The organism is Pseudoalteromonas byunsanensis (assembly GCF_001854475.1).
GTDB lineage: Bacteria > Pseudomonadota > Gammaproteobacteria > Enterobacterales > Alteromonadaceae > Pseudoalteromonas > Pseudoalteromonas byunsanensis.
In genome coordinates this window covers 57,672-106,600 of the sequence record NZ_MNAN01000025.1, presented here as the reverse complement: position 1 = coordinate 106,600, position 48,929 = coordinate 57,672, and the positions used below count along the sequence as shown (strand labels likewise).

Here is a 48,929-nt window from a genome sequence, read left to right as displayed (position 1 = left end):
GCATTATAGGGCGGCGAATAAAAAGCGCAAGCCCTTTTTAAAGGATTTTTGAAGAAAAGTGATGAAAATGGACTGTTCGCGTTATTTTTGAGCGAAAGCTGTATTTTTAGTGTTTTTTATAGACTAAAAATGGCTTTTGGAAACTATAGCTTCTTACAAAACGAACCTCTACACTTAGTTTATATAATATAGAACTGAATAGAGGTTAGACATGCTCAGAAGTTATAAAGGCATTACCCCAAAACTTGCCGAAGGTGTATACGTTGACGAGTCATCAATTTTGGTCGGTGACATTAATATTGGTAAAGACAGCAGCATTTGGCCACTGGTAGCAGCGAGGGGCGATGTAAACTATATCAAGATTGGTGAACGGACTAATGTGCAGGACGGTTCTGTATTACATTTGACCCGAGCCTCTGAATCTAACCCTAAAGGTTACCCTTTAATTATTGGTGATGATGTTACTATTGGGCATAAAGTAATGCTACATGGCTGTACGTTAGGTAATCGTATTCTCGTGGGCATGGGTGCGATTGTGATGGACAATGTTACAGTCGAAGATGATGTCATTATTGGTGGTGGTGCACTCATTCCACCAAACAAGACCTTAGAGTCAGGACATTTATATGTTGGCAGCCCGGCTAAAAAATCTAGGCCTCTTAGTGCAGATGAGCTGGCATTTTTGAAAGTCTCAGCTCAAAACTATGTGCAACTCAAGGATGAATATTTAGAGGAAGGTCAATAGAACGCTACCATCTTCTTCATAAATTTCATCTTCTATCAATTGTTCAGCTTGCATTTCATAGTCAAATTGATGGTCTTTAAAGTGTTTTAATGCTGCCTCATCGCTCATTGATGGAGTTGCAATTATACATTTGACCATCATTCCATTAACCATGGCGGTGAAAGCCAAGCAATTATGAGCAACATTGACATCATCATTAAATAAGATCCCCTGGTTCATAATACCGCTCCATTTTTCATTCCATTGATCACATGTTCTATGTTTGGTTTTTTATCACGCCAAATTTCATAGGCTTCGGCTGCTTGTCCAAATAACATTCCTAAGCCGTCGACTAACTTTGAATCAGCATTATGTGACGCTACCCAAGTCAAAAAGCTCGTACGTTGCTCGCTGTAAAACATGTCATAGGCGAGTATACAATCTTGTAATATCGAAGGGGAAATATTAGGTACTTCTCCTGTCACACTCGAAGAGGTCGAATTAATCACTATAGTATATCTACCCTGCGGGATATCTTGTAAGCCACATCCCGATACATCACCAAACTGCAAAAAATCCGTAGCTAAAGATTCAGCTTTGTTAGCAGTGCGATTTGCCACCACAATCTGTGCTACGCCCGCCTGCAGTAAAGGATAAATACACCCTCTGGCGGCCCCACCTGAGCCGATCAGCAAAACAGTGGCATTACTAAGGGGGGCATTGTGACGCTCTAAATCATAGACTAAGCCTGCACCATCGGTGTTGTCTCCAAGTAACTTGCCATCGTCCAATAACTTTAAGGTATTAACCGCACCCGCCAATTTTGCTCTTTGAGTGAGCTTATCGGCAAGCTCGAAAGCCTGCTCTTTAAATGGCAGAGTTACATTGGCCCCTTTACCTCCTGAGGCAAAAAACGTCTCAACGGATTCTTTAAAACCATCTAAAGGTGCTAGAATCGCCTCGTAACTGATCTGGTCCATGCATTGGCGTGCAAATGCTTGGTGGATCAGCGGTGATTTCGAATGTTTTATGGGGTGTCCAAACACCGCGTATTTATCCATGATAATGCCTAAGAAGTTTTCAATATTATGAAGCAGTTAATTAAACGCATCTTCAATCAGGATGCAAGTAAATCACAGAGCGAGCCGACACCAACACCCGAAAAGACACCTTATGAAATTATGGGTGGTGAATCAGGAGCCCGCGCGCTAGCCGATAGATTTTACGACATTATGGCAAGTGATCCCTATGCAAAACCTTTATATGATATGCATCCACAACCATTGGACAGAATACGCCAGGTATTTTTTGAGTTTTTATCTGGTTGGTTAGGTGGTCCAGATCTATTCGTGGAAAAATACGGTCACCCTCGATTGAGGCAACGCCACATGCCATTCCCAATCAATAAAGACTTGCGGGACCAGTGGATGTATTGCATGAATAAAGCTTTGGATGAGCAAATAGATAACCCTCTATTGCGCGAAGGTTTACGCCACTCATTGGCACAATTAGCAAGTCATATGATAAATCAAGACTAAAGTCGTAGACACTAGCGTACAAAACAACACCGCTTTTTGCGCTAAGTCAAAGCCTCTAATTTTGCGCTTGTCATAATACGCATCCTCAAAAAGGAGAAGTGTGCGATGCGTGTGACCTCTATTCAACATAAAATTTATGCTCTACTAGCAATAACTGGTATTTTAGTGCTGATAGCCAGTATTTTTAGTAGCTCAAGCCAACAACAGCAATTGGCGCAAGACACAGTTGCTGACAACATTCGTTTATTAGCAGATAACTATTTCGATTCTATCAATACCATGATGCTCACTGGCACCATGGCAAATAGAGAGATCTTAAGCCAAAAGCTCAGAGCACACCCTAATATTGAAGACGCCCATATTATTCGTGGCCCACAGGTCGTGAAAATCTACGGTGTGGGCAACGCGAATCAATCCCCAAATGGAGAAGCAGAACAACAAGCACTCAACGGTAAAGAGTCTTTGTTTATCGAAACTCGCAAAGATTCGCGAGTAATGACATACCTAAGACCTATGGTTGCAAAAGCAGATTATAAGGGTACGAATTGCTTGGGTTGTCACCAAGCACAAGAAGGCGATGTGTTAGGTGTAGTCAGAATAAGCTATTCACTGGATGATATAGATTCGAGCGTACAAACGAATACATGGTTGAGTACTGCGTTATTAACAGGGATCTTTGTCGTGACATTTGTGATCTTAGGCACACTATTTAGAAAACTGTTTATTACGCGTCTAAAAACGCTGGGCCGTACTATGCGACTGGCTTCGCAAAATAAAGACTTAAGTCTTCGTATTGAAGATAGCATTGATGATGAGTTAGGGCGCTTAGCCATCAACTACAACAAAATGATGGCCTCATTCAAAGATAACATCGGTCAAGTATCACATACCTCTAAAGTGCTTATTCAATCTGCCGAAACAATTTACACTTCAGCAGATACAACTGAGCGCGCTATTTTACAGCAAAAACAAGGCACTGATTCTGTAGCTGCCGCAATTAACGAACTTGAGTGCTCATCGAGTGAAGTAAAAAACACCACCCACATTGCATCAGAAAAGTCAGATAGTAGTAACCATCTTGCAGAAGAAAGCATGGCAGTAGCTGAGCGCACCGAGCAAAGTATTAATCAACTTGCGCAAGACATACGCCAAGCTGCGACACAGGTAAGTCAACTACAAGCACAAACACTTGAGGTCGGAAAAGTACTTGAAGTGATCAGCAGCATTGCAGAGCAAACCAACCTATTAGCACTGAATGCCGCTATTGAGGCTGCTCGTGCGGGTGAAGCGGGCCGTGGCTTTGCCGTTGTTGCGGATGAAGTTCGCACGCTTGCAACTCGCACTCACGACTCAACAGACGAAATTAAACGCACTATTGATAAATTACAAAGTGAAGCAGAGCAAACCGTAAGAGCCATGAGTGCATCATGTGAAGAAGCTGACGACAGAGCTGCGCAGGTAAAACAAGTTGCGCAAGCACTGAAAAATATTTCCAATCAAATGCACGAAATAAATGACTTAAACGTACAAATAGCAGATGCGACTGAACAGCAGAACTTAGCTGCAGAAGAGATAAATCAAAGTGTCATCGCGATAAGAGATAATGCTGAGCAGTCTTTAGTTGATGCCCATGGTAGTAAACAAGTAAGTGAGGAATTACTTTCTCTCGCTCGCTCTTTAGATGAGCAAGTAAGAAGTTTTAAACTCGATTAGCCTAGAATTGTTATGCTGTGTTTCAGGCGCCCTATGGGCGCCTTTTTTATATTGCTAAAGGCTCAGCCAATCCTGTGGCTTCAGATAGAAATCATACAGCTTGGCCTCTGGACTACTCGCAGCAGGCGTAAAGTTGTACTCCCATCGCGCCAGAGGTGGCATCGACATGAGAATTGACTCAGTACGCCCCCCCGTTTGCAAACCAAACAAAGTACCTCTGTCCCACACCAAGTTAAACTCCACGTATCGCCCACGTCGATAAAGTTGGAACTGACGCTCGTGCTCACCGAAAGGGGTATCTTTGCGACGTTCAATAAGTGGTAGGTAAGCATCTAAATAACCATTGCCGACAGCCTGCATAAATGCAAAGCTCTTATCAAACCCCCACTCATTCAAATCATCGAAAAATAAACCGCCAACACCTCGAGTCTCACCTCGGTGTTTTAGATAAAAGTACTCATCACACCATTTTTTGTAATCATCATATACCTGCTCACCAAAAGGCATACATAAGTCTTGAGCAGTTTGGTGCCAGTGTTTTACATCGTCTAACACCGGGTAAAATGGTGTCAAATCAAAACCACCACCAAACCACCAAATAGGTTCCTCACCATCTTTTTCCGCTATAAAAAAACGAACATTTGCATGACTAGTAGGAATATGTGGGTTCTTTGGGTGTATGACTAACGAGACACCACACGCATGAAAGCTTCTGCCCGCTAATTCTGGCCTATGCGCCGTCGCAGAAGCTGGCATAGACTCACCAAACACATGAGAGTAATTTACCCCTCCCTGTTCAATGACAGCACCATCGCGAATAACACGTGTACGCCCGCCCCCCCCTTCTTCACGCTGCCATGCATCTTCAACAAATTTTGCTTTTCCATCAGCCTGTTCTAATCCTGCACAAATCGAGTCCTGCAATGACAACAAAAACGCTTTTACTGTTTCTAAATTTACCTTACTCATGTGTGTTATTGATTCCCTCGAATAAGTGCACCGCTAAGTGCATGTTTAATTTGACTCGGACTGGTGCTGCTACCTAGCTGACCTGTTACATAGCAAGCTATTTGCTCTTGAAAAGTTTCTTTTGCTTGCATAATGCTCATAACAGGTTCGGCTCCACTAATGTTTGCACTTGTGGATACCAGAGGCTTTCCGATTTTTTGACATAAAGCTTTTACTACTGGATGTGCACTAATGCGTATCGCGATGGTATCGTGAGTGCCCGTTAGCCATTTTGGTGTGCTTGACTTTGCGGGTAGCAACCAAGTAATAGGCCCAGGCCAGGATGAAAAAATATCTGCGCGTTTATCCATAGGGATTTTTGCATCATCAACATAGGGTAAGCATTGCCCGTAGTTATCAGCAACTAAGATCAACCCTTTCGTTACATCTCTTTGCTTAATATTGAGTAGCTGTGTTACCGCGGCTTCATTATCTGGGTCGCATCCTAAACCATAAACGGCCTCGGTAGGATAACAAAGCACTCCACCAGCAGTAAACGCAGCAAACGCCTCCTGCAAATTAATCGGTTGTGTATTACTCACTTTGACTCTCTATCTTGTGCTGACAGGATTTTTGTGGACATTGTAACACAGCTTTACCCGACCTTTGTTTTTGCACCATAATGGCCCACCCACATTCAGGGCAAGTCTGAGCAACGGGTTGTTGATTTAAACTGTACTTGCAATGAGGGTAACGATCACATGAATAAAAGAACTTTCCAAACTTGTTCTTTCGCTTGGTTAATTGGCCTTTATGACATTTGGGACAACCAATATTACACTCGGCTTCTGATTCTTGTTCATCATGCGCAATATAATGACACTCAGGATAACCAGTACAACCGATGAACATCCCATATCGTCCATTTCTAATCACTAGGTCATTACCACATTGCGGGCATGGGGAGTCCTCTAACACTTTAATATCATGATTATCATGTTGTGCTAAAGGGCGAACGTAGCTACATGTGGGATAGCTTGCACATCCCAAAAAAGGGCCGTTTTTGCTGTGTTTGATCACCAGCTCAGAGCCACACTCGGGACAAACTTCATACTCTTTTTCTAACGCGTGTTGTTTTGCATTAAACAAAGAATGATCAATCTTACTCATATTACCTTCGGCCAGTGCACAAATTTGCGCCTAATATAACCGCCATGACTTTAGGGTCAAGGGAATTGACCCTAAAATTTACTAGTGCAGGTAGCCACCAGGCTCATCAAAAATAAGATCTTCCATCTGAGCATAGGCTTGCTCTTTACCGGGTACGTTAAAGAGCACCATTAAAATAACCCACTTCAGATCTTCCAATCCAATTGTTGGCTTCTCTAATGCGAATAAACGGTCAATCACCATTTCTCTAGTCGTTGAGTCAATCACACCCACTTGCTCCACAAACATAAGAAAACCGCGACACTCAATATCAAGCATTTGACACTCTTGCTCCGTGTAAATACGAATGGCGCTGTCAGCTTTACTGTTGAGATAAGGGATCTCATCGCTATGTTGCAGATCTGCTAACTGTTCTAGCCAGTCCAAAGCTTTGTATATTTCTTCTTGGTTAAACCCTGCCCGCAACAGCTCATCGGTTAACTCATTTTGCTCAACAAAGATATCCGCTTCACTGTGGATATAGTTCTCAAATAGATACATTAGGATATCAAACATGATTAACCCCTCGCTAATTTAATGTAGCCGTCTAAGACGCGTTCTACTTTATCTTCAAGCTCTAGGTCCAACAAACGTGCAACAACACGTTCAACGGGCCACTGGGTCCTTTGCGTTAAGGTGTCCACCGAAGTAACCTCAAAGCCAAGGTTTTTTAAAACTGGGCAGTCCTCCTGTGGTGAATCATTTTTTGTCACACTTTCTATACTATATAGACCGTTTTCTGGCAAAAAGCTCACATCTTCCAGAATGTCTTCTACACTTTCAGTTAACTTTGCCCCTTGTTTCAACAAGTAATGGCAACCTTGAGACAGTGGACTTTTTATAGAACCAGGAACCGCAAACACGTCTCGATTTTGCTCCAGAGCATAGCGTGCGGTTATCAACGAACCACTTCTCATCTCTGCTTCCACTAAAACCACACCCAATGACAAACCAGAGATAATGCGATTGCGACGTGGAAAGTGACTTGCATTAGCCCCACTTCCAGGAAAAAACTCACTTACTAGTAAACCCGCTGCCAACACCTGCTGATATAATAAGTTATGGCGTTTTGGATAAACAATATCAACCCCCGTTCCCAACACAGCAATAGTAGAGCCCGATAAAGAGTCCTTGGCAGCTAATGCTCCCTTATGGGCGGCTCCATCTATACCTCTGGCCAAGCCCGACGTAACCACAAGCCCTGCCATACGCAATTTATATGCGAAGTCTGCCGCAATCTCTAACCCTGTAGCGGTTGCACTGCGACTGCCAACAATAGCCACTTGCGGCTTTGACAATAGCGATACATCCCCTTTGCAAAAAAGTATAAAAGGTGGGCTACTGATCTCTTTTAGAAGTCGTGGATAGTCTCCATCAAAATAACTGATAATTGAGATTTTCGTCTGCTCGCAAAAAGACGCAATTCGCTCAAGGTAAGGCCAATTGATCAGACCAAGTTGGGTGATAAGTTCATCGTTTAGTCCCAGGCTTCGCAACGCTGAGTCAGATAAATGAAAAAGTGAACTGAGTGCACACTTTTTTTGTAGCGCAAGTATCGAAGCCACTCCCAGCCCCTTACATGCGTGCAGTGCTAAACACTGCAACTGAGTTAAAGTTTCCATGCTCCCTCCTTAGAGCATTAAGCGTTAATTTACACCTACACTGTCTCCAATTCGAATTGGTTGTAGCGCACTAGTTACTAACGCATAGCTAACTTTGTCATAGACTTTAAAAATCATTAGCTCGCCAATTTTTTCTTCCGGCATGTTCCACACCGCATTATTTTTTGAACTTGAGGTGTTGAAAAGCTCCCTTACACTGCTAGATAATTTCTCTAATCGGCTTGCATCCTCAACATAACGAGGTCCCTTGCTGCCTTCAATAACTGTAGGTGAACGCTTGCTAATATCAAGTATATGACCCTCTTGCACGTTATGCTCACGACCAAGGTTCAACACCACCACAGTTGTTGCACCAAACTCCCTTAACTTATTATCGCTGGAGATTATTTCTCCATCTATCGGGTGTGCAGGTCTGATCATACTAAATTGTACAGAAAAGCTCTGCCCTTGAGAAATAGGCATAAGAATATCATTAGGTTTAATCTCTCGTTTGACGGTTTCAACTTTCACCGTCGCAGGCTTACTCTGTGCCGAATTACCAGCATCAAGAACACGTGCAGTCCCAACTAAATTAGCTTCATAAGCCAACGTTTCTTGGGAATTTGGGTCCACATATTTATCTTCCACACTGTAGATGCCGTAATGCGCAAACGGGTCAAGATCACCTTTGATGTAAAGCAGGTGCCCCTGAGTCGCCAACTTAACGTTATAATTCGCCCCTAGAATAAACGGATGACCCACTAAGTCTTCTTCACTGAGCGCCAGCTCAAATTCTAATAACGGCTTGATAATTGCTGCAGGTAGAGTTGGGATCGCAGTGCTCTTTTGCACCACAACACGAGCTGAAGGTGATAATTTCTTAACCCCTTTCTTATCCAACGAGATCATTGGGTTTCCTTGTGCATCACGCTGGAACATCAACACATCACCAGGGTAAATCAAATCAGGATCACCCAATTGCGGATTCTGTTTCCACAATGTTTGCCACTGCCAAGGAGATGATAAATACAACTTAGAAATGTCCCACAACGTGTCGCCCTCTTTGACCACATATCGCGCGGGAGCATCATCTTTAACACTCAACTCGTCTGCAAAAGTGGGGAAAGCAATACAAATTGCCATGATCAGAGCTGTAAATGGGTGTTTCATTACGGCTTCCTTGAGTTATTTTTCGATATTATCAACCAAAACCTGTTAAAGGGGAACGCGAATGGCTAAAATAAGAACATATAGTATTTTGCATTTAAGCTTAACGATAAAAGGTAACCATGGCAAAGTTAGAAGTACTCAGATTCCCAGATGAACGCCTACGCACAGTGGCAAAACCAGTTGCAGAAGTAAATGATGAAGTGCGTCAAATCGTCAAAGATATGTTAGAAACCATGTATGACGAAAACGGAATAGGGCTTGCTGCAACTCAAGTTAATATCCACCAGCGTATTGTTGTCATTGACGTATCTGAAGAACGCAATGAACCTAGGGTGTTGATCAATCCAGAAATTACTCGTAAAGAGGGGTCAACTACCAGCGAAGAGGGATGCTTATCAGTACCTCACTCTTGGGCCAAGGTAGACAGAGCAGAAGAAATCACGGTGAGCGCATTAAACGAGCATGGTGAGGAATATAGTTACGATGCTGATGGCCTGCTTGCGATTTGTACACAACATGAGCTTGACCACTTGATGGGTAAGTTATTTATAGATTACTTGTCGCCACTTAAGCGCCAACGTATCCGTAAGAAGCTAGAAAAGGAAGCTAAGTTGGCTGCTCGCTAATTGCGCGCAGATAACTCTCGCTTAACTCTCTTCCCATCAACTAATTATTGGATAACTCAGTGACCAAGTCATTACGCATTGTTTTTGCCGGGACGCCAGATTTTGCTGCGCGTCACTTAAGCGCCCTAATCAACTCATCTCATCAAGTTGTTGCTGTTTACAGCACACCAGACCGACCAGCTGGTCGAGGTAAAAAATTAAAAGCCAGTGAAGTGAAAACACTGGCACTGGAGCATAATTTACCCGTATATCAGCCTGAATCATTAAAAACAGATGAAGCACAACGCGAGCTTGCCGCGCTAAACGCTGACGTAATGGTGGTAGTGGCATATGGTGTGTTGTTGCCAAAAACCATTTTAGAAACACCTAAACTAGGTTGCCTAAACGTACATGGCTCCATATTACCCCGCTGGCGCGGTGCTGCACCCATTCAACGAGCTCTTTGGGCCGGTGATCAACAAACTGGTGTAACTATCATGCAAATGGATGAAGGGCTAGATACAGGTGACATGCTTCATATAGCAACATGCCCCATCACAGCGCAAGACACCAGTGCCAGTCTATACGACAAACTTGCACAGCTGGGACCCGACGCCCTGCTCGATACATTAGAGCAACTAAGTAATGGCACGGCCGTTGCCACCAAACAAGATGATGCACAGGCTAACTATGCCAAAAAACTCTCTAAAGAAGAGGCCGATATAGACTGGCAGATGAGCGCCACACAAATCGCTTTAAACGTCAGAGCATTTAACCCATGGCCAGTCTGTTATACAACGATGCAGCAACAAACAGTCAAAATATGGCAGGCAGAAGTTGTTGAACAGCAAGGTGAAGCAGGCCTGGTACTTAGTAGCGATAAAAACGGCATTGTTATCGCCTGTGGTGAGCAAGCTTTAAAAGTGACTCAATTACAGCCTCAAGGTAAAAAGCCAATGTCTGCACAGGACTTTTTGAATGGTCGAGCAGATTGGGTTACACCAGGTTCTAAGGTAGGCCACTAATGACAAATGTACGAGCTTTGGCCGCCCAGACACTTTTTCAAGTAGTCGATAAGGGGCAGTCTCTTAGCAGTGTGTTGCCCAATGCTGCACTCAAACTAAACCCAAAAGATAAAGCGCTATTACAGCAAATCTGTTATGGCGTGCTACGTTACTTGCCCACGCTTGAGCATTACTGTCAGCAATTACTCGACCAACCACTCAAAGGCAAGCGTCGGGTTTATCAGTTTTTGCTTTATGTGGGAATGTACCAATTACAATACATGCGCACGCCAGAGCATGCCGCGGTAGCAGAAACTGTAAATGCCCTACAGAGTATGCGTGCTCCAGGCCTGAAAGGGCTGGTGAATGCAATACTGCGCACCTTTCAACGTCAATTTAGTGAATTGGAAGATAGCGCAAACCGTATAGCAGTATGCCAATATAACCACCCCAACTGGTTTATGAAGAAACTGCAGGCTGCATATCCTGAACAGTGGCAAGCAATTTTGGAAGCAAACCAAGAACAAGCTCCCATGTGGTTGCGCATAAACCAAGCCCATTATAGTGTTGCTGAATATAGTGAGCTACTTGATGAGGCTGGCATTAGTCACTGCCTTGAACCCCGTTTTGAAGATGCCATCGTGTTAGATAAGCCCAGTGACGTTTACTCATTACCAGGGTTTCGTGAAGGAGCATGTTCGGTACAAGATGCAGCAGCTCAACTAGCAGCCCGATATTTAGACCCACAGGAAAATGAACGTATCCTCGATGCTTGTGCTGCACCAGGTGGAAAAACTTGTCACATTTTAGAATTGGCCAATACCAATGTTGACGCACTCGATGCTGATAGTGACCGTTTACTTCGTGTTGAGGAGAATTTAAAGCGCCTTGGCTTACATGCAAACTGCGTCCATGCAGACGCATCATCTCCAAACGACTGGTGGGATGGACAGCTTTACGACCGTATTCTGCTAGATGTGCCTTGCTCCGCAACGGGTGTTATTCGTCGTCACCCCGATATAAAGTGGCTAAGACGCAGCACAGACATTGCTGACTTGGCGCAGTTGCAACAGCAGATTTTGGAGAATATCTGGCCACTTCTAAAGCCAGGAGGCACCCTGTTATATGCCACCTGCTCAGTCTTACCAGAGGAAAACCATGATCAAGTAGTTGCTTTTTTACAAAGCACTGATGATGCCGAGCACCAACCACTACATCAGGGTGACACCCCAACGACGCCGGGGCTACAATTGCTACCAGGGCTTAGTGACGGTTTCTATTATGCAAAAATAACCAAACGACAATAAGCAATAACTATGAAAATCATTATCTTAGGCGCCGGCCAAGTCGGTGGAACGCTTGCAGAGAACTTAGTAGGTGAACAAAATGAGATCACCGTAGTCGACATTGACGGTGATAGGCTGCGTGAGCTACAAGATAAATATGACTTGCAAGGTGTAACTGGGCACAGCGCTCATCCCGATGTTCTGCGTCAAGCGGGCGCTGAAGATGCAGATATGATTATTGCGGTTACCAGCTCAGATGAAGTGAATATGATAGCATGTCAGGTGGCTTATAGTATTTTCAATACTCCCACCAAAATCGCCCGTATTCGCTCTGAGCAATACCTGAAATATAAAGAGAAGTTGTTCCAAAACGATGACTTACCTGTAGATCACTATATTGCTCCTGAACAGCTCGTAACCAAATACATTCGTCGTTTGATTGATTACCCTGGCGCGCTACAAGTTTTACAGTTTGCCGAAGGTATGCTGTCCTTAGTTGCTGTAAAAGCCTACTACGGCGGACTATTAGTCGGATATGCCTTGTCTGCGTTAAAAGAGCACATTCCTAACGTCGACACACGAGTAGCTGCAATTTATCGACAAGGTAAAGCTATTAAACCACTGGGTACGACTGTGATTGAGGCTGACGATGAAATCTTCTTTATCGCAGCAACGAAGCATATCCGTGCAGTAATGAACGAGCTGCAAAAACTCGAGCGTTCGTACAAAAAAATTATGATTGCCGGTGGGGGTAACATTGGCGCGGGGTTAGCTCGCTCACTGGAGCGCAACCACAGCGTAAAACTAATAGAACGAAACCAACAACGCGCGACACAGCTATCAGAAATGTTAGATAACACCGTCGTTTTTTGTGGCGATGCATCTGATCAAGAGTTGCTATCTGAAGAGCATATTGAACAGGTGGATGTATTTATAGCCGTCACCAATGACGATGAAGCCAACATTATGGCGGCGATGCTGGCTAAACGTATGGGTGCTCAAAAGACCATGGTGCTTATCCAGCGAGGTGCCTATGTTGACCTAGTTCAAGGTGGAGAAATTGATATTGCTATCTCACCTCAACAAGCTACCATCTCGGCACTGTTAACCCATGTTCGAAGGGGTGACATTGTCAATGTATACTCATTACGAAAAGGCGCTGCCGAGGCTATCGAAGCGGTAGCGCATGGGGATGAAAATACTTCTAAAGTTGTGGGCCGAACTATCGGTGAAATCAAGCTGCCTGTTGGCACCACCATTGGTGCCATTGTCCGCAATGACGAGGTGTTAATAGCCCATGACGACACCACCATATTGTCGGGCGATCATGTCATTATGTTCTTGATTGATAAACGACAAATTAGCGTTGTTGAAAAGCTCTTCCAAGTCAGTGCGCTATTTGTTTAGACACTATCTCATATCTAGCGCTGCCAGATCGATTAAGTATTCCTGTAGCAGCGCTTCCACTTTCTTTTCCTCTTGTGACAATAGCTTAATTCCCACCATTGCCAATTCATCATGATGGGTGGTGCTGCACATCTCCCCCGCTAATCGAATAGGTTCTTTTTTCTTTCCCGCTATCACCACATGACATGATTTATCGTGTAGCGGTAAATCCACCTTTGCACCACGCAAACTAAATTGCAATCCAGTCGGAGAGATGTCTTTTATCACACCATCACATGTTGAGCGACTGGTCATTAATGTCGCAGGGATTAAAGTGGGGATCCTCACGTGATGCCGTAAGCAGTGGCTTTGAATTCGTTGTGGTGGAAAGAGAAAAATCAATTTTGTGGGTGTGTAAGCCACTGCTTTAATATCTGTTTTAAAGGCAATTATTTGTCCATCACTGTGATCAGCCACCGCGCGTACAATAACTGAAGCACCCTCCTTGACTTGTTCTGCAGCTTTGCCAAGTTGCTTTTGTACTGGATAGTTGAGGATCAAATACTGCCCTGGTAAATACCCGACAAATTCGGTTTTAATTCTTTTCGAACCGGCGGCTAAAAATATTTCCAGATCCACCATGTTACCAACAGAAATTAGCTCAATTTTCTGCTCACCCGAAGAGGACTTGCTTTTATACATGACTTCAACTCGATTCGCGTAACCACTATATGGCTTAAGCTTAGAACATATCGAGTGTTGAGGACAGTGAACATAACAGAGATTCTGCTCATTATGTTCACCAAGAGACTTAGGTGACTAGCCGCGCCAAAAGGTCGGAGTAAACAGCACCAGCAATGTAAATATCTCCAGTCGACCAAATACCATTGCTAGGGTGAGCAGCCACTTTGCCGTATCTGTAATATCTCCGTAATGCGCTGCGACATCACCAAGACCGGGGCCCAAATTATTCAGACACGCAGCGGTTGCCGAAAATGCAGTGATGTTGTCCAATCCCGTGCCTAACAGCGCAATCATGATGATCACAAACACCAGAGCGTACGCCGAGAAAAATCCCCAAACGGCTTCAACAACTTTATCAGGTAAGGCCTTTCGACCCAGCTTTATTGAATAAATCGCCCGAGGATGGACCAGCCGATTGAGCTCACGAACACCTTGCAGGTATAGCAAAAATACGCGTACAACCTTCATACCACCACCGGTTGAGCCTGCACACCCACCGATAAAACTGGAGAATATCAGCAAGATAGGTAAAAACAGTGGCCAAGCCGAAAAGTTATCGGTGGCAAAACCTGCTGTAGTACTAATAGACACAGCCTGAAACATGGCTTGATCCAGTGTTTCATCGCCATTGCTATAAACCTGATTTGATGACAACACCGCAAAACAGATCACCACCAAGGTCAGTTGTATCAGCAAAAACACTTTAAACTCTGGGTCTCGTAAATAGGCTCTAACATTGCGACTTGAGACCGCAGCATAATGCAAAGAGAAGTTCACACCCGCAATCAATAGAAAGAATACGCAAATAAAATTAATAGCTGGGCTATCAAAGTGACCGATTGAGGCATCGTAAGTTGAAAATCCGCCAATGGCTATGGTTGAAAAAGCATGACAGATGGCATCAAACCAACCCATGCCAGCAAACCAATAAGAAGCCGTACAGGCAACGGTAAGCGACACATAAATGTACCACAGGTGCTTCGCGGTATCGGCTATTCTAGGTGTCATTTTTGAATCTTTTACAGGGCCAGGTGTTTCTGCCCTATACAACTGCATCCCACCAACGCCAAGCATGGGCAGTACCGCAACCGCCAATACGATGATCCCCATACCGCCTAGCCACTGTAGCTGCTGACGGTAAAAAAGCACCGACTTGGGAAGATATTCTATACCGGTTAATACTGTGGCTCCGGTTGTAGTTAACCCCGAGAAGGCCTCAAAAACTGCATCGGCCAATGACAGATTGGGAGATTGTAAGAAAATCAATGGCACCGCTGCGAATGACCCCAGTACCAACCAGAACAAGACCACGATTAAAAAGCCTTCACGTGCTTTTAAATCACCGTTTTCTTTACGATTTGGGTAGTAAGCAATGAGTCCAATGACGATGCTAAATACGAATGCCAGTACAAATGGTACACCACCACCGTCTTTGTAAATCAAAGACACCAACGCCGGTGGCACCATGGTGAGGCTAAATAAAGCCACCAGCTGGCCAAGTATTTTTATTATGGTACGAAATTGCATGCTGCGTTTCGCTTTTTAAGTGATTTAAAATTATAGAGTACGGATTGTCTTACGCTTTGATTTTTAACTCAACTACACCGTGCGTTAAATCGAAAATTTCTTGGCTCGCTCGCAGTGCTTGGCGATGATCAATATCTATGCTCCACTCAATGACTGCGCCGTACTGCTTATCCATCGACAATATCGTAAAGTGCGTATTTAAATATTGTTCTATCGCACCTTGCAACGCGTAGTCCGAATACCCAGTTAAAGTAGACGCAGGTATTTTTAAACTAGTTTGTAACTGCGCCAGCGCATTATTTAACGAGCCGCCATAGGCTCGTACTAAACCACCTGTCCCCAGCTTTATGCCGCCGAAATAACGAGTCGTGACAGCTGTGATCTCACCAAGTCCAGAGCCAATCAAAACATTCAGCATCGGCTTGCCTGCGGTACCATTGGGTTCACCATCATCGGAGAAACCATAAACGTGACTACCTCCGGGCTGGCCCGCTACATGCGCCCAACAATTGTGTCGCGCATCCGGATATTGCTCATTGATTTGCTTAATAAATGCTTTAGCTTCATCAATGCTCGGAGTATGCGCTAGATGCACAATAAAAGTACTCTTCTTTATTTCTTCATGATAGCTCAAAGAACTGTCGGGAATGCGATATTCAGACATGAGATTATTTAACGCCTTACAAACCAAAAAGGGAGCCAAATGCTCCCTTTCATCATACACCGAGTGATTAGCCCAAGTCTAAGTCACGGGTCATATTTTCTAATCGGTCATCGTGAACAATAATATTATCTTCTATACGAATACCACCAAATGGCTTGAACTGTTCAACCTTGTCCCAGTTGATATAGCGCTTGTTATCAGTTTGCGCCAAGTCACCCAGCAATGACTCAATAAAATATAGGCCAGGTTCAATAGTAAATACTTGCTTCGCTTCAATTTTACGAGTGCAGCGTAGGAATGGATGTCCCTCTGGTGGAGCCTGATGTATTCCCGTTTCATCCGCCATAAAACCACCCATATCATGTACCTGTAAGCCAAGATGATGGCCCAGCCCATGTGGGAAAAAGGTCGATGTAATGCCCTTGGCCACAATATCTTCTGCCGGCAATTTTACAATCTCAAAATCGGCTAACACCTGCGCCACTCGTGCGTGACAATCTAGATGTAGTTCTCCGTATAACTTCCCTGGGCTCAGCAACTTACCTAACTGGATCTGGTGCTCATTCATCACATTCACTAACTCAGCAAACTCGCCCTGCTTAGTAAAGTCATATGTACGCGTTATATCCGAAGCATATCCGTTAAAATTTGCACCTGCATCGATCAAAAATGAACGATGTTGCTTTGGAGCCTCGCGTTCAAAGTGTGTGTAATGCAAGATAGCGCAGTTTTCATTCAACGCAACGATGTTGCCATATGGCGTGTCATTTTCCATATGCTGCGTGGCGTTTAAGTACGCCTGCTGAATAGCGAACTCCGATCCACCAGCATAAAATGCATCACGTGCTGCTTTGTGACCAATTACGGCTAAACGGTTTGCTTCGCGCAAACAGCTCAACTCGTACTGAGTTTTATAAGCTCGGTGGTAATGTAGATAGTTCATTACCACTTCAGGATTAACGATAGAAAAGCCCAGAGCCTGTGCCACTTCTAAATACTCACCAATATAAGCAAAATTAGCCTTATCGTAGGGCAAGAATTTTTCAACCTGATCAGGTTGAACCAATAACTCTATATCAAAATAGTCGGCCCAAAAATCATTGGGTTCATCCGGCACTTTGTGCCAGAAGTCAACCGGACGGTAAAACACTAATTTAGGTTTATCTAAACCATTCACAACCAACCAGCAGTGAGGGTTATCAATCACGGGTAACCAGGCTTTAAACTGCGGATTTACCTTAAATGGATAGTACATGTCATCTAAGAATTGACGCTTTGCCTGACCTGAGTGGATCACCAATCCCTCTAGTCCTTCTCGCTCAATAATGGTTTTTGTGCGCTGTTGCAAGGTCGCAATATGTTCAGCGTAATATTGTGCTAATTGTTCCATGGTTAACCGTTTTGTTAGTTGTGATAAATTGAGTCTAACACAAGCTCGAAAAAGCAATCCAGCGAAGTCGCCAGATTGCTACCCATCTATGCCTGCGGCCTGTTCACTATCCAATACAGTGTAAACTAGCCACCTATTTGCATCTCTAAAAGCGGTGCAACGACATTGCCTTTTCTGCCCAACCTTGTGTGATAAACTTGCCTGTAAGCAAATACGTTTTTAACGTAATCTCGCGTTTCTCTATAAGGAATTAACTCTATCCAAAGCTCTGCTGGCATTGCTTCTTTGGGCAACCATTTCTTTATTCGATGGTATCCGGCATTGTAAGACGCTGTAGCAAGCATTTCGTTTCCATCATTTTTCTTCTTCAAATATTCTAAATAGTCGGTACCCATTTTTATGTTAGTTGCAGGGTGGACTAAATTTCTTTTCGAAACACGTTGTTTACTGACATAGCGCGCCGTACTTGGCAACAATTGCATCAAACCATAAGCATTCGCATGGGAGCGCGCATCTGGTGCAAATGAGCTTTCTCTGCGTGCAATGGCAATACTCCATGCCAAGTCAACATGATTATGCTTGCTATACCGCTTGAATAACTCTTCAAAAGCGAGTGGAAAACGTAACTCAACATAATCCCAAGCTTTAATCTGTGCCAGTGTATAAATAGTACTGTCGTACCAGTCCAATTCCGATGCAAGAATTGAAGCCGCCAGTTTTTCCGCCACACTGGATGTATTGGTCAAATAGTTCCATTCACGACGCGCCGAAGTGTAACGCTCTAGCTGATACAACGCTTTTGCTCGTTTAAATCCCGGAGCAAGGGCTACTTTTGCCAATAAGCTTTCAGGCACATCCAACGACTTGGTATTTAGAGAAACCTCCTGCCCCAAACGTCCCGCAGCCAAAAATCCATAATAGTCACGTTCTGTAGCAATGGTTTGCCATAACTGATTAGCTTTGTCCTGATCACCACGCTGCGCGTAGCTGTATGCTAGCCAATAAGTTTGCCCATGACTGAGGTTATCCATACCGGTAAATAACGCCGCAATACCAGACCAATCCTGCTCTTTTAGCATGTTACTCATCATCCACTGACGAAGTTTACTGTCTTGCAACTCAGGTGGAACTTTGTTGAGCCAAAACTTAGCTTCAGGATGTCCTTTTGAGGCCAGAGCTAAGGCAAAGCGATATGCTACACTATCCTTTTGCTGCACTGTAAAGGTAAACATTTCTTGCAACTTATCCCATGCTCGTAATGCCAGTTTTTGATCTCGCCAAATTAGTCGTCGCACGCCATATATCGCTATTTCAGCTTCTTTGCTATTACGATTTTTATATCGATACAATCCAGCTGCAGCACTTGGGTCTCGCCTAACAGTTGTATATAAATCGGCAAGGTATGCTTCGTTTTTGGGCAATAGTGTTTTCAAATAGCTCAATAATGAAACCTGACCACCTTGCGCTGCTTGTGTGATGCGTTGCCACACTAAATCTGAATTTAAATACCCTGCTTTTTGCCATGTGTTAAAAATGCTATTACACGCTCTAGGTTGCGATTTACCAACGACCCATAAGTCTTTAACTTGCTCTAATATCGCTTTTTTAGGCGCACCTAAATCCAGTTGATACTGCAAGTAAGTGCATTTGAGCTCCGTATCAACAGTGTCTTTAAAATATTCGATAAAAAGCGCTTTTTTGCCTCTGCGTTTGAGGTATTTCAGCCAACTTTCACGTACAGGCCACTCTAGGGGGGTGCTATCGTACACGGTGAGAAAATGGGCGATCTGCTGTTGATAACCTAATCTTGGATGGCGCTCATAAAACGCCATTTCTACATAGGGCTTAAGCGGATGATCGAGTTCATTTATCGCCTGGCTGAACGCTCGATAGTTGCCCGACCAAGCTATCTTCTCCGCTTCCTTAAATGCTTCATGATCGCTGCTTGCAAATGAAAACCAACTTGCAACTGCAAGAGAGGTAACAGCGATTCTTGAGATCCATGAGTTCATATCGACCTTCACAAGTAATTGTCTTGAAACGCGTCAGACAACAACAGTTACCTTCTGTTATCTAACAACCCAACCTACTAAGCAAAATCGCTAAAGACGACTAGGCTGTAAGTTCATAAAAAGAGACTTAGCCACCATATCACCAAAGCTTGCGCTTTTTAAGGTGTGGGTAAACGCTGAGTAAATTTTTCATTGCATTTTTCATTTAAAGCGGCCAAACTGGGTGAAATAGCAACTCATCGTACCAGTGTAACTACACGGGAGAACAAGCATGTTATATAAAAGCGAGTCCTTTGTTGTTGATTTTTGCAAAGGCAAGATCGCTGAGTTTAAGTTTTGTGCCTCAGGTTCTGTTAACAAACTTTCTCAGCAAACCCTGCAAGAATGCGCAAAAGCATTCCAAGAATTAAGCCAACGCGGCGATATTGACGCGATGGTATTCACCAGTGATAAAGACCACTTTATTATTGGTGCCGACATTTTTGAGTTTTTACCTACATTCCAGCGCCCAGAAGAAGAACTTGTTGGCTGGATCAAAGATGCAACCGATGTATTTGATGCCATCGAAGACCTACCATTTCCAACCGCATCAGCAATCCATGGTTTAGCACTTGGTGGTGGCTGTGAATGGCTACTAGCGACAGACTTTCGTTTAGCAAGTACTAGCGCCAAAATAGGTCTTCCTGAAGTGAAATTAGGCATTATGCCGGGCTTTGGTGGTACTGTACGCTTACCTCGCTTAATCGGCGCTGATAATGCGATGACTTGGATCACCACAGGTAAAGAAAACCGTGCGGATGAAGCGTTGAAAGTTGGCGCCCTAGACGGCGTTGTCGCGCCAGAAAAGCTACTGGATGCAGCTATCAGCGTACTAGAACAAGCTGTGGCAGGCAAACTAGATTGGCGTGCCAAGCGTCAAGTTAAACTTGAGCCGCTAAAAATGAATCGTACTGAACAAGGTATGAGCTTTGCGATGGCAGAAGGCATGGTATTGGGGAAAACCAAAGGCCATTACCCTGCACCGTTGATGGCAGTTAAAACTATCAAAGCCGCAGCTAATTGCACTCGCGCCGAAGCCATGGCGATTGAAAATGCTAACTTTGCGAAACTAGCTAAAACTAATGAAGCTGCCGCGCAAACAGGTATTTTCCTTGCAGATCAATACATCAAAAGCGTAGCGAAGAAGCAGGCGAAAGCCTCAACTCTCGAAATAAAACAAGCCGCGGTCTTAGGTGCTGGTATCATGGGCGGTGGTATTGCTTATCAGTCAGCCTACAAAGGCACGCCGATTATCATGAAAGACATCAATCAAGCAGCGCTTGATTTAGGCATGAACGAAGCGGCAACCATTTTAGGCAAGAAAGTACAACGCGGTCACATGGGTATGGAAAAAATGGTTTCCACACTTGGTAAAATTAAGCCTACGCTTGAAGAACGTGACCTAGATAGCGCAGACATTGTCGTCGAAGCGGTTGTTGAGAACCCTAAAGTCAAACAGGCAGTGCTATCAGCACTGGAAGAACAGTTACCCGAAGGTACAGTGTTAACATCAAACACTTCAACCATTCGAATTGATGAACTAGCTTCTGCACTTAAACACCCAGAACACTTCTGTGGTATGCACTTTTTCAACCCTGTGCCAAAAATGCCACTTGTTGAGATTATCCGTGGTGAAAAAACTTCTGATGCAACCATCAATGCCGTTGTTGATTACGCATTAAAACTAGGTAAGTCTCCAATCGTTGTTAACGACTGTCCAGGCTTCTTTGTGAACCGTGTACTGTTCCCTTACTTTGCAGGCTTCAGCAAGCTTGTTGTTGAAGGTGCAGATTTCACCGTGATTGATAAAGTCATGGAAAATGTATTCGGCTGGCCAATGGGACCTGCTTATCTACTCGATGTAGTTGGCATTGACACCGCAAATCACTGTACAGGTGTAATGGCTGATGGTTTCCCTGAGCGTATGGCACGCCAGGAAAAAGACCCTGTTGCTGTACTTGCAAATGCACAACGCTATGGCCAAAAGAATAAAGTTGGCTTCTATCAATACGCACCTGATCGCAAAGGCCGTCTGAAAAAATCAAAAGATGCAGCATCTGTTGAGCTGTTGAGCTCTATTTGTGAATCTCACACTGAATTCGACAAACAAACAATTATTGAACGCTGTATGGTACCCATGTTGAACGAAGTACTACTTTGTTTACAAGAAGGTATTGTTGCATCTGCGCAAGAGGCAGACATGGCGTTAATTTACGGGATTGGTTTCCCACCGTTCAGAGGTGGAGCATTCCGCTACTTAGACCAAATTGGCTTGGCCAACTTTGTCGCAATGGCAGATAAATACGCACACTTAGGCGCCATTTATCAAGTATCTGAGCAAACCCGCGCATGGGCAAGCGAAGGTAAAGTGTTCTATTCAGTGGAGGGCCAGTAACATGTCTGTAATGCAACAAGCAGTGATCGTTGATTGTCTTCGTACCCCAATGGGGCGTTCTAAAAATGGCGTGTTTAAACACCGTCGTGCTGAGGACTTAAGCGCACACTTAATGAAAGGTTTATTGGAACGTAATCCAAGTGTAGACCCAGCGTCTATCGACGATATCTATTGGGGATGTGTACAGCAAACTCTAGAGCAAGGCTTTAACGTTGCACGTAACGCAGCGCTACTTGCAGGCATTCCTCACTCGGTACCAGCAGTTACAGTAAACCGTTTATGTGGTTCATCTATGCAAGCACTCCATGATGCCGCCAGAGCAATTATGACTGGTGCAGGCGACACCTATCTTATTGGTGGCGTTGAGCATATGGGCCATGTGCCAATGACCCATGGGGTAGATTTTCACCCAGGGCTGTCGACTTCAATCGCACAAGCTGCTGGCGTGATGGGTTTAACCGCTGAGTACCTAGCTACCTTGCACGGGATCAGTCGTGAACAACAGGACCAATTCGCCTACCGCTCACATCAACGTGCCCATGCAGCAACCGTTGAAGGGCGCTTCGCCAAAGAAATCTTACCGATGCAAGGCCACGATGAGAATGGCGTGCCAATCTTAGTTGAAGATGACGAGGTTATCCGTCCAGAAACAACTGTTGAAGGTCTAAGCCAACTGCGTCCAGTATTCAATCCGGCTTCTGGTACAGTCACGGCAGGTACATCATCAGCTCTATCCGATGGTGCATCAGCAATGCTGGTTATGAGTGAAAGCAAAGCCAAAGAACTTGGCTTGCCAATTCGTGCCCGAATTAAGGCTATGGCCGTTGCAGGTTGCGATCCATCAATCATGGGCTACGGTCCAGTTCCAGCGAGCAAAAAAGCACTGCAACAAGCTGGGATCAGTATCGACGATATTGATGTAGCTGAATTGAATGAGGCCTTCGCAGCACAATCTTTACCAGTACTGAAAGATTTAGGACTACTGGAAGTCGCCGATGAGAAAGTAAACCTAAATGGGGGCGCTATCGCGCTTGGTCACCCATTAGGCTGTTCTGGTGCTCGTATCAGTACCTCACTCATCCACATTATGGAAGAAAAGGGTGCTAAGTATGGTCTTGCCACTATGTGTATTGGTTTAGGACAAGGCATCGCAACGGTGTTTGAACGCGTCGAGTAATCATCCCCTGAGCTAGGCGCTTTATGTGCTCAGCTCACCAAATTCAACTTGGTGACAAAGGTAAAGTGGCATAGCTCTTTGCCTTTTTTCTTACCTTTTTTTCGACATAGGTTTATTTGTGTAGTTGCTGTGGGTAAAATAGTACGCTCATTTTGCATTCTATAGTTAAGCGAGTTACATCATGCCATTTTCAAACCCTGATCACACCCTTGACGCTATTGGCCTTCGTTGCCCAGAGCCTGTCATGATGATCCGTGGTATGGTGAGAAAAATGAATGATGGTGAAACCTTACTGATCATCGCTGATGACCCATCAACCACCAGGGATATACCCAGCTTTTGTGAGTTCATGGATCATACCTTAATCGCAAAAGAAGTCGCCCAAGCCCCTTTTCAGTATTTAATCAGAAAAGGTCTATAAAACGCTCCTTGCCACTGGCGCCAAAGCAGGGCTATACAATGACTAAGCCCTTGACTACCCTCTACTAATCATCACTTTTGGTGATCGACTATCGCTATAGTCAAAAGTAATGATATACCAACCTTTTTTACTGGGCATAAAGCTAAAGTAGTTATAGACCGTATCACAGTCAGCAAGCTGAGGCTGATTGAGCTTCAACGCCCCTTGCACTTTGTACCCACAATTAAAACCCTGACTCCACTGTTCGTCGGCAATTTTAAATTCATACACTTTACCAGGCGTCATAAACTTAGCTTTAACTGTATATATTCCCTCACTTTGCTGCTGCAAAATATAATGGGGTTCTGCATCCCAAAGCGTGAAATCACCGCGTAGGTACATTGTACGATCGAGCGTTCCATCTGTAGAAGGCACCGTGGTGATACTATCTAGTATGTTGATTTGGCTCGAACAGGCTGATAAAAACAACGCCGCCACAGCCATAATGAGCTTTTTCATGTAACTACTCCAATTCTAGTACACAAGATATTAATGTTTAATGAGTGAATACTCGCTTACTCTTAGACCCAATATTACTTTATTACGATGTAAAACAAAAAAGCCAGCGCTAACGCTGGCTTTTTACGACTAATTTTAAATGTTTAGTTTTGTAATACAGAGATATCAGCCGTATTTAAGAATAAACGACTTAGTTGGCTCAATAACGCCAAACGATTCAATTTAACCGCCTCATCGTCTGCCATTACCATAACGTTATCAAAAAAGTCATCTACAGCTTCACGCAAACTTGCTAAGCGTGTTAGAGCTTGTTGATAGTCTCCCTGCTCATAAATAGGAGTTAGTTCAACACTTAAAGCAGCAACCTGCTGAGCCAAAACTTTTTCAGCAGCTTCGGTTAGTAATGCAGGGTTTACTTGCGCATCACTGGTAACATTATTTTTCGCGAGAATATTGTTAACACGTTTATTTGCTGCAGCCAAAGCATCTGCCTGCGCAAGTGTGCGAAAGTGGCTCACAGCTTTAACACGACGGTCAAAATCGACTGGCGAAGTTGGACGTCGCACCAGTACCGCTTGGATCACATCAACGCTAATGCCCTCATCTTGATACCAAGCACGGAAGCGACCTAGCATAAACTCAAGCACATCTTCTGCAACATTACTATTGCTTAGCTTATCACCAAATAATTGTTGAGCCTTGGCCACGATAACATTGATATCAAGTGATAGCTCTTTCTCAACCATGATACGCAATGCACCAATCGCTGCACGTCGTAAAGCAAATGGGTCTTTATCCCCTTTTGGCGCTTGACCAATACCGAAGATCCCTACCAATGTGTCAAATTTATCAGCCAACGCTACCGCATAACTAATTGGGTTTGAAGGTAAGTTGTCACCTGCAAAGCGCGGCATGTATTGTTCGTTTTGAGCCAGTGCAACCTCTTCAGCTTCACCGTCAATACGTGCGTAATGCATACCCATTACACCCTGTACATCGGTAAATTCCATCACCATTTCAGTCATGAGGTCGGTCTTACTTAACAGACCTGCACGCTCGGCTAAAGCTTTGTCAGCACCAACGTGCTGTGCGATAAAGCCCGCCAGCGCAGAGATACGCTCTGACTTGTCTTTCAAAGTTCCTAGCTGCTTTTGGAACAAAACAGAATCAAGCGAGGTTAAACGGCTTTCCAGCGTTTTCTTCTTATCGGTTTCAAAGAAGAATTGTGCATCAGCTAAACGAGGGCGAACTACCTTCTCGTTTCCAGAAATTACAACACTTGGGTCTTTACTTTCGATGTTCGACACAAACAAGAATTTGTTAATCAGGTTGTCATCGTTATCTAACAACGGAAAGTATTTTTGGTCATCTTTCATCGTATAGATCAGCGCTTCAGCAGGCACAGCTAAGAATGCTTCTTCAAACGATGCTGTCAACGTAACAGGCCACTCTACCAATGAAGTGACTTCTTCAAGTAGGTCTTCGTCCATTGCTACTTTGGCGTTAACCGCTGCTGCTGCCGCTTCGATTTGTGTGCGGATCATGTCCTTACGCGCTTGGTAATCAGCAATAACATATGCACCTTTAAGTACATCAAACACCTCATCAGCGTGCGTCACTGTAACGCGCTCTGGATGATGAAAGCGGTGGCCTTGTAATTCATTACTGATCTGTTTGCCAAGAACTTCGCCGTGTACTTGGGTGCTACCAAGTAAAGCAGCGACCGTATGTACTGGACGAATAAACTGAGTTTTGTTCGCACCCCAACGCATCGGTTTAGGGATTGGCAACTTAGCCAGCGCCTTGTTCATCGCATCGGCAAGTAGTTCAACTGTTCCTTGCCCTTTTACGGTAGCGCTGTGCATTAACCATGCGCCTTTATCCGTTTCTAAAGTTTGTGCTTCACTGACATCGATACCACAACCTCGCGCCCACCCTTGAGCGGCTTTAGTGGGATTGCCATCGGCATCATACGCCGCGGCTATCGCAGGGCCTCGTTTTTCAACAACTTTATCCTGCTGCTGTGTCTCCAATGCGCTTACTCTTAAGCCCAAACGACGTGGTGACGCATACCAATTAATCGCTTGATAGCCAAGCTCAAGCGCCTGAAGTTCAGTCGCCATATTTTCACAAAATGCCTCCGCAAGCTTACGTAAGGCTTTTGGTGGTAATTCTTCAGTACCAATTTCTACTAATAGATTTTCAGTCAACATGCTTAATCCTTACAAAGCGGGAAACCAAGTGCTTCACGAGCGTCATAGTAAGCCTGTGCACAAGCTTTAGATAGTGCACGCACACGCAAAATGTAACGCTGGCGTTCTGTTACCGAAATCGCGTGGCGAGCATCCAGTAAGTTAAACGCGTGAGATGCTTTCATTACTTGCTCATAGGCAGGTAATGGTAAGCCAGCTTCGATTAGCTTTTGACTTTCTTTTTCACACTGATCGAATTGAGCAAATAGCGCATCTACATCAGCATGTTCAAAGTTATATGTAGACTGTTCTACTTCGTTTTGATGGAACACATCACCGTAGGTTACTTTACCCATTGGCCCGTCGGTCCAAACTAAGTCATAGATACTGTCCACACCTTGTATATACATGGCTAGACGCTCTAGACCATAAGTTATTTCACCAGTAACTGGAGCACATTCAATTCCACCCACCTGTTGGAAATAGGTGAACTGAGTTACCTCCATGCCATTAAGCCAAACTTCCCAGCCAAGTCCCCAAGCACCCAATGTAGGTGACTCCCAGTTATCTTCAACGAAGCGAACTTCATGAGTTAGGGTATCAATTCCCATGGCTGCTAATGAACCAAGGTAGAGCTCTTGAATGTTATCCGGTGATGGCTTTAAAACCACTTGGAACTGATAGTAATGTTGCAAGCGGTTAGGATTTTCACCATAGCGGCCATCCGTTGGACGACGACAAGGTTGAACATACGCGCTCGACATTGGCTCAGGCCCAATAGACTTTAAGAAAGTCATAGGATGGAAAGTACCCGCACCAACTTCCATATCTAGAGGTTGTGCAATTACACAGCCCTGCTGTGCCCAGTAGTCCTGTAAAGCCAGGATCAACCCTTGAAAGGTTTTTACGTCATATTTTTGCATAGTTGGCTTAGTTATAATTAGGATCTTTATTGTCCTTGAAACACGCGGTAGCAATCTACTCACTGACAAGGATTAATGATTGAAAATTGTGCTCAGTATACCGCGAGCAGTGCCTCGTTTTAAACGTTAAAATGCAAAAAAACAGTTTAAAACCCTCTTTTAATCGGATAATGCAGGAAAGGTTTTTATCTCCTTGGCAAAAATAGAGAGTGAGCTCAATAAAGACGCCTTTTTAATTTACAGACCACCTCATCTATTATTCCCTTGAATGGCTCACATATGGGCTGTGCCGCGCTTGAGTGCTAAGCTCACTAATGAACTTAACACATGGTTAGTCGTCACACATTCCTCAATGCCTATAAAGTAAAGCTGCAATTCCAGACATAAAAAAGCCACCCTAATTAGGATGGCTTCTTAGTCACTTTCATCAATTGTGATGATTTTATTTCACGGCTATAAGACACACTGCCATGAATAATGAGATCCCACAAACATGTTATACGTCTAGGTTAACTACGCGTAGTGCGTTCGTTTCGATAAACTCTCGACGCGGCTCTACCTGATCACCCATTAGCGTAGCAAATAGCTGATCGGCAGCAATTGCGTCTTCAATCGTTACACGCAACATACGACGAGCCCCTGGGTCCATAGTAGTTTCCCAAAGTTGGTTAGGGTTCATCTCACCCAAACCTTTATAACGTTGTGTATACAAGCCGCGCTTCGACTCTCCGATCAGCCATTCTAGGCCATCGACAAAGTTATCGACCGGGAAGATTTTTTCGCCTCGTTGGATATAACCATCTTTTTCAAATAACTTGCTAACCAGCTTGCCAGTGTGAGCAATGCGAATATAGTCTTTTGAAGTGATGAAGTTATAGTCCAGTGTATATTCTTTATCTACACCATGCTGGCGGATTTTGACCACAGGGTAATACATGTGGCGCTCATCATCAAAGCTAACATCTGAACTAAAAATCGTAGCATCTTCATCGCAGTCAACTAAATCTGCGACCAATGATTGAGTCCAAGCTTTTACTTTTTCTTGGTCAGACAAATCTGACTCTGCTAGTTCAGCTTGATAAATCAAACGATTGGTTACCGATGCAGGGTATTTACGATTTAAGCGCTCAATGATTTTCACTGTATTTTGATAGTCATTAACGATTTCAGCTAGCGCATCTCCTTCAACCGCTGCAGCACCTTCACTTGGATAAAGTGCTGCACCATTAAGTGCTAGTGAAGTTAGATATACCGTTAGTGCCGCATCATCTTTAATATATTGCTCTTGCTTACCTTTTTTCACTTTATACAAAGGAGGCTGAGCAATATAAACATAACCACGTTCAATAATTTCCGGCATTTGACGATAGAAAAAGGTCAACAGCAAGGTACGAATGTGCGAGCCGTCGACGTCCGCATCGGTCATGATAATGATACGGTGGTAACGTAGCTTTTCAGGGTCGTATTCATCACGACCGATACCACAACCCAACGCGGTGATAAGTGTTGCAACTTCCTGCGAAGACAGCATTTTATCAAAGCGTGCTTTTTCCACGTTTAGAATCTTACCTTTCAAAGGCAAAATTGCTTGATTCTTACGGTTACGACCTTGCTTTGCAGAACCACCCGCAGAGTCACCCTCCACTATGTAGAGTTCAGAAAGAGCTGGGTCACGTTCCTGACAGTCTGCAAGCTTACCAGGTAAGCCTGCTAAGTCCATTGCGCCTTTACGGCGTGTCATTTCACGTGCTTTACGAGCTGCTTCGCGAGCTCGTGCTGCGTCAATGATTTTTCCCACAACCGTTTTTGCATCGCTCGGATGCTCTAATAAGAATTCGCTAAGCTTTTCTGCCATAGCTTGTTCTACGGCCGCTTTCACTTCACTTGAAACTAGCTTATCTTTGGTTTGTGATGAGAATTTTGGATCCGGAACCTTAACGCTCACGACGGCTGTCAGACCTTCACGGGCATCGTCACCGGTTGCATTACTGGTAGTTTTCGCTTTCTTATTAAAACCTTCTTTTTCCATGTAGGTATTTAGCGTTCGTGTCAACGCAGCACGGAAACCGGCTAAGTGAGTACCACCATCTCGTTGAGGGATGTTATTTGTAAAACAATATATATTTTCTTGGAAGCCGTCATTCCACTGCATTGATACTTCAACGCTAATTCCGTCTTCACGTTCTGTTGTAAAGTGAAAAACACTCTGGTGAACGGGGGTTTTCTTACGGTTCAAATACTCAACGAACGCTCTAATACCACCTTCATATTTAAAGTGGTCTTGCTTACTTTCTTCTCGTTCATCATTTAAAATGATACTCACACCTGAGTTTAAGAACGATAGCTCGCGTAAACGTTTTGCAAGAATATCATAGTGAAAGTTTAAATCTGTGAAGGTTTCACCGCTAGGCCAGAAGCGTAGCTCAGTCCCCGTTGTATCAGATTCACCAATCACTTCTAATGGCGCATCAGGCACACCCATGGTGTATTTTTGTTGATGCACTTTACCTTCACGGCGGATTGTTAATTGTAGTTTTTCTGAAAGTGCGTTAACAACAGATACACCTACACCGTGTAGACCACCTGAAACTTTATAGGAGTTATCGTCAAACTTACCACCCGCGTGCAGAACGGTCATAATAACTTCGGCGGCTGAAACACCTTCCTCTTCATGAATTGAAGTAGGAATACCTCGACCATTGTCACGAACAGATACTGATCCGTCCGTATGGATAGTGACAAAAATATCATCACAGTAGCCAGCCAGCGCTTCGTCGATTGAGTTATCTACAACCTCGAATACCATATGATGTAGACCTGTCCCATCATCAGTATCCCCTATATACATTCCTGGACGCTTTCTTACCGCATCCAATCCTTTCAGTACTTTAATACTGGACGAATCGTAATTTTCAGACATGGTTTCTTCCAATTATTTTGTTATTAAGCTGCCATGTTTCACGTGGAACATACTGCAAGCTCTTTGCATTGGTTCCACAACAGCAGAAATACTTTCAGCGGTGATAGCCGTTATAAACAGTTGTGACCGACATAAGGCTAATAAAGCAGAAACACTCTGCATCGTCTCTTCACCTAACTCTGAAGGTAAGTCATCTATAAGCAGAATTGACTGCTTATCTGTCTCTGACTCAATTAAACTATTCTGCGCTACTTTAAGCGCATATAAAAGTAGTTTGAGTTGACCCCGAGACAAAATGTTTTCTACGCCATGACCTTGACTATAAAAACTGAAGTCAGCCTTATGTGGCCCCTTACTTGTATAGCCAAGCTTCACATCGCGCTCAAATTGTTGCTCTAATTGTGATGCTAAACAATCTTTCCACCCAGCATCATATCTTAATTCTAACCCAGAAAATATGGGTATTTGACCGACTATTTTATCAAAAAATAGCGCTTCAAACCTACTTATATAAGCCTTTCTATGTATATTTATTTCTTCAGCAAGGCGAACATATTCTTTGTCCCAATATTTGACCTGCTCAGCGTAGTTTGAGGGTCTAGATTTGAGTAGCGCATTACGTTGTTTTAAAATTTTATTAAAATTACGCCACACATTAAAAAATGCATGTTCCACGTGGAACACACCCAAATCAAGAAACTTTCTACGCTCCTTTGGTCCACCAAAAAATAGCTCATAGCTCTCTGGCGTAATAACTTGCACAGGTATCAATTGGGCTAATTCCGACATTTTCCTGCTTGATTGCCCCTGAATCTTAAGCTTAGTTTCACCCGCACTATCCTTGCTTATTCCTACCGGTATAGACAAGTTATGTATTTGTTTTTTAGCGTGTACCACACAGCGGGTTTGCTCATGACGGATCAGTATTTTGTGTTTGTTCGTGCGGAAAGATTTACCATGGGAGAGAAAATAAATGGCTTCAAGTAAAGATGTTTTACCGCTACCATTTGCCCCGTAAATAACATTTATATCGGGACCTGGTTCAAAAGATATTGCCTCGATGTTACGAAAGTCACCGAGGCTAAGATGCGTTAAGCTCATATTACAAACGCATTGGCATCACAACATAAGTTGCTTCTTCATCACCAACCCCCTCAATTAGGGCGCTGCTGTTTGAATCGAGCAAAGTAAATTGTACATCTTCTGTTTTCAGTGTGTTTAACACATCTAAAACATATGACACGTTAAAGCCGATCTCTAAATCATCTCCTTGATAACCTACCTCAACCACTTCTTCCGCTTGTTCTTGTTCAGGGTTGTTAGCGCTGATCTTCAAAACACCATTTGATAAATTGAGACGTACACCACGAAACTTTTCGTTTGATAAAATAGATACACGTTGAAATGCGCTGCGTAACCACTCTCGGTTTGCATTAACCAACTTATCACCACCACGTGGAAGCACACGGCGATAATCTGGAAAGCGACCATCTACCAACTTACTTGTAAATGTGAACTCAGTATCAATCAAACGAACATGGTTTGCACCGAACTGAATGGTAACACTTTCATCATCAGCGGCTAATAAACGCATTATTTCTTGCACACCCTTACGCGGAATAATCAACTGGCGCTGCGTATTTACCGAACTCGACAAAGTTTTTTGTGCAATAGCTAGGCGGTGCCCATCGGTAGCAACTGTTTTAATCTCATTACCATCAACTTCAAATGACATACCATTAAGATAATAACGCACATCTTGGTTGGCCATCGAAAAGTGGGTACTCTCTAGTAATTTACGTAACTCTAAACGAGTACACTGAAATTCAATTTCACCATCCCACTGCTCTAGATTAGGAAAATCTTCCGCTGCAAGTGTCGTTAAGGAAAAGCGACTTTTACCGCTGGTCAACAACAATTGATGTTCTTGGCTTTCCAATTTCAATTCGCTGCCATCTGGCAAGCTCTTACAAATATCAAGTAGCTTTTTGGCTGGTAAAGTTACTTTGGCATCACCACAAGGTTGCTCTAACTGAACGGTTGCGACCAACTCTATTTCAAGATCGGTCCCCGTCATCGCCAAAGTGCCATCCTTAATTTCCAACAATACATTAGATAATATCGGTAACGTGTGCTTTCGTTCGATAGCGCCCGATACCTGTATGAGTGGCTTTAAAAATTGCTCTCTTGAAATGGTAATTTGCATAACTTAAACAGCCCTTAAGATGACAATGTTCTGATCAGGTTTTGATAATCTTCTTTTACTTCATGAGATTCGTCACGAAGTGCCTTCACTTTACGACATGCATGTAAGACCGTGGTATGGTCCCTGCCACCAAATGCATCACCGATCTCCGGTAAGCTATGGTTAGTTAATTCTTTAGATAAAGCCATTGCAACTTGGCGCGGTCGAGCCACTGAACGACTACGACGTTTAGACAGTAAATCTGAAACACGAATACGGTAATATTCTGCAACTGTTCGTTGAATGTTGTCTATCGTTACTAACTTGTCTTGCAAAGCGAGTAAGTCGCGCAATGCTTCTTTTACAAAATCAATTGAAATTGGGCGACCCGTAAAGTTCGCATTTGCGATCACTCGGTTTAATGCCCCTTCCAACTCACGAACATTTGAACGCAGTTTTTTAGCTATAAAAAATGCCACTTCGTGAGGTAGAGATATATTACTTTGCTGGGCCTTTTTCATAAGAATAGCCACTCGCGTCTCGAGTTCTGGTGGCTCAATTGCAATCGTTAATCCCCACCCAAAACGCGATTTCAGCCTGTCTTCAACGCCTTCAATTTCTTTTGGATAGCGATCAGAGGTTAAGATAATCTGTTGATTACCCTCTAATAAGGCATTGAAAGTATGGAAAAATTCTTCTTGAGAACGCTCTTTATTAGCAAAAAATTGAATATCATCAATCATTAGCGCATCAACACTACGATAATAACGTTTGAACTCTTCAATCGCGTTATTTTGCAGTGCCTTTACCATATCTTGTACAAAACGCTCAGAATGCATATAAACGATCTTTGCATCTGGTTTTTTATCTAAGATACCGTTACCTACGGCATGTAAAAGGTGCGTTTTACCAAGGCCAGTACCACCATATATAAAGACAGGATTAAAAGCAGAACCAGGATTATCAGCCACTTGTGTTGCAGCCGCTTTTGCAAGTTGGTTAGATTTACCTTCTACAAAATTATCAAAGGTGTAATTTTCTTTAATATTTGGTTTATATGCTGACTTGGGCGCAGGCTCTACTTTTTGGGTGCTTGAGGCCGCTCTAGGCGCCGCAGGAGTATGCTCTGTACCATTGGAGGTATTATTAGGTGAAAGCTGCTTATCTCCGTTCACCGGGCCGCCACCCATGATGGGCTTACTACCAACATCAAAGCGCAACTCTGGCGCTTCATTGCCACAAATTTCTATCAACAGCTCGTTGATACGATTTAGGTACTTTTCACGAACCCAATCCAATACGAAGCGATTTGGCGCATAAATCGTTAAGGTATCTTCGGTACTTTCTGCTTGTAGTGGTCTTACCCACATACTAAATTGCTGAGATGGCAATTCATCTTGCAATACATATAAACAACTTTGCCAAACCGACAGATACACGCTGAACTCCAAATACTGTTAATATTCCCGGACACCAAAAAGGTGTAAAAATATACAGGAATTATCGTTTGTTATCATTAAATTATTCGTGGAAGCCGAGTATTATGAAGGGATCTTATCCACAACTTCAATATTGACTTTTACAAAAAAGAGGATCTCGTTAGTAATATTTCATAACACATTGTTTTATGTATTCTTTTATTTTAGATCCAAGAAGTAGATCATAGCAAAAAACCAGCAAGATCTCATTATTATTTTACGATCTATTTTAGTTTTCCAGAGCTTTTTGCCCTCTTTCACGCACAGCCTGTGGAAAACTTCAATGAGATCAGATCGATCACGATCTATTAGGTTGTTCTAAAGATCATGCTATATAATAGCCGCAACCCTAACTGACAGGCTTTATTTTGTTTGATGCATAAAAAGCCACCAGCAAAGTAAGATTATGATTGACTTTAGGGCCCGTCGGCATTACTATCTCGCGCTCGCAATGGCACCTGTGCCAGGATCGCGACCTGCATAGGATGTTTTAAACTTAACCGATCGGATGGAATTGTTATGAAAAGAACTTTTCAACCTAGCGTATTAAAGCGCAAACGTACTCACGGTTTCCGTGCTCGCATGGCAACTGCAAATGGCCGTAAAGTACTAGCACGTCGCCGTGCTAAAGGCCGTAAAGTACTTTCTGCTTAATACTTAGTGGAAAGCTTTAGCTTTGGCAGGGAGTTACGTCTGTTAACTCCCTCGCATTACTCAAGAATCTTTCAAGAGCCTGCTCGCGCGGCAACCCCCTTCTTTACTCTACTTGCAAAACCAAATGATGTTGGACGTCCTCGTCTAGGGCTAACTGTTGCCAAAAAACGCTGTAAGCTGGCGTGTCAACGTAACAGAATTAAACGACTTGCTCGCGAAAGTTTTCGTTTAAGCCAACACAAGCTAGATAACATTGATATTGTGTTGATGGTAAAAGATGGTATTGCAGCACAAAGTAATGAAGAGCTCACAAAACAACTGGATAAATTGTGGCGAAAAATAAACGAACGCTGCAAGCCTGGCGCTCCAAAACCTAAACCGTTTAAAAAGCGGCCAGCTAAAAATGCCAAACCGAAAAAATCGCCTGCTAATAACCAGCAAAAGCGCGATAATACTTCCAGTTCATAGCTTTAGCCCTGTAATTAAGGTATCTTTAGCTCACCTTTTGAACATAGTTAATGTGGCAATGACATATAAAGCGCTTAAGTCTTGGTATCGACCAATTATCGTTATACCAAAAGTAGCCTTAATTACTGTAATTAAAGGTTACCAGCGCTTTATCAGTCCATTATTGGGCCCACACTGTCGATTTAACCCAACCTGCTCAAGTTATGCAATTGAGGCAATTAATTGTCATGGAATGCTAAAAGGGAGTTGGTTAGCGGTTAAACGCATATTAAAATGTCACCCTTTAAGCGCAGGTGGGGATGATCCCGTGCCTGATAAATCAACCCAAGTTAAACACCAACACGAGAAATAAGAGCTGTTATGGAATCACAACGCACGTTTTTATTTATCGGTTTATTGCTTGTGTCGTACTTATTGTTTCAAGAATGGAACAGTGCGTACAACCAGCCAAAAATCGATACCAGTGCCACCACACAAGTGACCACCCCTACATCAAATCCTGTATCGGAAGACGTTCCGGCTTCAAGTCAAGGTGACGTACCTGTAGCACCAACCAAAGCCATTCGTTCAACTATTTCAGTGATCACTGATGTATTTGAAGTGAAAATTGATACCAAGGGCGGTGATATTGTTGAGGCTAAACTTCTCCAACACGCTGAAACTCACGGCAGCGAGGAGCCTTACCTGCTATTGGGCGAATTTGAAAACAAACAATATATCGCACAAAGCGGATTAATCGGATTAAATGGTCCTGATGCATCTCGTGATGGTCGCCCTGTGTACCAAAGCGCACAAACAGCTTACACCCTAAATGGTGAAGAATTGCGAGTGCCATTGACTTTTGTCGATAACAAAGGTGTTTCATACACAAAAACTTACGTATTTAAAGCAGGTCAATATGACGTAGGCCTTGAGTACAACATTGACAATACCACAGCCGATCCGATCCAAGTACAGCTTTATACTCAGGTTAAACGCACGGTACAAAGCAAAGGCAGTATGGTTGACCAAACCTATTTAGGTGCGGCGTACGGTACTAGTGAAGAGCCTTATGAAAAGTACAGCTTTGATGATATGAGCGAAGCTAACCTGAATAAGAGCACTCAAGGTGGTTACATTGCCTTTATTCAGCATTACTTTGTAAGTGCTTGGGTTCCAAATCAAACAGTTAACAGCACTATTTATACTTTATTACGTAATGGTCAAGGTATCATTGGTGTGAAAAATGAGCCGATTAATATCGCAGCCCACAGCACATCTTCGATGAATGCGACATATTATATGGGTCCAAAAGACAGTGATGCGCTAGAAGCAATCCAAGAGGATCTTGATTTAACCGTTGACTACGGCTGGTTGTTCTTTATCTCACAACCTTTATTTGTGTTGCTTAAACTTATCTACGGTGTTGTAGGCAACTGGGGTATTGCTATCATCGCAATTACCATTTTAGTAAAAAGTGCGCTCTACCCTCTAACTAAAGCACAGTACACTTCAATGGCAAAGATGCGTATGCTTCAGCCAAAAATGCAGGCTCTAAAAGAACGCTACGGTGATGATCGCCAGAAGTTTGGTCAAGCCACGATGGAGCTGTACCGCAAAGAAAAAGTGAACCCTATGGGTGGCTGCTTGCCTTTACTGCTACAGATGCCTATTTTCTTAGCGCTATTCTACGTATTCTTAGAATCAACAGAGTTGCGTCATGCGGAGTTTATGCTGTGGCTAACTGACCTATCTGCAAAAGACCCATACTATGTGCTGCCAATTTTGTTTGGTGCAAGTATGTTCCTAACGCAAAAGCTGCAGCCTATGACTGTGACTGATCCAATGCAGCAAAAGATGATGACCTATATGCCATTGGTATTTACGTTCTTCTTTATTATCTTCCCATTCCCATCGGGACTAGTACTGTACTGGTTAGTATCTAACTTGATCACTATCGCGCAGATGTTATTTATCTACCGCGGTATGGAGAAAAAAGGCTTGAAAGTGAGATAACACATTCAGCCTTTCATAAAACGCCCGCTTAACGCGGGCGTTTTTGTTTGCCGAAGTCACATCCACACTAAATTTATAAAACCAATATAATCAACTATTTGATATTATTTTATAGCGATTTTATGCCATTTTGATGGTGCCTACCTCTGCTTTTCTAAATACTCGCCTCATCCAATTTTATCCATGATAGAGCACTTATGATGAGTGAATTCGACACCTATTTATTAACACTACTTGCATCTCCAAGCCAAAATGGATGGCTACTTGTTATCGCCTTTGGCGCTGGATTACTTGCCAGCCTATCACCATGTATCTATCCACTACTGCCAATCACTATTGCCACATTGGCGCCCACATCAAACAATCAATCCTCAGCGTTAGGTAACGCCAGCCTTTACTGTCTGGGCTTTGCATTGTTGTATGCCCTGCTAGGATTGCTTGCTGCTCTAACTGGGCAACTATTTGGACAGATAGCAAGTAACCCTTGGTTGCTTATCGGCTTTGCCAACCTACTCCTGTATATGGCCGCGATAATGAAAGGCTGGCTAACATTGCCTACACTGCCTGTTTCTCACTCCCATCGCTCACATACACCTTTTGTGATGGGGGCAACAAGTGGATTAGTAGCTGCACCTTGTACTTCCCCGGTACTGGCAGGTCTTTTGGTCTTTGTCGCCAAGCAACAACAGCTCTGGTTAGGTGGGGCTTTATTATTTTTCTTTGCGCTAGGTATGAGTGCCTTATTGTTCTTGGCGGGAACGTTTGGGCAACTACTCAACCGACTACCCAAGTCAGGCCCATGGCTCACTCTTGCTCCCAATATCTTTGCGCTAATCCTCATTTTCATGGCGCAGTTCTATCTTATTAAAGCGGGCCAGAATCTCTATTTTTAACATCCATCAAAGGAACCAACATATGAAAATTCGCTATATAACCTTTTCACTTTTGCTTGGGCTTTGTAGCCAAGTTCTGAGTGCCGAGTCAGGCGTTCACGAGCGCTCTATTCAAGGCACAACGCTCCAAGGCACACCCGTTAATACCCAAGGTAAAGTGACATATTTAAAGTTTTGGGCCACCTGGTGTCGTTACTGCATTGAAGAAATGCCACATCTAGAACGTTTGTATAACGACCGGGATCCAAGTTTGGAAGTGCTATCTATCAACATCGGGCTCAACCAATCACCACAGCTGGTTAAACGTTTTTTAGACAAGCATGACTATCAGATAGCCACACTCTTTGACCATGATGGCAGTATCACCCGTAATTTTAACGTTATTGGCACCCCCACTCATATATTGCTTGATGAACACGGGAATGAGATATACCGCTCAGCGTTAATCGATGAATCATTACAGCGAGCTTTATCGGCGTATTTACCAAAGGAGTACAGTCATGACTAGAGATTTGATATTAATAGCCTTTCTATTACTAAGCTGTGCGAGCAAAGCCACTTCAGATGATACATACGAATTAGTCTTTATTGATATATGGGGCGAATACATCCCACCGAGTTCCTTGCCAAAAAGTAAATATCCCCGTCATTTTATGCAGTTAGATATGAATGTTACCCAGTCGGATATAGAAAAGTTTGTAAATACTCACCCTCAGTATCAATCTTTACAAATAGATAAAAACAATACTCTTGGGATCCGCTACGGGGTACGCAGTACCCCCACGATAGTCCAGATAAAACGCGGTAAAATGGTAGATAAAGCCATCTTGGCAACGCCTCCATCACTTCCTAACGATGAGCACAAAGCGATTGAAGCACAACACCTACTGCTATATTCACTCAGTGGTAGACAACATGATTTTAAAGCAGACTCGACAAAAACACGGTTGATATTATTTTCTGATGCGCTTTGTCCAGCTCGCCATCTACCCCACTGTGAACACAAAGCAATGCAACACAACGAAATAAGTCCCCCAGACACAATGGAAAAACTCACCGTCATTAAACCGTTTTATGTTTCTTTAGAAGATGTGCAAAGCTATCAAAAACGGTTACGAGTAAACCACCCTGTATTATTTGATCAACACAACGCGCTATTTCGCCGCTACGGTATTAAAAGTTTGCCCTATTGGTTGATCCTCGATAAAGATCATCAAGTAATCTATCGCGGCGCAATGGCTCCTGAGCAAACACTGCTGAGAACTTATTCAAGTAGCCATTCTGATTGACAGTAAACACTATACGGTGGTGGCAACAGCGTGAGGAGTAATGTTTCACTTTTAGCTGATGCGACCACCCGCTCAAAAAGGTCATCTTGTTTTTGCCATTGCGATGCAAACTGTTGTTTGGCCGTGTGCAACTGCTTCATTGCTGCTTTATACTGCCCTAGATGAGCCAGCGCATAGCTACCATAAAGCGCTTCAAGCTTTTGCGTAGGCGCCGCTCCTAACATAGCGATAGCATGTTGATAATGTCCCTGAGAAACTTGTATATACATCTGAGTATAACGCACGTAGCTGAGGCTATCTGTTAACTTTAATTGCTCAAACGTCGAACCTGCCGCCACCAGCAATGGTTTCGCCCGTTCATCCTCTTGTTGTTTTATTAGTAGCCATGCTTGCATCAGTTGTGCGCTTGCCTGCGTTACCTTATCAATATCTTCTCGACTGATAAGTTGCTTAAATTGGGTTAACGCTTGCTCTAGAGCTTCTTCGCTTGGCGAAGTATCTTGCAGTACGGTGTCCATATTGGCCATAGCCTGCAAAAACAAGGCCTTTACTTGCAGGCTTGTTCGAGGCTTATCGTCAGGCTCTAGTTGTGCCAAAGCGTGCCGAGCAGCATCACCATCATGAAGCTGGATGTAATAAAAAGCCATATAAAGCAATATGTTGTTCTTTATGTACTGATTGTTTTGCGAATCCGCCATTTGCAATGCTTGATTAAGCGCTCGCTCTCTTGCCTCCAACGGTGCCAGATAATTTTGCCCCAAGGCGAAATAGCTCAGCATAAGCGGAGCATATTGTTGCTGCTGCTGATAGTAGCGAATGGCCTTTTGCACCACGGCCAGATTTTCGCTCATATCCAGTTCAGCGCTTTGCTCCACTCCCGCTTGTGGCGGGTTAGCCAAGTAGAATGCGCGTTGTGACTCTGAATGACTCAACGACCCCGCTCCTATCAGCACCTTCGCGCTATGCATGGCTTTGCTATGTGCTTGCCAGTTTAGCTGCAACCAAGCTAGATCAGCTTGTAGTTGATAACCTCGGGCCAATAGTCTTTGATGATTGAGCGCACGTGCTATCTCCATAGAGCGCTTAAGCAGTGGCGTAACCCGGTCATATTTACCCATATTAAGCCAATATTGACCGAAATAAAGATGATAACGTGCGGCCAAATAACTTCTCGTATCGACATTTTCCATCGCTTCAAAATGCTCAAGCGACTCTCGCCATAGACCTGTTTTCCACAGTGCATTCGCTAACTCTAACCGAGCAGCCTGATTATTTGTGTCATAAATAAGCGCCGCTTTGAAATAAGGGATAGCACTGCCAACTCCCTGATAGCTCAACGCATGTAGTCCACTAAGGTAGCTCTGTCGAGATTGCGCATTATCAGAGATATTCTCCGTAGATACTGCTTCGGTTCGCTCACTGAGCTGCACCACCAATTGATTCACTACCTCATCTATAGGTGCTTGTAAGTCTTCACTCACAAGCTGTCCTTTCTGTGGAGACTGACCACGACGGTTAATCTGATAGTGTAAAACATAGCGTTGCTGTTGTTGTGTAAGCTTTGCGCTAAACCCTACATCCGCAGCACCTTGCATCACATCAGCAAATGGTAGGCCGACGACGGATACCTCATCAACAATCAAAAAATACTGACTGGCGGCTTGCTTAAGCTGTTGCTGCAAAGCAAATCCCCACCAATCTAACTGCCCTTGTCCTGTCAGATTTTTTACCGGCGCGATGTAGATATGCGGCAATGATAATACGTTTACGTGGTCTGTTTTGACCCATGGAGGCGACTCTATATACCAAATTGCACTCCCGATCACCGAAAAGCTCAGTGCAATCGCTATGGTAATAGATATCCACTTATTTTTTATCATCCACTTAGCACTTGGTATGGCAACGGTTTGCACTGGCGCAATCCATATATATCCTTTTTGTGGAACGGTTTTTATAAACTCCGGCTGCTGGGCATCATCCCCTAAAATCTTGCGTAATTCCTGAATACTTTGTGTCAGTGCAGTATCCCTATATTCTCCATGTTGCCAAAGCTCGGTGAGTATTTGTTCTCTTGTAAGTAATTGCTCTGGATGCTGTAGAAAATATTGTAAGAGCTTGGCAACCTTAGGGCGAAGTGTATTGGTGTGAACCTGGTCGCTCAGTAGCTCTCTGCTAGGATCGAATGTAAACCGCTTGAATTGATACACAAAGATGACTTTCCCTTGCCGATTGATATATTCATAGTACAGCACAACCAATATGTCATGCTAGCTAATGGCTGTGTTTGCCGCTTTGCTGTACAATTCGCCTTTATCGTAATAGCAAGTTTTATATCACCATGAATTCACAAGATACTATTGTCGCACAAGCCACTGCCCCTGGACGTGGCGGTGTAGGGATCATTCGCGTATCGGGCCCGTTGGCGAAAACCGTTGCTGAGCAGATCTTAGGAAAATGTCCTAAAACCCGCTATGCAGAATACCTGCCATTTAATACCTTACAAGGCGAGCAACTGGATCAGGGTATTGCCTTGTTTTTTAAAGGCCCAAACTCTTTCACAGGTGAAGATGTACTAGAACTGCAAGGCCATGGTGGTCCAATAGTTATCGACATGCTACTCAAAGAGATTTGCCAAATAGATAAAGTACGTCTGGCACAACCTGGTGAATTCTCTGAACGTGCTTTTATGAACGACAAGCTGGATCTCACTCAGGCAGAAGCTATCGCTGACTTGATCAACGCCACCAGCGAACAAGCAGCTAAAAGCGCCCTGCACTCCTTACAAGGTGATTTCTCTAAACATATCAATATGCTGGTGGAAAAAGTGATCCATCTGCGTATGTACGTTGAGGCCGCAATTGATTTTCCAGACGAAGAAATAGACTTTTTATCTGATGGCAAGGTTAGTGGTGATCTCAACGCTATCATCACACAACTAGGCGAAGTACGTAAGCAAGCGAAGCAAGGCAGCATCATGCGTGAAGGTATGCGCGTGGTGATAGCTGGTCGACCGAATGCAGGTAAATCAAGCCTACTCAACGCCTTAGCTGGTCGAGAAGCGGCTATTGTAACAGACATCGCGGGTACCACCCGTGATGTGCTGCGTGAACATATTCATATTGATGGTATGCCGCTACACATCATCGATACCGCAGGCCTACGTGAAAGCCCGGATAAAGTAGAGCAAATTGGTATCGAGCGTGCTTGGGATGAAATCCGCCAAGCCGATCATGTGCTTTTCATGGTCGATGGCACCGATACCCACGAAACCGATCCCTCCAAGATCTGGCCTGAGTTTATGCAGCAGCTACCACAAGGTATGGCCGTCACAGTAGTTCGCAATAAAATTGATTTATCCGCTGAAGCATCTGGTATGTGCCAACAAGGTGAGTACCCAGTTTTACGTTTAAGTGCCAAAAACACCGAGGGTGTAGATTTGCTACGCGATCATCTAAAAGCCTGTATTGGCTATCAAGGTGCCACTGAAGGTGGTTTTATGGCTCGCCGCCGCCATCTCGACGCACTGGAGCGCGCAGCGGAACATTTAGATATAGGCAAAACGCAGTTGGAAATGCACATAGCAGGAGAGATTCTCGCAGAAGAGTTGCGCCTCACACAGCAATACCTCAACGAGATCACCGGTGAGTTTACCTCTGATGACCTACTGGGTAAGATCTTTAGCTCATTCTGTATCGGTAAATAACTGGGTGTAGTACAAACCAGGGAATGCTCTGGTTTGTACTTCTCTAGTCTAGTTCAACAAAGAAAAGTCAACTTCTGGCAAGCTTTCAAAACTTGGTCGAGCAAATAGATAGCCCTGCATCAATGAAACCCCCGCATCACGTAACCATTGATATTCACTCATAGTTTCAATGCCTTCAGCAAGCGGTCTAATATTAAGCTCTTGAAACATTCTCAAACAGTTGTTCACTATGGTCTGGCGCGATTTATCTTTGTGGATATTTCTAACCAATGCCATATCTAATTTAATAATATTGGTTTGAAAGTCGGCCAGTAAGTTTAATCCTGAATAGCCTGCCCCAAAGTCATCAGTGGCAGTTAAAAAGCCTAATGAACGATAATACTCAACTACTAATTTAATGTGCTTGGTATCATCCACCTTTTCGACTTCGGTAAATTCAAACATAATACGACTGGTAGGAAAGCCATACTTCTTAGCAGCTTCTAACGTGGTGCGAATACAGCGTTCAGGTTTATAAATAGCGTTAGGTAGAAAGTTAATACTCAAAAACTGTTGAATATCGAGCTTAGCGGCCAGTGCTATCGCTTTCACACGACAGAGTTGATCAAAAGCATATCGATTATTGTCATTGACTTGCGAAATAATCGACCATGCAGATTCATTATTCATCCCTCGTACCAGAGCCTCATAGCCAAATATTTTTCTACCTTCACATTCCACTATAGGTTGAAATGCCATTGAAAAATCAAAGCTAAGGGTTGGCTCATTGCGGCAATTTGCACACCCCACTTTTTGACAGATCTCGTCTGGTTTATCCATCGCACCTTTCCTTACGCTCAATATCTATGCCGAGCTTAGCGTTCATACGACAGGTTGGCAACTTAACGTTTAGTTCCAGATCTGGCAAGAACACATGAATATTCAAAACTATGATACGTGCCATATCAACAAATGGAGCACTAATACCATGAACAAATATCAACATTTTCATCATCTACATAAGCAACCAACTTTGTTTAAGTTGCTAAATGCGTGGGACCCGCTCAGTGCAAGGCTGCTAGAACAAGCCGGGTGTACAGCAATTGCCACCACAAGTTGGGGCATGGCCAACGTGCGTGGGCAGCGAGATGGTGAATCCTGCTCATTCGAGCGCTTTCTAGCACAAACCAAACAAATCATTGAGTCTGTTGAAATAGGAGTAAGTGTAGATCTTGAATCAGGGTTTTCAGATGATATTGAGACTATTTGCGACCATGTTTTAGCAGTTGCTAAACTTGGTGCGGTAGGTATCAATATCGAAGATAGCAGCAAAATAACAGACCAGCTGCGTCGGGTGGATAGCCAAACTAAAATTTTAAGCGCAATCAAAAACACCCTAAACAAAGCTGGCTACTCTCAGCTATTTGTTAACGCCCGTATTGACACAGCTCTGCTACCAGAACATTACTTTGGAGCCACATTAGAGCGTGCTAAAGCCTACGCAGATGTAGGTGTTGATGGCGTGTTTGTACCTGGTTTATCTGATCACAGCTTGATCGAAAGCCTATGCAAACAACTACCGATCCCCGTAAATATATTAACCCTAGCCCCTTGCTGTAATAGCGAAACGCTGCAAAATCTAGGTGTAAAAAGGCTATCATTTGGCAATATACTCTCCGACAATTGTATAGCCCTCATACAAAAACAGGCTAGCAAAACACTAAATAGCTCAGATCATCGCGATTTATTTCAATATAATTCGATCGCATTACCATTTTAGCCCTTGCCCAAAAGTGATGGAGCACAAAAACACAGCACCTTTTGGGCGATAAACCAGCACCTCCTATAAAAATAACTTTATTTGCTAGTGCTAAATCGCCCTTTAGCGATCTTTTTAGTCTGTTTTTAGATTATTTTCTTATATGGATCGATACTGATAGATCTGACAAGTTGCGCACTAAACTCATCTCTTATAGTTTATACACATCAGCACTATCCACATGAGCTGCCAGACAGTTAAATTAAGAGAATTAGATCAATTCACCGTGAAATAACTCATGATTGTCTACAAGTCAGCCTAGGTTACTGCAAGCATACTGCCAGCTTATCCACAATTTTCACACGATAACTGTGCTAGGAATAATTTATTTATTCTTTATTTATTAATAGGTTGGAGAAATAGATCCACAATCGGCTGCAAACTAGCCAGATTAATTTATCCAAACCCAGTGATCTGCACTTTACTTCTTGTCACAGGTCATTATGATGTCGGCATTCGTGACTAGGCAGCAGAAGTTATGCAGCACATAGAGATCATCGTTGGTAGCCAAATGGGTTCGGCTGAGTATGTTGCTGAGCAGCTAAAAGAAGCCCTGCAAGATCAAGGCATTGGTGTAGCTCTTCATGAGCAGCCAGTACTCAGTGATATTATTCACCCGATCTGGCTGGTGGTAACTTCAACATATGGTGCCGGTGATTATCCGGATAATTTGTTATCTTTTATAAGTGAGTTAGATCAACAAGATAAGTTAGATCAAATCCAGTTTGCTGTAGTGGGTATTGGAGACACTAGTTACGATACTTTTAACTTTGCAGCCAAAAATTGCTCACAACTACTTGTTAATAAAGGATCAATGCAGTTATTAGCCAATCTAGAGATTGATGTGCTTGACGATGCATTGCCCGAAGATACGGCATTGGCGTGGTTACCTCTGTTACTAGAGAAGCTACCTCAAAGCGAATAACGATCTTTTACATAAGTTATTCACAATTTTAAGTGAAATAAGATCGTATTGTGGATAACACTTGATCTAACAGGGGATCTAGCCCTAGTTATCCATGGGATAAATATGACTGGATCTATGCCTGTGTATAAATAGCCGTTTTGATCAGAGCTTGTACGCTGTTAGATCCGATCTAATTCACATCAATTGATCTGCTATAATCCATTGATATAAATGGGTTATATAGCCTTACCCACAGATCATGCGATCACTAGTAGTAAGATCTAATAAAAGATCTTTAAAAAGATCCTTATATATATTAAGTGATCAAGTTTAAGGTTTTTCTTTGTTGCTCATTATTTAAACATTTCACTTCTGAGCATTTCTAGGTAGAATACGCTCCCTTTCAAAATTTGCTGGTTGTTTTTAAGTAGGATCCCGTAAATGATTTATCATGAACATTTTGACGTTATTGTAGTTGGTGGTGGACATGCAGGCACAGAGGCTGCGTTAGCTGCTGCTCGCATGGGTATGAATACCTTATTGTTAACACACAATATGGATACTCTAGGTCAAATGTCATGTAATCCTGCAATTGGTGGGATTGGTAAAGGACATCTAGTAAAAGAAATAGACGCCTTAGGTGGCGCTATGGCAAAGGCCATCGATAAAGGTGGTATTCAATTTAGAACACTTAATTCATCTAAGGGCCCAGCTGTTAGAGCTACAAGAGCTCAAGCTGACAGAGCTCTTTACAAAGCTGCAATTCAAGACATTTTGCAACATCAAGAAAATTTAAAAATTTTCCAGCAGTCATGCGATGATTTAATTGTTGAACAAGATCAAGTCAAAGGCGTAGTTACTCAAATGGGTCTACGTTTTAGCGCGCAAACCGTGGTGTTAACGGTTGGTACTTTCCTTGGTGGCCAAATTCATATTGGTATGGAAAACTTCAAAGGTGGCCGAGCGGGTGATCCTCCTTCAATCGCACTCGCTAAGCGTTTGCGCGAACTACCATTTCGAGTGGATCGCTTAAAAACTGGTACACCTCCGCGTATCGATGCCCGTACAGTTGATTTTTCGGTTATGCAGGAACAACCTGGTGATACCCCGACACCTGTATTTTCATTTATGGGTAAGGTGTCAGATCATCCAAAACAGATCCCTTGTTTTATCACTTACACCAATGAGCAAACTCATGATGTGATCCGTGAAAATTTACACCGTTCGCCCATGTATGCTGGGGTTATCGAAGGCATTGGACCTCGTTACTGTCCTTCAATAGAAGACAAAATTGTTCGTTTTGCTGATAAAGAAAAGCACCAAATTTTTGTTGAGCCAGAAGGTTTAACATCATATGAACTTTACCCTAATGGTATTTCTACAAGCTTACCGTTCGATGTACAGCTGCAAATAGTTCGCTCTATCAAAGGGTTTGAAAATGCACACATTTGTCGTCCAGGTTACGCAATAGAATACGATTTCTTTGATCCGCGAGATCTAAAGCAATCATTAGAGACTAAGTTTATCAATGGCCTGTTCTTCGCCGGTCAGATCAACGGCACAACGGGTTATGAAGAAGCTGGAGCACAAGGGTTGATCGCAGGTATGAACGCGGCGCTTCAAGTGCAAGGTAAAGATGCTTGGACGCCTCGTCGCGATCAGGCATATACCGGTGTACTTATTGATGATCTGGCGACGCTTGGTACGAAAGAACCATATCGTATGTTTACCAGCCGTGCTGAATATCGTTTATTGCTGCGTGAAGATAACGCTGATCTAAGGTTGACAGAAAAAGGTCGTGAACTTGGTCTTGTTGATGATGAGCGTTGGGCCGCTTATAACAATAAGCTAGAAGTAATGGAGCAAGAGTTACAGCGCCTTAAATCAACATGGATCCATAAAGATCACCCAGCTCTTTCACAGGTTAACGAGCTACTAAAAACTCCTCTAGCTCGTGAAGCAAGCTTGGAAGATTTGATCCGCCGCCCTGAAGTGAATTATCACGACCTTATGGCTATAGAAGGTTTGGGATCTGATTCTCCAAATATTCAAGCACTTGAGCAGGTAGAGATCCAAACTAAATATGCGGGCTACATTGCACGTCAGCAAGATGAGATTAATAAGCAGTTGCGTCATGAAGAAACTGTACTGCCAGAAGACTATGATTATTCTCTTGTCAGTGGCCTTTCAAATGAGGTCGTTGCCAAGCTAACAGATGCTCGTCCACAAACCATTGGTCAAGCTTCGCGTATTTCTGGTATCACCCCAGCCGCTATTTCGCTATTATTAGTGTATCTGAAAAAGCAAGGGCTACTGCGCAAGTCTGCGTAGCAGCATAGGAATACTGTGTTACAGCAACAACTGACTTCTTTGTTAGCGCAAACGGAACTTGCGCTAAGTGAACATCAACAAGCGCAATTAGTGCAATATGTTGAGTTATTAGATAAATGGAATAAAGCTTACAATTTAACCTCAGTACGCGACCCAAAAGAAATGATGGTAAAACACATCATGGACTCTTTAGTTGTGGCGCCACACCTTAACGGTAAGCATTACATTGATGTTGGTACCGGACCGGGTTTACCTGGCATCGTATTGGCTATTGCCTTGCCCGACACACAGTTTGTATTATTAGACAGTTTAGGCAAACGTGTACGTTTTTTAATGCAAGTAAAACATGCGCTTGGCTTGGATAATGTCACACCAGTGCAGTCTCGTGTTGAAGAATATCAGCCAAGTGTTAAATTAGATGGTGTACTCAGCCGTGCTTTTGCATCATTGCAGGATATGGTTGATTGGTGTGGACACCTAATCGACCAATCAGGCCATTTTTTGGCATTGAAAGGCCAATTTCCGGCACAAGAACTTGAACAACTGCCTGCGGGGGTCACCTTGCAACAGGATATTCATCTTAGCGTGCCAGAGTTAGATGCAGAGCGACATTTAATCATTCTTTCAAAAGATTAGTATTCGAGGGCAACGTGGCAAAAGTCATTGCAATTGCAAACCAAAAAGGTGGCGTTGGCAAAACCACCACGGCTGTGAATTTAGCAGCCTCGATGGCGGCAACTAAGCGCAAGGTTTTATTAATTGATTTAGACCCGCAAGGTAACGCGACGATGGGAAGTGGTGTCGACAAATATGGCGACGTAGCAACCATCTATGATTTACTGATCGAAGAACAAGCCATTGATGATGTGATCTGCAAAGAGACATCTGGTGAGTATCATCTTATTGCTGCCAATGGAGACGTAACGGCGGCCGAAGTTAAACTTATGGAATTATTCGCCCGTGAAGTACGTTTACGTAACGCCATTGAGTTAATTCAAGATAAGTACGAATTTATTTTTATCGACTGCCCGCCCTCTTTAAATATGCTGACAGTTAATGCCATGGCGGCAGCGGATTCAATTTTAGTTCCCATGCAGTGTGAGTACTATGCACTAGAAGGCCTCACTGCATTGATGGACACA

46 protein-coding genes (1 of these 46 only partly in view) are annotated in these 48,929 nt (G+C 43.4%); 23 read left to right on the top strand and 23 right to left on the bottom strand.

The annotated features are described in order from the left end of the window. The first annotated feature begins 211 nt into the window (after nt 1-211). Nucleotides 212-745 (top strand): gamma carbonic anhydrase family protein, encoded by a 534-nt coding sequence (locus BIW53_RS03800; RefSeq protein WP_070990484.1) that lies wholly within the window; start codon nt 212-214, stop codon nt 743-745. Here BIW53_RS03800 and BIW53_RS03795 read toward each other — a convergent pair. Together BIW53_RS03795 and aroE are read right to left on the bottom strand one after the other, a co-directional pair. Next, nucleotides 728-964, bottom strand: a complete 237-nt coding sequence (locus BIW53_RS03795) for a DUF1488 family protein (RefSeq protein ID WP_070990483.1) — start codon at nt 962-964, stop codon at nt 728-730. The genes BIW53_RS03800 and BIW53_RS03795 overlap by 18 nt on opposite strands. After that, a complete protein-coding gene (aroE, locus tag BIW53_RS03790) occupies nt 961-1,785 on the bottom strand; it encodes a shikimate dehydrogenase (protein WP_070990482.1) in 825 nt (274 codons plus the stop codon). Before aroE ends, BIW53_RS03795 begins: the two co-directional genes overlap by 4 nt. A 27-nt stretch (nt 1,786-1,812) precedes the next feature. Here aroE and BIW53_RS03785 point away from each other — a divergent pair, with 27 nt between their 5' ends. Together BIW53_RS03785 and BIW53_RS03780 are read left to right on the top strand one after the other, a co-directional pair. After that, nucleotides 1,813-2,262 carry a group II truncated hemoglobin gene (locus BIW53_RS03785; protein ID WP_070990481.1) on the top strand — a complete coding sequence of 150 codons (450 nt, stop codon included), beginning with the start codon at nt 1,813-1,815 and terminating at the stop codon, nt 2,260-2,262. Nucleotides 2,263-2,367: 105 nt separating this feature from the next. Continuing rightward, nucleotides 2,368-3,975: a methyl-accepting chemotaxis protein gene (locus tag BIW53_RS03780; protein WP_070990480.1), complete on the top strand. Its 1,608-nt coding sequence runs from the start codon at nt 2,368-2,370 to the stop codon at nt 3,973-3,975. A gap of 54 nt (nt 3,976-4,029) precedes the next feature. Here BIW53_RS03780 and hemF read toward each other — a convergent pair whose 3' ends face one another. From hemF to BIW53_RS03750, 6 genes are all read right to left on the bottom strand, one after another. Further along, nucleotides 4,030-4,944, bottom strand: coding sequence for an oxygen-dependent coproporphyrinogen oxidase (gene hemF / locus BIW53_RS03775; RefSeq protein WP_070990479.1), 915 nt, complete (start codon nt 4,942-4,944; stop codon nt 4,030-4,032). Between the two features lie 5 nt (nt 4,945-4,949). Continuing rightward, nucleotides 4,950-5,525, bottom strand: a complete 576-nt coding sequence (gene tsaC, locus BIW53_RS03770) for an L-threonylcarbamoyladenylate synthase type 1 TsaC (protein WP_245699345.1) — start codon at nt 5,523-5,525, stop codon at nt 4,950-4,952. Further along, nucleotides 5,518-6,093 carry a DNA topoisomerase family protein gene (locus BIW53_RS03765; RefSeq protein WP_070990478.1) on the bottom strand — a complete coding sequence of 192 codons (576 nt, stop codon included), beginning with the start codon at nt 6,091-6,093 and terminating at the stop codon, nt 5,518-5,520. The genes tsaC and BIW53_RS03765 overlap by 8 nt, the downstream gene beginning before the upstream one ends. An 81-nt stretch (nt 6,094-6,174) precedes the next feature. Further along, on the bottom strand, nt 6,175-6,648 hold the full coding sequence (locus tag BIW53_RS03760) for a DUF494 family protein (protein ID WP_070990477.1): 474 nt from the start codon (nt 6,646-6,648) through the stop codon (nt 6,175-6,177). A 2-nt stretch (nt 6,649-6,650) separates the two neighbouring features. Then, nucleotides 6,651-7,754 (bottom strand): DNA-processing protein DprA, encoded by a 1,104-nt coding sequence (gene dprA / locus BIW53_RS03755; RefSeq protein ID WP_070990476.1) that lies wholly within the window; start codon nt 7,752-7,754, stop codon nt 6,651-6,653. A gap of 24 nt (nt 7,755-7,778) precedes the next feature. After that, nucleotides 7,779-8,903, bottom strand: a complete 1,125-nt coding sequence (locus tag BIW53_RS03750; RefSeq protein ID WP_070990475.1) for a LysM peptidoglycan-binding domain-containing protein — start codon at nt 8,901-8,903, stop codon at nt 7,779-7,781. A gap of 119 nt (nt 8,904-9,022) precedes the next feature. On the opposite strand from BIW53_RS03750, the gene def reads away from it, so the two are divergent. The 4 genes from def to trkA are packed head-to-tail and all read left to right on the top strand — an operon-like array spanning nt 9,023 to nt 13,205. After that, nucleotides 9,023-9,529, top strand: coding sequence for a peptide deformylase (gene def, locus BIW53_RS03745; protein ID WP_070990474.1), 507 nt, complete (start codon nt 9,023-9,025; stop codon nt 9,527-9,529). 59 nt (nt 9,530-9,588) lie between these two features. Continuing rightward, nucleotides 9,589-10,533: a methionyl-tRNA formyltransferase gene (gene fmt / locus BIW53_RS03740; RefSeq protein WP_070990473.1), complete on the top strand. Its 945-nt coding sequence runs from the start codon at nt 9,589-9,591 to the stop codon at nt 10,531-10,533. Beyond that, the gene (gene rsmB / locus BIW53_RS03735) at nt 10,533-11,819 is read left to right on the top strand and encodes a 16S rRNA (cytosine(967)-C(5))-methyltransferase RsmB (RefSeq protein ID WP_070990472.1); all 1,287 of its coding nucleotides are present in this window, start codon (nt 10,533-10,535) and stop codon (nt 11,817-11,819) included. The genes fmt and rsmB overlap by 1 nt, the downstream gene beginning before the upstream one ends. 9 nt (nt 11,820-11,828) lie before the next feature. Then, nucleotides 11,829-13,205 (top strand): Trk system potassium transporter TrkA, encoded by a 1,377-nt coding sequence (gene trkA, locus BIW53_RS03730; RefSeq protein WP_070990471.1) that lies wholly within the window; start codon nt 11,829-11,831, stop codon nt 13,203-13,205. A gap of 3 nt (nt 13,206-13,208) precedes the next feature. On the opposite strand, the gene BIW53_RS03725 is transcribed toward trkA, so the two are convergent. From BIW53_RS03725 to BIW53_RS03705, 5 genes are all read right to left on the bottom strand, one after another. Beyond that, nucleotides 13,209-13,886, bottom strand: a complete 678-nt coding sequence (locus BIW53_RS03725; RefSeq protein ID WP_070990470.1) for a flagellar brake protein — start codon at nt 13,884-13,886, stop codon at nt 13,209-13,211. Between the two features lie 117 nt (nt 13,887-14,003). After that, entirely contained in the window at nt 14,004-15,455 is a 1,452-nt protein-coding gene (locus BIW53_RS03720; protein ID WP_070990469.1) for a TrkH family potassium uptake protein, read from the bottom strand. Between the two features lie 49 nt (nt 15,456-15,504). Next, the gene (locus BIW53_RS03715; protein WP_070990468.1) at nt 15,505-16,119 is read right to left on the bottom strand and encodes a YigZ family protein; all 615 of its coding nucleotides are present in this window, start codon (nt 16,117-16,119) and stop codon (nt 15,505-15,507) included. Nucleotides 16,120-16,186: 67 nt separating this feature from the next. Continuing rightward, nucleotides 16,187-17,509 carry a Xaa-Pro dipeptidase gene (gene pepQ, locus BIW53_RS03710; RefSeq protein WP_070990467.1) on the bottom strand — a complete coding sequence of 441 codons (1,323 nt, stop codon included), beginning with the start codon at nt 17,507-17,509 and terminating at the stop codon, nt 16,187-16,189. A 125-nt stretch (nt 17,510-17,634) separates the two neighbouring features. Further along, nucleotides 17,635-19,521 carry a transglycosylase SLT domain-containing protein gene (locus BIW53_RS03705; RefSeq protein WP_070990466.1) on the bottom strand — a complete coding sequence of 629 codons (1,887 nt, stop codon included), beginning with the start codon at nt 19,519-19,521 and terminating at the stop codon, nt 17,635-17,637. Nucleotides 19,522-19,792: 271 nt separating this feature from the next. Here BIW53_RS03705 and fadB point away from each other — a divergent pair, with 271 nt between their 5' ends. From fadB to tusA, 3 genes are all read left to right on the top strand, one after another. Next, a complete protein-coding gene (fadB, locus tag BIW53_RS03700) occupies nt 19,793-21,955 on the top strand; it encodes a fatty acid oxidation complex subunit alpha FadB (RefSeq protein ID WP_070990465.1) in 2,163 nt (720 codons plus the stop codon). A 10-nt stretch (nt 21,956-21,965) separates the two neighbouring features. After that, nucleotides 21,966-23,132, top strand: a complete 1,167-nt coding sequence (fadA, locus tag BIW53_RS03695) for an acetyl-CoA C-acyltransferase FadA (protein WP_070990489.1) — start codon at nt 21,966-21,968, stop codon at nt 23,130-23,132. 181 nt (nt 23,133-23,313) lie between these two features. After that, entirely contained in the window at nt 23,314-23,553 is a 240-nt protein-coding gene (gene tusA / locus BIW53_RS03690) for a sulfurtransferase TusA (protein ID WP_070990464.1), read from the top strand. A 54-nt stretch (nt 23,554-23,607) separates the two neighbouring features. Here tusA and BIW53_RS03685 read toward each other — a convergent pair whose 3' ends face one another. The 7 genes from BIW53_RS03685 to dnaA form a co-directional block, all read right to left on the bottom strand. Next, nucleotides 23,608-24,051 carry an early set domain-containing protein gene (locus BIW53_RS03685; RefSeq protein ID WP_070990463.1) on the bottom strand — a complete coding sequence of 148 codons (444 nt, stop codon included), beginning with the start codon at nt 24,049-24,051 and terminating at the stop codon, nt 23,608-23,610. Between the two features lie 143 nt (nt 24,052-24,194). After that, nucleotides 24,195-26,264, bottom strand: coding sequence for a glycine--tRNA ligase subunit beta (gene glyS, locus BIW53_RS03680; RefSeq protein ID WP_070990462.1), 2,070 nt, complete (start codon nt 26,262-26,264; stop codon nt 24,195-24,197). A 2-nt stretch (nt 26,265-26,266) separates the two neighbouring features. Continuing rightward, a complete protein-coding gene (gene glyQ, locus BIW53_RS03675) occupies nt 26,267-27,166 on the bottom strand; it encodes a glycine--tRNA ligase subunit alpha (protein WP_070990461.1) in 900 nt (299 codons plus the stop codon). A 496-nt stretch (nt 27,167-27,662) separates the two neighbouring features. Beyond that, entirely contained in the window at nt 27,663-30,086 is a 2,424-nt protein-coding gene (gyrB, locus tag BIW53_RS03670; RefSeq protein WP_070990460.1) for a DNA topoisomerase (ATP-hydrolyzing) subunit B, read from the bottom strand. A 12-nt stretch (nt 30,087-30,098) separates the two neighbouring features. Next, the gene (gene recF / locus BIW53_RS03665) at nt 30,099-31,187 is read right to left on the bottom strand and encodes a DNA replication/repair protein RecF (protein ID WP_070990459.1); all 1,089 of its coding nucleotides are present in this window, start codon (nt 31,185-31,187) and stop codon (nt 30,099-30,101) included. A 1-nt stretch (nt 31,188) separates the two neighbouring features. Then, nucleotides 31,189-32,292, bottom strand: coding sequence for a DNA polymerase III subunit beta (gene dnaN / locus BIW53_RS03660; protein WP_070990458.1), 1,104 nt, complete (start codon nt 32,290-32,292; stop codon nt 31,189-31,191). A 14-nt stretch (nt 32,293-32,306) separates the two neighbouring features. Further along, nucleotides 32,307-33,710 (bottom strand): chromosomal replication initiator protein DnaA, encoded by a 1,404-nt coding sequence (dnaA, locus tag BIW53_RS03655; protein WP_070990457.1) that lies wholly within the window; start codon nt 33,708-33,710, stop codon nt 32,307-32,309. Nucleotides 33,711-34,268: 558 nt separating this feature from the next. On the opposite strand from dnaA, the gene rpmH reads away from it, so the two are divergent. From rpmH to BIW53_RS03620, 7 genes are all read left to right on the top strand, one after another. Continuing rightward, nucleotides 34,269-34,403 (top strand): 50S ribosomal protein L34, encoded by a 135-nt coding sequence (gene rpmH / locus BIW53_RS03650; protein WP_008488847.1) that lies wholly within the window; start codon nt 34,269-34,271, stop codon nt 34,401-34,403. Between the two features lie 6 nt (nt 34,404-34,409). Beyond that, nucleotides 34,410-34,871 (top strand): ribonuclease P protein component, encoded by a 462-nt coding sequence (rnpA, locus tag BIW53_RS03645; RefSeq protein WP_070990456.1) that lies wholly within the window; start codon nt 34,410-34,412, stop codon nt 34,869-34,871. 58 nt (nt 34,872-34,929) lie between these two features. Beyond that, nucleotides 34,930-35,223 carry a membrane protein insertion efficiency factor YidD gene (gene yidD, locus BIW53_RS03640; RefSeq protein ID WP_070990455.1) on the top strand — a complete coding sequence of 98 codons (294 nt, stop codon included), beginning with the start codon at nt 34,930-34,932 and terminating at the stop codon, nt 35,221-35,223. 8 nt (nt 35,224-35,231) lie between these two features. Further along, a complete protein-coding gene (gene yidC / locus BIW53_RS03635) occupies nt 35,232-36,866 on the top strand; it encodes a membrane protein insertase YidC (protein WP_070990454.1) in 1,635 nt (544 codons plus the stop codon). A 197-nt stretch (nt 36,867-37,063) separates the two neighbouring features. After that, nucleotides 37,064-37,759: a cytochrome c biogenesis protein CcdA gene (locus BIW53_RS03630; protein WP_245699344.1), complete on the top strand. Its 696-nt coding sequence runs from the start codon at nt 37,064-37,066 to the stop codon at nt 37,757-37,759. A 22-nt stretch (nt 37,760-37,781) separates the two neighbouring features. Then, on the top strand, nt 37,782-38,267 hold the full coding sequence (locus BIW53_RS03625) for a TlpA disulfide reductase family protein (RefSeq protein WP_245699343.1): 486 nt from the start codon (nt 37,782-37,784) through the stop codon (nt 38,265-38,267). Further along, nucleotides 38,260-39,048, top strand: coding sequence for a hypothetical protein (locus tag BIW53_RS03620; RefSeq protein WP_070990453.1), 789 nt, complete (start codon nt 38,260-38,262; stop codon nt 39,046-39,048). The genes BIW53_RS03625 and BIW53_RS03620 overlap by 8 nt, the downstream gene beginning before the upstream one ends. On the opposite strand, the gene BIW53_RS03615 is transcribed toward BIW53_RS03620, so the two are convergent. After that, entirely contained in the window at nt 39,024-41,255 is a 2,232-nt protein-coding gene (locus tag BIW53_RS03615) for a winged helix-turn-helix domain-containing protein (RefSeq protein WP_070990452.1), read from the bottom strand. The two genes, BIW53_RS03620 and BIW53_RS03615, sit on opposite strands and share 25 nt — an antisense overlap. Nucleotides 41,256-41,386: 131 nt before the next feature. On the opposite strand from BIW53_RS03615, the gene mnmE reads away from it, so the two are divergent. Further along, complete coding sequence (mnmE, locus tag BIW53_RS03610; RefSeq protein ID WP_070990451.1) at nt 41,387-42,751, top strand: tRNA uridine-5-carboxymethylaminomethyl(34) synthesis GTPase MnmE; 1,365 nt, start codon at nt 41,387-41,389, stop codon at nt 42,749-42,751. A gap of 48 nt (nt 42,752-42,799) precedes the next feature. Here the strand turns inward: mnmE and BIW53_RS03605 are convergent, their stop codons facing one another. Further along, nucleotides 42,800-43,570, bottom strand: coding sequence for an EAL domain-containing protein (locus BIW53_RS03605; protein WP_070990450.1), 771 nt, complete (start codon nt 43,568-43,570; stop codon nt 42,800-42,802). Continuing rightward, complete coding sequence (locus tag BIW53_RS20830; RefSeq protein ID WP_175442086.1) at nt 43,563-43,736, bottom strand: hypothetical protein; 174 nt, start codon at nt 43,734-43,736, stop codon at nt 43,563-43,565. The genes BIW53_RS03605 and BIW53_RS20830 overlap by 8 nt, the downstream gene beginning before the upstream one ends. Between BIW53_RS20830 and BIW53_RS03595 the strand changes: the two genes are divergently transcribed. The 5 genes from BIW53_RS03595 to BIW53_RS03575 all read left to right on the top strand — a co-directional run. Beyond that, nucleotides 43,719-44,510 carry an isocitrate lyase/PEP mutase family protein gene (locus tag BIW53_RS03595; protein ID WP_070990448.1) on the top strand — a complete coding sequence of 264 codons (792 nt, stop codon included), beginning with the start codon at nt 43,719-43,721 and terminating at the stop codon, nt 44,508-44,510. The genes BIW53_RS20830 and BIW53_RS03595 overlap by 18 nt on opposite strands. A gap of 517 nt (nt 44,511-45,027) precedes the next feature. Continuing rightward, entirely contained in the window at nt 45,028-45,474 is a 447-nt protein-coding gene (gene mioC, locus BIW53_RS03590; RefSeq protein ID WP_070990447.1) for an FMN-binding protein MioC, read from the top strand. Nucleotides 45,475-45,897: 423 nt separating this feature from the next. Next, a complete protein-coding gene (gene mnmG, locus BIW53_RS03585; protein WP_070990446.1) occupies nt 45,898-47,787 on the top strand; it encodes a tRNA uridine-5-carboxymethylaminomethyl(34) synthesis enzyme MnmG in 1,890 nt (629 codons plus the stop codon). Nucleotides 47,788-47,802: 15 nt separating this feature from the next. After that, nucleotides 47,803-48,423, top strand: coding sequence for a 16S rRNA (guanine(527)-N(7))-methyltransferase RsmG (gene rsmG / locus BIW53_RS03580; RefSeq protein ID WP_070990445.1), 621 nt, complete (start codon nt 47,803-47,805; stop codon nt 48,421-48,423). Between the two features lie 14 nt (nt 48,424-48,437). Continuing rightward, nucleotides 48,438-48,929: the 5' portion of a ParA family protein gene (locus BIW53_RS03575; RefSeq protein ID WP_070990444.1), read on the top strand. The gene runs 294 nt beyond the window's last position; only the first 492 of its 786 coding nucleotides appear in the window; the start codon lies at nt 48,438-48,440; its stop codon lies off the right edge, out of view.

Coding starts and splice junctions, on each gene's coding strand:
- tusA (WP_070990464.1), top strand. CDS start 23,314: ATGCCATTTTCAAACCCTGATCACACCCTTGACGCTATTGGCCTTCGT.
- BIW53_RS03780 (WP_070990480.1), top strand. CDS start 2,368: ATGCGTGTGACCTCTATTCAACATAAAATTTATGCTCTACTAGCAATA.
- BIW53_RS03795 (WP_070990483.1), bottom strand. CDS start 964: ATGAACCAGGGGATCTTATTTAATGATGATGTCAATGTTGCTCATAAT.
- BIW53_RS03750 (WP_070990475.1), bottom strand. CDS start 8,903: ATGAAACACCCATTTACAGCTCTGATCATGGCAATTTGTATTGCTTTC.
- BIW53_RS03605 (WP_070990450.1), bottom strand. CDS start 43,570: ATGGATAAACCAGACGAGATCTGTCAAAAAGTGGGGTGTGCAAATTGC.
- BIW53_RS03625 (WP_245699343.1), top strand. CDS start 37,782: ATGAAAATTCGCTATATAACCTTTTCACTTTTGCTTGGGCTTTGTAGC.
- BIW53_RS20830 (WP_175442086.1), bottom strand. CDS start 43,736: ATGTTGATATTTGTTCATGGTATTAGTGCTCCATTTGTTGATATGGCA.
- BIW53_RS03705 (WP_070990466.1), bottom strand. CDS start 19,521: ATGAACTCATGGATCTCAAGAATCGCTGTTACCTCTCTTGCAGTTGCA.
- def (WP_070990474.1), top strand. CDS start 9,023: ATGGCAAAGTTAGAAGTACTCAGATTCCCAGATGAACGCCTACGCACA.
- fadA (WP_070990489.1), top strand. CDS start 21,966: ATGCAACAAGCAGTGATCGTTGATTGTCTTCGTACCCCAATGGGGCGT.
- yidC (WP_070990454.1), top strand. CDS start 35,232: ATGGAATCACAACGCACGTTTTTATTTATCGGTTTATTGCTTGTGTCG.
- glyS (WP_070990462.1), bottom strand. CDS start 26,264: ATGTTGACTGAAAATCTATTAGTAGAAATTGGTACTGAAGAATTACCA.
- aroE (WP_070990482.1), bottom strand. CDS start 1,785: ATGGATAAATACGCGGTGTTTGGACACCCCATAAAACATTCGAAATCA.
- rsmB (WP_070990472.1), top strand. CDS start 10,533: ATGACAAATGTACGAGCTTTGGCCGCCCAGACACTTTTTCAAGTAGTC.
- BIW53_RS03595 (WP_070990448.1), top strand. CDS start 43,719: ATGAACAAATATCAACATTTTCATCATCTACATAAGCAACCAACTTTG.
- gyrB (WP_070990460.1), bottom strand. CDS start 30,086: ATGTCTGAAAATTACGATTCGTCCAGTATTAAAGTACTGAAAGGATTG.
- BIW53_RS03685 (WP_070990463.1), bottom strand. CDS start 24,051: ATGAAAAAGCTCATTATGGCTGTGGCGGCGTTGTTTTTATCAGCCTGT.
- BIW53_RS03715 (WP_070990468.1), bottom strand. CDS start 16,119: ATGTCTGAATATCGCATTCCCGACAGTTCTTTGAGCTATCATGAAGAA.
- fadB (WP_070990465.1), top strand. CDS start 19,793: ATGTTATATAAAAGCGAGTCCTTTGTTGTTGATTTTTGCAAAGGCAAG.
- mnmE (WP_070990451.1), top strand. CDS start 41,387: ATGAATTCACAAGATACTATTGTCGCACAAGCCACTGCCCCTGGACGT.
- BIW53_RS03620 (WP_070990453.1), top strand. CDS start 38,260: ATGACTAGAGATTTGATATTAATAGCCTTTCTATTACTAAGCTGTGCG.
- pepQ (WP_070990467.1), bottom strand. CDS start 17,509: ATGGAACAATTAGCACAATATTACGCTGAACATATTGCGACCTTGCAA.
- glyQ (WP_070990461.1), bottom strand. CDS start 27,166: ATGCAAAAATATGACGTAAAAACCTTTCAAGGGTTGATCCTGGCTTTA.
- recF (WP_070990459.1), bottom strand. CDS start 31,187: ATGAGCTTAACGCATCTTAGCCTCGGTGACTTTCGTAACATCGAGGCA.
- BIW53_RS03630 (WP_245699344.1), top strand. CDS start 37,064: ATGATGAGTGAATTCGACACCTATTTATTAACACTACTTGCATCTCCA.
- yidD (WP_070990455.1), top strand. CDS start 34,930: ATGACATATAAAGCGCTTAAGTCTTGGTATCGACCAATTATCGTTATA.
- trkA (WP_070990471.1), top strand. CDS start 11,829: ATGAAAATCATTATCTTAGGCGCCGGCCAAGTCGGTGGAACGCTTGCA.
- BIW53_RS03725 (WP_070990470.1), bottom strand. CDS start 13,886: ATGTATAAAAGCAAGTCCTCTTCGGGTGAGCAGAAAATTGAGCTAATT.
- dprA (WP_070990476.1), bottom strand. CDS start 7,754: ATGGAAACTTTAACTCAGTTGCAGTGTTTAGCACTGCACGCATGTAAG.
- mioC (WP_070990447.1), top strand. CDS start 45,028: ATGCAGCACATAGAGATCATCGTTGGTAGCCAAATGGGTTCGGCTGAG.
- BIW53_RS03760 (WP_070990477.1), bottom strand. CDS start 6,648: ATGTTTGATATCCTAATGTATCTATTTGAGAACTATATCCACAGTGAA.
- mnmG (WP_070990446.1), top strand. CDS start 45,898: ATGATTTATCATGAACATTTTGACGTTATTGTAGTTGGTGGTGGACAT.
- BIW53_RS03800 (WP_070990484.1), top strand. CDS start 212: ATGCTCAGAAGTTATAAAGGCATTACCCCAAAACTTGCCGAAGGTGTA.
- rpmH (WP_008488847.1), top strand. CDS start 34,269: ATGAAAAGAACTTTTCAACCTAGCGTATTAAAGCGCAAACGTACTCAC.
- dnaN (WP_070990458.1), bottom strand. CDS start 32,292: ATGCAAATTACCATTTCAAGAGAGCAATTTTTAAAGCCACTCATACAG.
- BIW53_RS03785 (WP_070990481.1), top strand. CDS start 1,813: ATGAAGCAGTTAATTAAACGCATCTTCAATCAGGATGCAAGTAAATCA.
- hemF (WP_070990479.1), bottom strand. CDS start 4,944: ATGAGTAAGGTAAATTTAGAAACAGTAAAAGCGTTTTTGTTGTCATTG.
- BIW53_RS03765 (WP_070990478.1), bottom strand. CDS start 6,093: ATGAGTAAGATTGATCATTCTTTGTTTAATGCAAAACAACACGCGTTA.
- BIW53_RS03720 (WP_070990469.1), bottom strand. CDS start 15,455: ATGCAATTTCGTACCATAATAAAAATACTTGGCCAGCTGGTGGCTTTA.